This is a genomic window from Thermobaculum sp. T2p (assembly GCF_059335935.1).
This window is the reverse complement of record NZ_JANZYQ010000022.1, coordinates 1-47104: the sequence shown is the minus strand read 5'-3', so window position 1 is coordinate 47104 and position 47104 is coordinate 1. Positions and strand designations below refer to the sequence as shown.

38 protein-coding genes and 1 CRISPR repeat array are annotated in these 47104 nt (G+C 59.8%); of the genes, 21 read left to right on the top strand and 17 right to left on the bottom strand.

Going from position 1 to position 47104, the window contains the following annotated elements:
- Nucleotides 1-121 precede the first annotated feature (121 nt).
- Complete coding sequence (locus N2245_RS11130) at nt 122-1069, bottom strand: NAD-dependent epimerase/dehydratase family protein (RefSeq protein ID WP_494536809.1); 948 nt, start codon at nt 1067-1069, stop codon at nt 122-124.
- Between the two features lie 155 nt (nt 1070-1224).
- Here N2245_RS11130 and N2245_RS11125 point away from each other — a divergent pair, with 155 nt between their 5' ends.
- On the top strand, nt 1225-1914 hold the full coding sequence (locus N2245_RS11125; RefSeq protein WP_494536807.1) for a diguanylate cyclase domain-containing protein: 690 nt from the start codon (nt 1225-1227) through the stop codon (nt 1912-1914).
- A gap of 207 nt (nt 1915-2121) precedes the next feature.
- Here N2245_RS11125 and N2245_RS11120 read toward each other — a convergent pair whose 3' ends face one another.
- Together N2245_RS11120 and N2245_RS11115 are read right to left on the bottom strand one after the other, a co-directional pair.
- Nucleotides 2122-3240 carry a replication protein gene (locus N2245_RS11120; RefSeq protein WP_494536806.1) on the bottom strand — a complete coding sequence of 373 codons (1119 nt, stop codon included), beginning with the start codon at nt 3238-3240 and terminating at the stop codon, nt 2122-2124.
- A 322-nt stretch (nt 3241-3562) separates the two neighbouring features.
- Nucleotides 3563-4108, bottom strand: a complete 546-nt coding sequence (locus N2245_RS11115) for a TetR/AcrR family transcriptional regulator (protein ID WP_494536805.1) — start codon at nt 4106-4108, stop codon at nt 3563-3565.
- 227 nt (nt 4109-4335) lie between these two features.
- Between N2245_RS11115 and N2245_RS11110 the strand changes: the two genes are divergently transcribed.
- A complete protein-coding gene (locus tag N2245_RS11110) occupies nt 4336-4803 on the top strand; it encodes a PCYCGC motif-containing (lipo)protein (protein ID WP_494536808.1) in 468 nt (155 codons plus the stop codon).
- Between the two features lie 488 nt (nt 4804-5291).
- Here the strand turns inward: N2245_RS11110 and N2245_RS11105 are convergent, their stop codons facing one another.
- The 3 genes from N2245_RS11105 to N2245_RS11095 form a co-directional block, all read right to left on the bottom strand.
- Nucleotides 5292-5528, bottom strand: coding sequence for a hypothetical protein (locus N2245_RS11105; protein ID WP_494536804.1), 237 nt, complete (start codon nt 5526-5528; stop codon nt 5292-5294).
- A 706-nt stretch (nt 5529-6234) separates the two neighbouring features.
- Nucleotides 6235-6552, bottom strand: a complete 318-nt coding sequence (locus N2245_RS11100; protein ID WP_494536803.1) for a hypothetical protein — start codon at nt 6550-6552, stop codon at nt 6235-6237.
- Complete coding sequence (locus N2245_RS11095; RefSeq protein ID WP_494536802.1) at nt 6515-8095, bottom strand: Rieske 2Fe-2S domain-containing protein; 1581 nt, start codon at nt 8093-8095, stop codon at nt 6515-6517. The genes N2245_RS11100 and N2245_RS11095 overlap by 38 nt, the downstream gene beginning before the upstream one ends.
- Before the next feature lie 146 nt (nt 8096-8241).
- On the opposite strand from N2245_RS11095, the gene N2245_RS11090 reads away from it, so the two are divergent.
- The 10 genes from N2245_RS11090 (at nt 8242) to N2245_RS11045 (ending at nt 18746) form a co-directional block, all read left to right on the top strand.
- Nucleotides 8242-8880, top strand: coding sequence for a MarC family protein (locus N2245_RS11090; RefSeq protein WP_494536801.1), 639 nt, complete (start codon nt 8242-8244; stop codon nt 8878-8880).
- Nucleotides 8881-8990: 110 nt separating this feature from the next.
- The gene (locus N2245_RS11085) at nt 8991-9797 is read left to right on the top strand and encodes a ParA family protein (protein ID WP_494536800.1); all 807 of its coding nucleotides are present in this window, start codon (nt 8991-8993) and stop codon (nt 9795-9797) included.
- Nucleotides 9790-10806 carry a hypothetical protein gene (locus N2245_RS11080; RefSeq protein ID WP_494536799.1) on the top strand — a complete coding sequence of 339 codons (1017 nt, stop codon included), beginning with the start codon at nt 9790-9792 and terminating at the stop codon, nt 10804-10806. The genes N2245_RS11085 and N2245_RS11080 overlap by 8 nt, the downstream gene beginning before the upstream one ends.
- 99 nt (nt 10807-10905) lie before the next feature.
- Complete coding sequence (locus tag N2245_RS11075; RefSeq protein ID WP_494536798.1) at nt 10906-12237, top strand: helix-turn-helix domain-containing protein; 1332 nt, start codon at nt 10906-10908, stop codon at nt 12235-12237.
- A 342-nt stretch (nt 12238-12579) separates the two neighbouring features.
- The gene (locus N2245_RS11070) at nt 12580-13218 is read left to right on the top strand and encodes a TetR/AcrR family transcriptional regulator (protein ID WP_494536797.1); all 639 of its coding nucleotides are present in this window, start codon (nt 12580-12582) and stop codon (nt 13216-13218) included.
- Nucleotides 13205-14122: an ABC transporter ATP-binding protein gene (locus tag N2245_RS11065; RefSeq protein ID WP_494536796.1), complete on the top strand. Its 918-nt coding sequence runs from the start codon at nt 13205-13207 to the stop codon at nt 14120-14122. Before N2245_RS11070 ends, N2245_RS11065 begins: the two co-directional genes overlap by 14 nt.
- Before the next feature lie 306 nt (nt 14123-14428).
- The gene (locus N2245_RS11060) at nt 14429-15175 is read left to right on the top strand and encodes an ABC transporter permease (RefSeq protein ID WP_494536795.1); all 747 of its coding nucleotides are present in this window, start codon (nt 14429-14431) and stop codon (nt 15173-15175) included.
- Nucleotides 15176-15275: 100 nt separating this feature from the next.
- Nucleotides 15276-16277, top strand: a complete 1002-nt coding sequence (locus N2245_RS11055; RefSeq protein ID WP_494536794.1) for an SRPBCC family protein — start codon at nt 15276-15278, stop codon at nt 16275-16277.
- Between the two features lie 436 nt (nt 16278-16713).
- On the top strand, nt 16714-17472 hold the full coding sequence (locus tag N2245_RS11050) for a C39 family peptidase (RefSeq protein WP_494536793.1): 759 nt from the start codon (nt 16714-16716) through the stop codon (nt 17470-17472).
- An 8-nt stretch (nt 17473-17480) separates the two neighbouring features.
- Nucleotides 17481-18746 (top strand): TolB-like translocation protein, encoded by a 1266-nt coding sequence (locus N2245_RS11045; protein ID WP_494536792.1) that lies wholly within the window; start codon nt 17481-17483, stop codon nt 18744-18746.
- A gap of 98 nt (nt 18747-18844) precedes the next feature.
- On the opposite strand, the gene N2245_RS11040 is transcribed toward N2245_RS11045, so the two are convergent.
- Nucleotides 18845-20032, bottom strand: a complete 1188-nt coding sequence (locus N2245_RS11040; protein WP_494536791.1) for an alkaline phosphatase family protein — start codon at nt 20030-20032, stop codon at nt 18845-18847.
- A gap of 267 nt (nt 20033-20299) precedes the next feature.
- Here N2245_RS11040 and N2245_RS11035 point away from each other — a divergent pair, with 267 nt between their 5' ends.
- Nucleotides 20300-22228 carry a LamG-like jellyroll fold domain-containing protein gene (locus tag N2245_RS11035; RefSeq protein WP_494536790.1) on the top strand — a complete coding sequence of 643 codons (1929 nt, stop codon included), beginning with the start codon at nt 20300-20302 and terminating at the stop codon, nt 22226-22228.
- Between the two features lie 175 nt (nt 22229-22403).
- Here the strand turns inward: N2245_RS11035 and N2245_RS11030 are convergent, their stop codons facing one another.
- From N2245_RS11030 to N2245_RS11020, 3 genes are all read right to left on the bottom strand, one after another.
- Nucleotides 22404-23207, bottom strand: coding sequence for a DNA methyltransferase (locus N2245_RS11030; RefSeq protein ID WP_494536789.1), 804 nt, complete (start codon nt 23205-23207; stop codon nt 22404-22406).
- 304 nt (nt 23208-23511) lie between these two features.
- Nucleotides 23512-25641: an ATP-binding protein gene (locus N2245_RS11025; protein ID WP_494536788.1), complete on the bottom strand. Its 2130-nt coding sequence runs from the start codon at nt 25639-25641 to the stop codon at nt 23512-23514.
- Between the two features lie 15 nt (nt 25642-25656).
- Nucleotides 25657-26814 (bottom strand): hypothetical protein, encoded by a 1158-nt coding sequence (locus N2245_RS11020; protein WP_494536787.1) that lies wholly within the window; start codon nt 26812-26814, stop codon nt 25657-25659.
- A 149-nt stretch (nt 26815-26963) separates the two neighbouring features.
- Here N2245_RS11020 and N2245_RS11015 point away from each other — a divergent pair, with 149 nt between their 5' ends.
- The 3 genes from N2245_RS11015 to N2245_RS11005 all read left to right on the top strand — a co-directional run bounded on the left by N2245_RS11015 (nt 26964) and on the right by N2245_RS11005 (nt 30036).
- Nucleotides 26964-28568 (top strand): hypothetical protein, encoded by a 1605-nt coding sequence (locus tag N2245_RS11015; RefSeq protein ID WP_494536786.1) that lies wholly within the window; start codon nt 26964-26966, stop codon nt 28566-28568.
- 65 nt (nt 28569-28633) lie between these two features.
- Nucleotides 28634-28795 (top strand): hypothetical protein, encoded by a 162-nt coding sequence (locus tag N2245_RS11010; RefSeq protein ID WP_494536785.1) that lies wholly within the window; start codon nt 28634-28636, stop codon nt 28793-28795.
- Nucleotides 28796-28827: 32 nt separating this feature from the next.
- Entirely contained in the window at nt 28828-30036 is a 1209-nt protein-coding gene (locus tag N2245_RS11005) for a hypothetical protein (protein ID WP_494536784.1), read from the top strand.
- Here N2245_RS11005 and N2245_RS11000 read toward each other — a convergent pair.
- The 4 genes from N2245_RS11000 to N2245_RS10985 all read right to left on the bottom strand — a co-directional run bounded on the left by N2245_RS11000 (nt 30031) and on the right by N2245_RS10985 (nt 32110).
- Nucleotides 30031-30342: a hypothetical protein gene (locus tag N2245_RS11000; RefSeq protein ID WP_494536783.1), complete on the bottom strand. Its 312-nt coding sequence runs from the start codon at nt 30340-30342 to the stop codon at nt 30031-30033. The two genes, N2245_RS11005 and N2245_RS11000, sit on opposite strands and share 6 nt — an antisense overlap.
- 452 nt (nt 30343-30794) lie before the next feature.
- Nucleotides 30795-31091 carry a hypothetical protein gene (locus N2245_RS10995; RefSeq protein ID WP_494536782.1) on the bottom strand — a complete coding sequence of 99 codons (297 nt, stop codon included), beginning with the start codon at nt 31089-31091 and terminating at the stop codon, nt 30795-30797.
- 77 nt (nt 31092-31168) lie between these two features.
- Nucleotides 31169-31552: a DUF2089 domain-containing protein gene (locus N2245_RS10990; protein ID WP_494536781.1), complete on the bottom strand. Its 384-nt coding sequence runs from the start codon at nt 31550-31552 to the stop codon at nt 31169-31171.
- A gap of 18 nt (nt 31553-31570) precedes the next feature.
- Nucleotides 31571-32110, bottom strand: a complete 540-nt coding sequence (locus tag N2245_RS10985; RefSeq protein ID WP_494536780.1) for an SHOCT-like domain-containing protein — start codon at nt 32108-32110, stop codon at nt 31571-31573.
- 393 nt (nt 32111-32503) lie between these two features.
- Between N2245_RS10985 and N2245_RS10980 the strand changes: the two genes are divergently transcribed.
- The 3 genes from N2245_RS10980 (at nt 32504) to N2245_RS10970 (ending at nt 36203) form a co-directional block, all read left to right on the top strand.
- Nucleotides 32504-33892 carry an FAD-binding oxidoreductase gene (locus tag N2245_RS10980; protein ID WP_494536779.1) on the top strand — a complete coding sequence of 463 codons (1389 nt, stop codon included), beginning with the start codon at nt 32504-32506 and terminating at the stop codon, nt 33890-33892.
- Between the two features lie 109 nt (nt 33893-34001).
- A complete protein-coding gene (locus N2245_RS10975) occupies nt 34002-35048 on the top strand; it encodes a Gfo/Idh/MocA family protein (protein WP_494536778.1) in 1047 nt (348 codons plus the stop codon).
- 36 nt (nt 35049-35084) lie between these two features.
- Nucleotides 35085-36203 carry a Gfo/Idh/MocA family protein gene (locus N2245_RS10970; protein ID WP_494536777.1) on the top strand — a complete coding sequence of 373 codons (1119 nt, stop codon included), beginning with the start codon at nt 35085-35087 and terminating at the stop codon, nt 36201-36203.
- A gap of 247 nt (nt 36204-36450) precedes the next feature.
- Here the strand turns inward: N2245_RS10970 and N2245_RS10965 are convergent, their stop codons facing one another.
- From N2245_RS10965 to N2245_RS10955, 3 genes are read right to left on the bottom strand one after another with little or no spacing between them, the layout of a single operon-like run.
- Nucleotides 36451-38439 carry a hypothetical protein gene (locus N2245_RS10965; RefSeq protein WP_494536776.1) on the bottom strand — a complete coding sequence of 663 codons (1989 nt, stop codon included), beginning with the start codon at nt 38437-38439 and terminating at the stop codon, nt 36451-36453.
- Nucleotides 38436-38693, bottom strand: a complete 258-nt coding sequence (locus N2245_RS10960) for a hypothetical protein (protein ID WP_494536775.1) — start codon at nt 38691-38693, stop codon at nt 38436-38438. The genes N2245_RS10965 and N2245_RS10960 overlap by 4 nt, the downstream gene beginning before the upstream one ends.
- On the bottom strand, nt 38674-38883 hold the full coding sequence (locus N2245_RS10955; protein WP_494536774.1) for a hypothetical protein: 210 nt from the start codon (nt 38881-38883) through the stop codon (nt 38674-38676). Before N2245_RS10955 ends, N2245_RS10960 begins: the two co-directional genes overlap by 20 nt.
- 71 nt (nt 38884-38954) lie before the next feature.
- On the opposite strand from N2245_RS10955, the gene N2245_RS10950 reads away from it, so the two are divergent.
- Complete coding sequence (locus tag N2245_RS10950) at nt 38955-39884, top strand: cysteine peptidase family C39 domain-containing protein (protein ID WP_494536773.1); 930 nt, start codon at nt 38955-38957, stop codon at nt 39882-39884.
- The gene (locus N2245_RS10945; RefSeq protein WP_494536772.1) at nt 39881-40816 is read left to right on the top strand and encodes a helix-turn-helix domain-containing protein; all 936 of its coding nucleotides are present in this window, start codon (nt 39881-39883) and stop codon (nt 40814-40816) included. Before N2245_RS10950 ends, N2245_RS10945 begins: the two co-directional genes overlap by 4 nt.
- A 490-nt stretch (nt 40817-41306) precedes the next feature.
- A CRISPR array of direct repeats spans nt 41307-47067; the repeat unit is 30 nt; unit sequence GTTTCAATCCCTTATAGGTAGGCTACGAAC.
- Between the last annotated feature and the right edge of the window lie 37 nt (nt 47068-47104).

Below are 47104 nucleotides of genomic sequence, written 5' to 3'. Positions count from 1 at the left end.
CTTGAGCTCCTGGTAGTTGGGACCACTGGGTATCTTGGCCTTGATCCAGCTGGGCTTGGGCAGCTCACAGGCAGGACTACCATCGCTCATGTGCTCTACGTCCGGCTTCATGCGATCCCCTCTAGGCGGCCCTGGCCACCAACAGTTGTTGCAGCCATGCGGCCTCCAGCTCGAGCCCGGTCTTGATGTCCACCTTGGGCTCGTAGCCCAGTAACCGCGACGCCAGGGTGATATCTGCCGACGTGTGGCGGACGTCGCCCTTCTGGGGAGGCAGGTGCTCCACCACAAGCTCCATCTGCAAGATCTCTCCCAGCATCTGCAGCACCTCGTTCACGGTAACCCTACTACCACCCCCCACGTTCAGGGCCACGCCTGAGGCCTCGCACTGGCCGGCAGAGATGTTGGCTTCCACGGCATCCTCTACGAAGGTGAAGTCCCGAGTCTGGTTGCCGTCCCCATAGACCTGGATTGGCCTGCCCTGTAGGGCAGCCAATATGAACTTATGGAATGCCATGTCGGGACGCTGGCCGGGGCCGTACACTGTAAAGTACCTGAGGGCTATGGTGGGCACGCCGTAGTTCTTCCAATATAGGTATGTGAGCTGCTCGGCAGCAAGCTTGGTCACACCATAGGGGGAGACGGGCCTGGGCACCACATCCTCACTGGTTGGGTAGCACTCCGCATCCCCGTATATGGATGAGGAGGAAGCATACACGAACTTTCGCAGCCGGGAGGCCTTCGCCGCCTCGAGCAGCCTTTGGGTAGCCAAGACGTTGTGCCTGATGTAAGATTCAAATTGCGTGCCCCAGCTAGCGCGCACCCCAGCCTGTGCAGCTTGGTGGTAAACTATCTCAACACCATCCAACAAGGGACGCAGGTCGGCCGTAGCCAGGTCCAGCTCGAGCAGAGTGAAGTTGGGGTCAGGCAGCAGGTCGGCTACGTTGGCCTCCTTGATGGCCCGCGGGTAGTAGGGGGTGAAGCAGTCCACGCCCACAACCTCATGACCATCAGCGAGCAGCCGCCTGCACAGGTGGGAGCCGATGAAGCCAGCACAACCGGTAACGAGCACGCGCAAAGCTGTACCTCCAGGTAAGTACTATCTATATTTTCCTAACGGGGAGTATTTATGATGTATGCGGAAGGTTGAGAAAGCATCTAGAGGCATCCACAAATAATCCACTAATGCAAAACAAGATCATAAGGGGTATCATTTAGGTTATGGACATGAGCAAGGATTTGAGAAACCTTAGAGAGTTGGTACTTGGCAAGACCCCATCGGAAAGCGCCCGCACGCTCATGGCGGCCCTGTCGCTTGCGGGCTGCGCGCTCCTGTGGAGGGACAACCTCAAGCTCCGTCGGGAGGTGCAGAGCCTAAGGGAGTCCGAGCACATCCTGGAGCACCAGGCGCTGCACGACCCCCTGACGGACCTGCCCAACAGGGCGATGTTCATGGACAGCCTCAACAGAGCGCTCTCGCACGGCCGCAGGCATGGTCACCCCGTTGGCATCCTCTTTCTCGACCTCAACGGCTTCAAGCAGGTCAACGACATGTACGGTCACGAGACCGGAGACCAAGTACTGAGGGTGGCTGCGGAGAGGCTGAGGCTGTCGGTGCGCCCAGAGGACATGGTCTCTCGGTACGGTGGCGATGAGTTCGCTATTCTCCTCAGCGACATCACGAGCGAGGAGCAGCTGGCGGAGATCTCCCAGAGGCTGGTGCGCAGGCTCAGCGCCCCCATCAGGCTCCACGATCGGGACGTGGCTCTGAGCGCAAGCATAGGCTACGCCCTGGGCTCGCCCACGGAGGTTTCCGCCGAGGAGCTTGTGCGTCGGGCCGACCTGCACATGTACCGTGAGAAGGTGCAAGACAGGGAGCACAACCTCGAGAACGGCTTCTGGGCGGTGGGCGACTAGGGCAGACCAACCAGCAGGAGAGTACCACGACCACAACAGGGATGCTTTGGGATGCCTCCCTGTTGGCGTATCTTGCACATGGATATGCTAGCTTGCAAGCTTGCAATATAGCAAAGGGCGTGAATCCCGACCCAAACCCAAGCAGGTTCAACGCCTCAGCAGTTGCCATCTTGAGGGATCGGTCGCGGAGCACCGCAAGGCTAGCTCCTAGGCCGTGAACTCCACCCTCACCCTTCTGCCCAGCAGCATCGCGAGCACCGTCTCCACGGCCACCACATGCTCAGGCTTGATCTGGGTACGGTGCCAGGGCTCGGCCAGCAGGACGCATATCCGATCGCCCTCCATGGAGAGGATGCGAGCCTTCGAGAACAGCATGTTGCACGTTGGTCGACCAAGATGTTGCGCCAGCAGGTCCTTCGCCCTGGACCAAAGCGCATCGTACTCGCTCCCCTCAGGAGCAACACTCTGAGTCCCTGACTGCTTGGGTGCGCTGGGGTCTTCTTCAGAGGCTCCTCCTTCCCTAGAGGTATCCTGGACGTACCCACCGGGTGCCCCCCAGGCATCCCTGATGGACTTCACCAGCACTGCAGCTGGATCCTTTGGATGTCGGTAGGGCAACATCTCTATCTGGCGGGCTATATGTTCAGCATCAAATTCCTCCACAAGCTCCTGGGCTACAGAGGTAGAGACCCCGTGTTTGACAAGCTCGGATAAGAGCCTTAATTCTTCTGCTGTTTTTTGTTTAGCTGTGTCTTGTACTGTTTGTTGTGGGTATGCTGGGGCATACCCGTTTGGCCCCTCCTGGCGTACCCCCCTATCGTGGTCATCCACACTCCGGGGTACGTCCCTTTGGATGCCCGGGTGTGCCTGAGTGGACGTAGGGGTATGCTCTTCCGTACTCCGGGGTATGCTAGAGTACACTCCCTGTGGGTGATCCTGCCTTAGGTTGAGGCTGTACACCGTGGGCTTGGAGCCTGTGAGGGGATCGCGCTGCTGTTGAGCTACTATAAGGTTCTTCTCGCGAAGGGATCTCAGGGCCTCAAGCACCGTGGCCCTCTTGAGGCCCGTGCCGAGATCGAGCCTTCTGCCGTCGCGAGTGACTATGCCGTTGCACAGCTGCTCGATGCTGATGGCGTCGGCCTCCTTCTTGAAGCCGAAAGTTCTTCTGATTATGTAAAGCAATACCTTGAGCTCGGCTCCGGTCAGATAGGGCATGATCCAGTCGAACACCGCATCGGGTGTCTGAGTGTAGGTAGGGGCGCTTATTCCCTCGAACCTGGACCAATCGATCTCCGGCAGGCCGTTGTTGTCTTGTTTCTTAGGCATCTGACCCCCTTAGTGCACTCCTAGCGATTACTCCACTACACAATAGATGTTACCATTTGGGCGCTTGTGGGCCAGCGGAGCTTGACAGGCTTAAATCTTTAATTACTTAAGGATGATCGCAAGCTGGGCAGCCATCGTGGAGCGCCCCCATCAAGTCCTTGCGCTAGCCCCAACCATTCCTCTGCGCCAGATAACCCCGACATATGCACGATATAACCCCGATATGCTCACAATATAACCCCGACAAGAAGCTATTACTAATAATTATTACCAGCGTTCGGGGCTCGCGAGCATCACCGTCTGCTGGTTTCATGTGAAACTGCTATGATCTGCGAGAGAGCGCTGCAAGGGCCTTTGCCGCTCCTGGCAGGGTTGACGGTCTTGCGCCCAGTCCCAGTGTGGATGCCAACCATGCGCCGTAGGCAGCGTATATGGCTAGCCTTGATGCTCCAGGGAGCTGCCCGCTGGTGGATAGCTTCTGCTCCCACTCCTGCAGCCAATCCCTGACCAGCTCCAGCAGTTCTGGGGCGTTGGCCGCTGCGGCCAGCAGGGCGACGGAGCGTTCTCTATGTGCCGGCTCTGCCGCAGCAAAGAGCGCGTCAACATAGGCCTCTAGCAGGCTCTCGGGGTCGGCGCTGTTGGGGGTCCTGCTGATTATGTCCTCTGCCAGCTCCTCGAGCATGGCCCGGAGCATGGCCTCTATCAGGACCTCCTTCGTGGGAAAGTGGTACAGCAGGCTGCCCTTGCTCACCCCCGCCTGCTGCACCACGGCATCCAGCGTGAGCTTGTGGGCGCCCTCGCGTAGGACGAACTCCTTGGCTGCGCTCAGTATCTTGTGACGAGTGCGCTCCGCCTTGGTGCTCCTCATGCCCCAAATTATAGTCCGTCTGGACTGTTTATTCAACGGTTATAAGGCAATTGATTAGTCTAATTAGACTGTTAGGCCGCATAATAGTCTGCTTAGACTGTTTGTGGGTAAGCTTGCAGGACTAGCCCGGGGCTGGTAGCCTTAAGTGTTACTAGTTGGCTCAACTGGTTGGACTTGGCTTTGTGGGTGTTGAAGTGAGGGTAAACAGAAGGCAAGCTATAAAGCTGATGCTGTTGGGTGCTGCGGGTTTGGGGCTGGCAGCATGTGGAGGCGGTGGCCAGAAGGATTTCTCCTCGCGCTTTGCGGCCTATCAGCCTGCCAACGAGCCCAACGGCGATCTCTCCAAGGTGGTGTGGCCCGACTTCGTGCTCGCAGCGGGGCCCGAGGTCCGCAAGCTGTATGAGTTCCAGGTGCAGCACGGGGAGATCATGCGCTACATGCCGTGCTTCTGTGGCTGTGGGCAGTCGGACGGTCACATGAACAACCGCGACTGCTACATCCAGGCGGTTAACCCTGATGGTACAGTAGTGTTCGATAGCATGGCACCTACCTGAGGGGTGTGCTTAGAGGTCACGCGTGACGTGATGCAGATGCTTGATCAGGGCATGACTCCCAGGCAGATACGCCTGGCGATAGATAACAAGTTCGCTTCGCAGATCGACCTAGCCACTCCAACTCCCTACCCTCCTCAGTAGGGCCTCTGAATCTTCTGGGTTGGGGAAGATCGGTGGAGGTTCCTCTTTGGGAAGGGGCTGGTCATGCCTTGGCCTCAGGTACCTTTGCCCTTGCTCGCAGTTGCAGGGGATATCTCCTCCGATGATGCCATGATCCAGGCATATTGGGCACTCGTACACCACACACCTCCTCTTTTCCCTCCTACAACTATAGGCCTTGGGGGTTGAGAAGGGTACTCTCCGGAAGTGTAGTTTTAGTTGGTGTTGCTTTTAGGTGCTGGAGGAACACCCTAACGCTCGTGCGACAAAATCGTTTGAGAAAGCCGCGTTAGGTGGAGCACTTGCCCCCACTACACCCAAAAGGTGCATCAGGCGCTGGAAGAGATACTGCCGTAGGGAGTGCGAAGCCTTGCAGGAGGTATGAGCTTTTGGCCCTCTTTCTGGCGCATGTAGGTTGATATCGACCCTGTTTTCTAGCTCTGGGCGGATGTATCGCTACTCTGGGGGATTTATGCGAGTGCTGCTATCATATAGATCACTGCCCATGCTGCGTGCAGGTAGGGCTCATAGGCATTCCTACCCGGCTTGGAGCATCCTGCACGGTGCCTCTGGGTAAGAGCGAGACTCCCCTCTTGCAGATGCTTTCGCCCAAGATGATCTGCGGTGCCGCGAGATCGCGGGCCGTCCTCTTCCTGGCGACGAGCAACTTCTATATCCCAGAGGGTTATGAGGACACCGCTCGGCACCTCGCCTACTCATCGAGGGGTGCGCAAGCTTCGGCGCGTACCGGCTGGGGGTAGTTGTAGTTCCTCCGTTGGTGTGGGACCGCCATGGCGGGGCCGTGGGGGCTTGCCGGTCTGCTAGCTGCATAATAAAGTGCAGCATCCTGCTAAGGGGTTGTTAGCTTGCGGGCGGTAGCGAAGGTGTTGCTGTAGCCGGCGGGGGACTTGTACGCTTTGAGGCTTTATGTAGGGTGCCGAGCTTGCTGCATGTCTCCCTACAGAGAGGGCTGCAAGCTTGCGCCGTGTTTATCCACTAAGGTGGGTGGATGCGGCACACCCGAGGGACTCGCCGGGATATAGTGGTCGAGAAAGGAGAACGGCGCACTGTTCCCTTGGCTCAGGCTCGGAGCTCTGGGCGTCTTGCTGAGCGAGCCTTAACCCCCGTCATACAGCTATTGGATGACAACCCTCCCAGCTCTGTGGTTGTGCCGTGCGCCGCTCCCGCGCTGCTTACGGAGCGGCGTGAACGGGCGGGATGCCCCTGGTGCGGTGGGCGCGAGGATCGAGCCCTGCAACACTGCTATGGGCGCTTGTCACCCTGAGCGCTGGAAGTGCTGGGTATTCACTCCAGCTATGAACTCCCTAGCTACGGCTTGGTTGGCCCTATCTTTGGGGCAAGCTCACGACGTGCTTGATGTAGGTCTAGAGCCCGGGATGGCCGATCTTCCTGCTATGGGTTGGCAAGCAGCGCCTGTACGGTCTCCGATGCGTGCCAGTAGGCATCCTCTGGGGAGCTGAACGCCTGTGGTGCCGAGCTGGCTACCAGCCCGTGCTCCAGGGGAGTGCCCTCGGCGTCCACCTCCACCACGCTCCAGGTGTAGACGGTGCGGTTCTGGGAGCCATGCCTGCGGACGGTGAGCTCGAACCTGCGCTTGCCCCAGAAGGCCCGCACGGAGATGGCCGTGATCGCGTTGGGCTCCCTGAGGGGGCGTAGGGAGGCTATCACCCACTCAGCCAGCTTTATGTTCAGCTGGTCGCTGCACTCCACCCTGGGCTACCTCCTCCCTCTCGATCGGCTGTGTGAAGAGGTGTCTGTCGGGGGATGTCAGGCACCGGCCGGTCGCCAGGTCGAACTGCCAGCCGTGGAGCCTGCAGGTGAGTATGCCATCGTGCACCTCGCCGAAGCGAGTGAGGTCGGCCTTGAGGTGGGGGCATCGCCGCTGGACGAGGTACCCTTGGCACTCCCACAGCTGCTGGTCCTGCGTCTGCTCGGCGTACCAGCCCTCCGCGTACTGCAACCTCTCCTGGCTGAGGCACTTGAAGAAGTTGTATACGTACTCGTTGTAGGGGCCCTTGCGCTCGGCCTCGAACCTGCAGGAGAGGAAGAGCTCGTTGACCCAGTCCTCGTAGTGCTGGCGTACGCACTCTTCCACCAACGATCGGTCGAACGCCATGCGGTACTCCCATTCCTCGCCGTTCCACTTATAGACCTTCCGGTGCTGGAAGTCCAGCACGATGCCCTCTTCGCCCAAGTCCAGCAGCACCCGGCCGTTTATGCCCACGCAGGTCATGTCGGCCTGCTCCATCAGCGGCTCGAACCACTCGCGCAGCTCCTTCACCAGATCCAGTTCTCCCCTCCTCCAGGAGGCCTTGATGGCGTCTATCCTGGGCTGTTGCCTGGCCTTGTATGCCTCCAGGTACCGCCGCTTGTGCTCGAATATCGCCCTAACCTCGTCCTCCAGAAACGGGTGCTTCAGAGTGCAGCTTTTGGGCGATATCTCGACCGTGCTGCCTGGGACCATCAGCAGGCCGTTGTTGTGGCCGTGCTCCGCCATGTAGTCGAGGAAGGCCGCCGCATCGGGGAAAGTGTTGGTGGGATCGCGGTCGAAGTCGTTGAGGGCAAACAGGTCGTCGTCCAGAAAGCATGGCGGTCCAGCTGAGGGCACCACCCATTTGGCCTGCATGAGCTCGATGTACCGCAGCGCCCTGTCCATGCCGTTGATGCGCTTCTTGCGTCCGAGTGCCTCCTTCATCTTTGGCGGCATCTTATAGACCATGGGATACCATATGGCGCCCGAGAACTGGAGCATGTGTAGGTCGTAGGGGCCGAAGATAGCCAGCCTCTCCAGGTCCAGCGGGCGGGAATCGTTCTGGTCCAGGATGCGCACCTCTCCGTCGTCGACCATGAGGGCCGAGTCACCCAGCGGACCGTCTGTGGGCGCCACTGCGGCGGCTATCATGATCCGCAGGCCGTCGAGCTCCACGGGCTCGTAGTTCTTCGTGTGCACGAAGCGCCGAAAGCCCATCGCTTGCAGCTCTCGCTCCAGCAGGTCCAGCGGGTAGTCGGGCAGCAGCACCACGGCATCCTTGGACACATGTGACCTGAGGAACTCAGGGTCCATGTGGTCATGGTGCATGTGCGAGATATATAGGTAGTCCGGACTACCTATCGTCTCAGGGTCTATGTGCTCGTTGCTGGGAAAGGGAAACCACGAGGCGAAGTACGCCGGGTTGAACCATGGGTCGGTCAGGATGGTCCCGTGCCTGGTCTCTATAAAGAAGCCCGCATGGCCTATGCTGGTAACTCTCAACGATCCTCTCCTCGGAGCTGCAGTCTGCATGTTGTCACATACAGGATAACACTTTAGGGATCAAAAAGTTTCACTACTTAACGAACTTCCCGCTAGATCTCGGTCAGGCTGTATACTTTGTAGGATAAAGCAGGCGTTGGAGGCCCATGAACTTCTTTCTCAAGGCGTTGGTAGCGCTCTTCACCATAGTTGATCCTATAGGCATGGCGCCCATCGTGGTCGGGCTCACCGCTCACCTGAGCCCTGCTGCCAGGCGCAGGGTGGTCACCCGAGCGACGCTCATAGCCACTGGGATAGTCGCAGTGTTCGCGCTGTTCGGCAAGCCGCTGCTGGGGTTCCTGGGGATAACTCCGGAGGCTTTCAGCATTGCTGGAGGTGCCCTGCTCTTCCTGGTGTCGATCGACATGCTGTTTGGGCGGGAATCGGGCGCCAGGGAGACAGGAAGAGAGGCCCGAGAGGCCAAAACCCGCGAGGATATAAGCGTCTTCCCCTTGGCCATCCCCCTCATAGCCGGGCCCGGGACGATCACCACGGTGATCCTGCTGATGGACAGTGCCCAAGGTCACCCCTCCAGGCAGCTGGCGGTCGCTGCTGCCGTGGCGATAGTCATGTGCTGCACCTGGGTGTCGATGAGCCTGGCGTTCCCCATACAGAAGCGCATGGGCACTACCGGCACGCTCGTGCTCTCCCGGGTGTTGGGCATGCTCTTGGCCGCCATCGCCATCCAGTACATCCTCAACGGCCTAAGCTCCTTTGCCCAGTCCCTGCGAGCGTTTTTCTCCTAGGCGCGAAGTTAAAGCTATTTTACAAGCATGCTAGCATGCTTGCATTCTGTGTTGCCTGTAAGCAGACTTACATCTGACGCTCTTATTCAAAAGCAACACAGGAGGCTTGCATGACGGTGACCATGAGCGCAAGCAATGCCTCCCCTCCCCGCCAGGTCCTGGCCAGAGTGATCGCTGTGGCCAACCAGAAGGGAGGGGTCGGCAAGACCACTACGACCTTCAACCTTGGGGTAGCCCTCTCCCGGCTGGGCCACCAGGTGCTGCTGGTGGACATGGACCCACAGGCGGCGCTCACCGCGAGCACAGGGGTGCCCGTGGCGCAGCTGGAGGCCAGCATCTACGACCTCTTGCTTGATCCCAAGCTGGATCCTGATACCGTCCTGCAGCATACCCGCTCTGGGGTGGACCTGCTGCCGGCCAACATAGACCTCTCCGCGGCGGAGATCGAGCTGGTGAACATGACCCTCCGCGAGCTCATCCTGCGGGATATCCTCACGCCCCTTCGGGATCGCTACAGCTACATCCTGATAGACTGCCCACCTAGCCTGGGGCTGCTCACGATCAACGCGCTGGCCGCAGCCGATGAGGTGCTGATCCCCCTCCAGTGCGAGTACCTGGCTACTAGGGGATTGGCGCTCCTGCTGCGCACCCTGTCAAGGGTGCAGGAGAGGTTGAACCCGGGGCTGAGGATCGCAGGGATCCTTCCCACGATGTACGATGCCCGCACCCTGCACGCGCGGGAGGTGCTGGCTGAGTTGCAGGAGAACTTCCCTGGGCAAGTGTTCGACATAGTGATCAAGGATAGCGTCCGCTTGAAGGAGTCCCCTGCGGCGGGGCTCTCAGTTGTGGAGTACGACCCTTCGCATGATGCCGCACAATCTTATATGAAGCTAGCAAAGGAGATAGCCGATGCCTAGAAACCAGCGAGTATCCATCAGAGGCAAGGGCTCAGACATCTTCTTCGAGCACCTGCAGCCCCAATCGACGGAACCAGAGTCCAAGCCAGAAAGCATAGATGCTAGCAAGCTTGCTAGCATACAAGCAGTCGAGCAGGCAAGCAACCATACGGACGAGCAAGCTAGCATGCAGGCAAGCGATGATGCGCGCAAGCAAGTGGGTGTGCCTGCTGACGCCAAACCATCCCGCTACCCTGAGCTTGGCGCCGCCGGTACCCAGCAAGGGCCTGCTTCCGACCCCGCTCAGGAGGCCTCCATCGCAGACGATCCAGAAGCTGCCTCTCCTTCTTCTAGGCCTGCTGATCCTTGGCAGCAAGCTAGCACGCAGGCAAGCAAGGAAGATAGTGAGCTTGCAAGCAAGCATGCTAGCTCACAGACAAGCGAGCAATCTAACATGCAAGCGGGAGCATCAGCAGGCGAGCAAGCAAGCGCCAACGCAAGCATGCTGGCTGGCGACCGTGCTGACTTACATGCAGACCAGCGAGCAAGCAAGCATGCTAGCTTGCTGGGCCTCGACCACCCTGCGTCAGGACCTGAAAACGTGCCGGACTCGCTTGAGAGTCCAGGCGTTCGGCCCGCTAATGCCGCGGCTCAGCTAGGGGCCGTTACTGACCAGGATCAAGCTGCTATGCAAGCGAGCATGCCAGCGAGCGAGCAATTAAGTATGCAAGCAAGCTTGCAGCCTAGCAAGCCCGGCACAGACCATCTCGACGTGCTGCATAGCTTGTGGAAGGATCTCTCTGAGCCTGCCACGATCACCAACGCCTTCAGGTTCACCGAGACCGACATGCAGCTCCTCACCGATGCTACTTACTCCCTCGGGAAGGAGTTCGGCATCAAGGTCTCTAAACAGGAGGTCGTGCGCTTGGCGCTGCGTGCCCTGCTTCTGGAGTATGAACGGGAGAGGCAAGATAGCCTGCTGGCCCGATATGCGCACCGTAAGCAACAGCTGCGACGAGGTGATATCTAGCATGCTAGCAAGCTTGCATGCTAGATGCTGCGCGCCGGGGACCGGGGCTTGGCTTGATAATGGTCCGTCTCCCTCTTACCTTTTAATAATGGAGGTGCTATGAGCAGATCCGGTGAGGGTGAGAATCCCGAGAGGGTGATCAAGATGGGAGTGTCCGCTAGGGAGGTGCGTGATGCCCTGGCGCCGATGCTCAAGGACGGCCATTTGACTGTCCTCAGCGCGGCGCACTACCAGGCCCTGCGCGAGGCGCTCTACAAGAACACCTTCCGCCGGGCCGAGGGCACGCCCTGGCCGACGGCCTCTCTGGAGAAGGGCAACGCTCGCGGCCTGGCGCAGCTCCGGCCCACGGTGATCGACCAGCAGCCGCTGCTGCCGCCTGAGGAAGAGGAGGCCTGGACGAAGGCGATGTGGAGGCAGCGGGAGGAGCTCTCGGACCTCGATGCCGATGTGCTGGACGCGCTATCCGCTCTGTGGCTCTACCAGGCGCGGTCCCCACAGGACGATGCGGTAGCCGACATAGATGGCCTGCTGGCCATGAGGGGCATCAAGCCCAAGCGCAACGGCCAGGGCAGGCGAGGAGGCTACGAGCCCGAGCAGCGCGCCGAGATGCTCAAGGCGCTCTCTCACATCCAGAACCTCTGGCTGGATATGGCCGAGATCGAGGTGTACGAGGATGCTGGATCCAGCGGGCGCAGCCGTACCGTCAAGCAGACCATCCAGAGCCGTCCGTTTGTTATCACTGATCGCATGGGGCAGGTCCGTCTCGATGGGTACATGGACGTCCGCAAGTTCATCTTCCGGCCCGGGAAGGTGTTCGCCCACTTCCTGATGGGGCCGGGGCAGCAGACCGCGCTGCTGTCGGCCAAGGCGCTGAAGTACGACCCTTACAGACAGCGGTGGGAGAAGAGGCTGGCGCGCTACCTCTCCTGGCAGTGGCGCGTCAAGGCCCGCAACGCCGACTACCTTAGGCCCTACAAGGTCGAGACGCTCATCGAGGCCGTGGGCGAGCGGGTGGACACCCGCAACCCCGCTCGGACACGCGATCGCCTCGAAAAATGCCTGGACACCCTCCAGCGCGACGCGGTGATCGCCGCCTGGCAGTACGACCGCTGGGACGAGCAGCTGGCGGGTCGGAAGGGCTGGATCCTCGATTGGCTGCAGGCGACCGTCCTCATCGAGCCGCCCGACCCGGTCAAGGATACCTATCAGCCCCTAGAGCGCAGGCGCGTGCTCGAGCAGGAGCCTTTGCCCGACTCCCTGGGCGAGCGCATCAAGCGCGCCAGGAAGGCCAAGGGGCTGTCGCAGATGCAGGCTGCAGAGGAGTTGGGCATCTCCCAGGGCTACCTCAGCCTGCTGGAGCGCGGCAAGGTCAGGGAGTCGCAGCTCTCCGGCCAACTACGCTCTCGGCTAGCTTCCTGGCTGAGCTCCTGAGGGGAGAAGCCCTTGCGTCGGAGTGCCTGCAGCCTGAAGGGCTTCTAGGGCCGCGTTGGGGGTGGCCCGCTTCCTCCCAGGCAGCTAGGGCTCAACCTTCGACTGCGTATGCCCTATCTCCGGGTAGTGGTGATGGGAGCCCGAAAACTGCTTTCTTTTGGGACGTAGTGCTTAGGGGGCCTGGCATCCTCTTGGCGTCGTCGCTTGTGAAACTACGCTGAGCTCGGGGCCGTGCTTATCCCCCTGCAAGGAGTCAGGTTTGGGAGAGGGCTTGACTTTCTTGCATGTGTAAGCTAATATTTGCTTATGCAAGCAAGAAGTAAAGATAAAGGTGAAGATCGCTTGACCTTTACCGAGGCCGCCCGAAGAGCGCAGATCGTGAGGGCAGCTATAGAGGTAATAGCGGAGCTGGGCTATACCAGGGCATCGTTCGCCAGGATCGCCGAGAGGGCGGGGCTATCGAGCACTGGGCTTATCTCCTACCACTTCGCCAGCAAGGAGGAACTCATGCAGCAGATAGTATTCGAGGTGTACGCCGAGGGGGCCCGCTTCATCTTGCCTCGTATCCAGTCCAAATCCAGCGCGACCGAGATGCTGCGAGCTTACATAGAGGCTAACCTGGAGTTCATAGCCAACAACAGGGCGGCCATGGTGGCTGTAATGGAGATCGTCTCCAACCTCAGGAATCCGGACGGGAGCCCGCGCTTTGACTTGAGCTCCGACGAGCCGCAGATCAGCGGTACCGAGTGGATCCTCAAGAAAGGCCAGCAGGATGGGGAGTTCCGTCCTTTCGACACCCGTGTGATGGCTCTGGCCATCCGGGCAGCCATTGACCGCTCGGCGGCTTATCTCGCCGCACATCCGGACCTAGATTGGAGGGAATACGCTCGCCAGATGGCGTCCATCTTCGAGCATGCCGCTAGAAGCATAGACCTGCCTGGGCAGGTAAGAGATGAGGATGGTTGTGATGTCGGTCATTGAGGTCCGGAATTTACATAAGATATACCGCGGTTGTCATGCAGTCATGGATGTATCCTTCTCTGTGGAGGAGGGGGAGATATTCGGGATCGTAGGGCCCAATGGTGCCGGCAAGACCACTACGATCGAGTGCGTAGTGGGCCTTAGGAAGCCTGATAGCGGCACCGTACGCGTGCTTGGGATCAATCCCCATGAGGGTGGGAGTGAGCTGCGCCATAGAGTGGGGGGGCAGCTTCAGAAGAGCGAGCTGCCCGAGAAGCTAAGGGTGGGTGAGGCCCTGGCACTCTATAGCTCGTTCTACCGTAGGCCTGCGGATATCAACCAGCTAATGGTAGATCTGGACATCCATCAGAAAAGCCATACTCCCTTTAGCAAGCTATCCGGCGGGCAGAAGCAGCGGCTGTCTATAGCTCTAGCGTTAGTTGGTAACCCAGAGGTGGTAGTGCTGGATGAGCTGACCACTGGCCTTGACCCTCAGGCCCGGCTTGAAACCTGGCAGCTGGTCAAGAGGATCAGGGATAGGGGTGTTACCGTGCTCTTGGTCACGCACTTCATGGACGAGGTCGAGTGCCTATGTGATCGTGTCGCCGTGATCGACAGGGGCAGGGTGATCGCCTTGGATGCTCCTGCAGCCCTTATATCTCAGCTCAACCTGGCACAGTGCGTCCGGTTTAGGCCCTCCAAGCCAATAGATTTGGAGCTGCTGGAGGCTTTGCCCGAGGTCCGTAGCGTCAGTGAGCATCTGGGAGAGCTGCTGGTGCAGGGCAATGGCGACCTCCTGGGGGCCATTACGACCGCGCTAGCTAGGCAAGGCGTCGCGCCCGTGGGCCTTGTTCACGAGCGTGCGACCATGGAAGATGCGTTCATGGCTCTCACCACGCGCAGGACAGCAGATAATGTTCTGTAGGGACGAGGGCCGCTGCTCACCTCTTGGTCCTGGACCTCTAGGGGTGGTCAGAGGCTACCTGTTTGCCCTCCAGGAGCGCCCAAATCGAGACCGCTTTGGCGGCTGGGGACTCCAACATCAAGGGAGTGGGATCATGGAGCCGCTCCCGCGATCGCACTTGATCTGTCATCTAGAGCTTCGCAGTGGGTCTGGATGCCGTATGATCTACGGCCTTCCAACCAAGAGGGCTTGCTGCAAAAGCCCTCTAACATCTTTGTCGATCGTTTGCCGGCGCAGCTGGGATGCTGCATGCCAAAGGAGAGGTACATGAAGGGACTTATAAGGCTTACTTCCACGGAACTCAAACTGCTGCTGCGTGATGCCACGGCTCTGTTCGTCATCCTCGCGCTACCCATAGGATTCCTACTTATATTCGGCAGCATGGTAGCTGGAGGACCTGAGGGAAATATCCCGAGCGCTGATCCTCGTGCCAACAAGGAGTTCTTCTCTGCGATGGCCGTGTCCCTCTCATTGGGCATGCTAGCTCTGTTCACTATACCTACCTACCTGGGTACGTATCGAGAGAAGGGCATTCTGCGCCGCTTGTCCGTGACCCCTGTCAGTCCGGGATCACTGTTGGTTGCTCAGCTGTTGGTCCATGCGACGATGGCGTTGGTGGGAACGACGCTGGTGATCGCTGTCGGCGGCGTCCTGCTAGGGGTGGGTGTTCCTAGGAACTTGCTTGGCTTTCTAGTTGCCTTCTTGCTTGGTACCTCGGCGCTCTTTGCGCTCGGCCTGCTCATCGCCGCGGTAGCCCCGAGCGGTCGGGCAGCTGGAGGGATCGGGCCACTGATCTTCTTTCCACTGCTCTTCTTTGCTGGCGCGTGGATGCCCAAGGAGCGGATGCCTAAGGTGCTAGCGCGTTTCTCTGAGTTCACGCCCCTAAGCGCTACGATGGACTCCTTGCAGGCTACTTGGCAGGGTAGCCCTCTCCGGGGCCAGCAACTGGCTGTGTTGGCTGGGTTCGCCCTCATTGTCGGCCTCATCTCTGCTAAGACCTTCCGATGGGAGTGAGCTGGAATTCCTCGAGGTAAACCATTCTCCCGTAGGTGGCTTCGGGCAGGCCGAAGTTCAAAAGCTGGAATAGTAAGGTTCACTGATTGGAGTTTTGAAGATGTCTACGGATTCAGTCGACTCTATGTTGAGGGTGCTGTGGTCTCCTGAGCCTAACGCCGAGCACAGGGAGAAGCTGATGCAGTTTGCTCCTCTGATCGGCAGCTGGGACCTCGATGTTGTTTACTACGATGAGTTGGGGAGGGTTAAGCGCCGAACTCCAGGAGAATGGCACTTCGGTTGGGTGCTCGAGGGGCGCGCCGTCGAAGATGTATGGATCGTTCCCCCGATTAGGCAAAGGTCGACCAAAGGCCCTGCGCCGGGGGAATATGGCGTCACTTTGCGCTTCTACGACCCCAGGATCGATGCCTGGCGCTCTACCTGGCACGGCCCTGTGAACGGTATCGTCTGGCCCTTCCTTGCGCGCCAAGTCGGCGATGAGCTCGTCCTGGAGCGCACCCAGGAAGACGGTAGCCTTACCCGCTGGATATTCAGCGAGATAGAGCAGGAGTCCTTCCACTGGCGTGCAGTGGTATCGACCGATCAGGGGTGTACCTGGCGCTTGGAACAGGAGATGTTTGCTCGTCGCCAGCCTGAAGCCAAGGGCACATATCAGAGAGCTCTCAGGCTGTTCCCGGATATCTCAGCTAGACCTTACCAACTCACCATCCAGCGCATCATGAGCGCACCACCTGGTGCACTCTTTAAGGCCTGGACTGAGCAGTTCGACCTCTGGTTTGCGGCGCCGGGAACGCTCCTGATGAAGCCCGAGGTCAACTCAGCGTTCTTCTTCGAGGTGCATGCTGAAGGGCAGCGATACCCTCACTATGGGCGGTTCCTTCGCCTCCAACGCGACCGGCTCATCGAGCTTACATGGGTTACAGGAGAAGGAGGTACCAGGGGAGCAGAAACAGTGGTCACGGTCGAGCTTATTCCACGTGGCGAAGGCACATTGCTGCAGCTCACACACTCAGGCTTCCCAGACGCGGATTCTAGGGACCTTCACCAGCAGGCTTGGCCCGCAATACTCTCGCGGCTAGATGAGCGCATAGCGGAGAGTTGATGGATCGCGGCAGCTCAGTCCGATAGGGCTCAGCTTCCTAGGTCCCACCAGCTAGACAGATGACCGCCCGCTGGGCCCTATCAGGCCGAAGAGATGGAGCCGTAGCCCGCGGCTCCTGATTGAGTCGCCGTGAACTACCGGGTAGCTCCTAGGGGCTATTCCCGACTAATTCTCTCCACCTGGACGGTGGCCTGTAAAGAAGGAGACAACTATTGTCATAACAATAGGCTACCCAAGCTGTAAATGCATATAGGCGATTTAGTAACAAAATATTGACTATGGGTCGAGTGCTTAATATAATCTATCCTACTAGCTCGATAGTCAAAATACTCATGTAGGAGGCTAAAACTATGTGCAGGTCAATTTCTACCCCCCCCTTGTAAGGTGTTTGTCGGTTGCGTTGTTCGTGTGTGCGTTGCTGTTAGGGGTTGGTAAGATGTCGAGCGTGCATGCGGCCGGCGAGGACTTTTCGGGGGATGGAGGCAAGATAACCATCCAAGACCCGAGAGAATCCATCCAGCGCCAGGTAGCCAGTCGCAAGGAGGTGGATCTGCAGGCCGTTGGGGGAGGTGGAGGTGGAGGCTACCCTTCCAGCAAGGTGCTCAGTGGCGTGCCGGGGATCAGGCAAGTGTGCAGCAACTACTGTGGACCCGCGGCCACTCAGGAGATCCTACGCTACAAGGGTGTGAATGTAAGCCAGTACACCATAGCTGATTGGGAGGGCACAGGTGCGTGCAACAGCAGCTCGGGCACCTGCCTGGTCCCGATAAGAAACGTGCTCAACGATCGCATACCCAACCTGCCCTATGACAACTACTACGTGGCCTATCACCTCGATGACGACACCATCAACGCCACGGCGAGGGACCTTGAGCCCCGAGTGAAGTACGACGTTGCCGGCCACAACCTGCCGGTGATGGTGTTGCTGGATCCCGATGGCGAGGATGGTGATCGCTATACGCTACCAACTTGGAATGGTTTTGATTCTACCGGTCACTACATCACCATCAACGGCTATGAGGGCACATTCGATGGCACCGATGGCTCAGCGAGCCTGTACTACAGGGATACCTTCCACCTATTGCCGGATAACACCAAGCAGTTCAGCTACACCCTGCGTGGGTTTGCCTATCTCATCCGCTACAAGAACGGTGTGGGGAGCTGCTCGCCCTACAACTACGATCTGATATGGTAGGTGCTGCCATGAAAAGGCTTCTTACGGTGCTAGTAGTGTTGATGCTGGGTTGTGGGCTGGCAGCCCCTAGGGCTGGTATAGCCAAGAGCAACTCCTGCCAAGGACGCCCACCTGTAGATATCTCGAGGCTGCCCGGTGTTAGGCCATCCTCGAAGTTCCCCTCGACCGTCAAGCATATAGCCAAGGTGAAACAGGTCACCTGTGATCATATCACCTTGTGGTTGGCAGCAGGACGCTGGGACGAAAAGGCAACTTGGGGTGCTTTCGCACTCTATGAGACCGACAGCCCAGGAGATTCCGCTATCAAGCTCTATGACCTTAGATCCGAGAGAGAGTACATAATTGCCTTGGCAACACGGCGCTGGGGTGTGTTTGGCTATCCTAAGTCTGACGGCCGCTGGGTCCTCTACAGAGAGGATGTACTCAATCCCCACCCGAGCGGAGAGGGACTCCCTAGGGAGCCCAGGCTCTACGTAGTAGACCTCCTGACGGGGCAGAAGAGGCTCCTTGCTGCAAGCCATGTGGAGGGCTATCCCCAAATAGTTTCCATAGAATATGACATCTCCCAGGGCAAGGCTATATACAGGCTTGTCAAGGGTAACCCCAACGCGCCCAGTAGCGAGGTCCACATAGTCGATCTAGCAAGCGGTCGTGACCAGCTTATACGAAGCTACACCTGGCCTCGCTATGCCCAACGAGTCGCGATCGACGGCCATAGAGCGGTGTGGTCCCTGATTATGGCCCCGCATGGCAAGCAGAAGGCTGCCTTGGGGGAGGTTTACTTCTATGACCTCAGCACTGGTAGAGGAAAGTTGCTTACCACCACCGGATACGAATGGCTCCCGGATATAGGCGGCAGATACGTCGCTTGGATCAGGTCCGGCGGCTTTCTAGTCCCAGGCAGGGTGGTAGTGTATGACCTGGCTACTGGCAGGTCTAAGCTGTTGGATCAACACTGCTTAGATCCTCTGGGTAGATATAACAGAAGTCAGGCGACCTGGCCCTTCGTGGGGTTGAGAGCTGTAACCTGGGACCAGCAGTGCAACTTCCACCATGTGTACTACGATCTGCGTACAGGCAAGATAGTTATAGCAGATGCAACCGACAAGAACGGTGAAGTGTACGCTGACGGTTACAACGAGATCTGGACAAGGGTGCTCAAGGAGGAACCTAAACTCGAGAGTAGGATCGCTCTCACGATCTACAAGGGGGCGGATAGAGCTGAACTCCCGCACATGCCCAATGCGGGGGGTGGCGGAATGGCCTCACGCTAGCAGATGGCTGGGGCAGGTGATCCCGACCCAGCCATCCGAAGGTCTCAAATTGCATTGACGGCGAAAGAACACGTCACCACGAAGGCTTGCAGCTCAGGCTATCGGAAGAACTCCGCTAGGCTCCTTGCCCTGCAGGCGTTCCCCAGACAGGGCATGCCCCAGGCCTGCTCTATCGTCCTGAGCACCGAGTAGTGATCGTAGTACTTGCAGGACTCGTACCCCGCTGGTGTGCGATGGGAGATCACTATCAAGGGGACCTGCCCGCCTCCGTGCGCGGAGGTAGTGCCCTCATCCCAGGTGATGAAGATCACCGAGTTGGTCCTCTGCCAGGTGGAGGTGTTCAGTATATGCGAAGGCAGCCACCCTCTCAGCCAGGCATCGCCATGCATCTCGGAGCAGCTGTGCATGTCGTTGCACATGTTGGGCACTATCAGCTCCAGGCTGGCCGCTGAGGGGTCAAAGCGCCGGAAGTCCGTGATGTGCGAGACGCACCTGGTGGGGTTGTCGGCTACGTCCGCAAAGGAGATCGCTGGCTCGTGCGACCGCACGTACAGCCCGGGCTCATCATCGGGGTCGTGGTAGAAAGGCGCTTTCCCGCACATGAGCCTGTCGGTCCTGGGATCCTTCACCCTAAGGTTCTCAGCAAATACCCTCCAAGTCCTGCCCGAGGCCTCAAGCTGATCTCCCAGATGGGAGGAGTGGAACGTATAGTTGAGGTCGTTATGCACCCCCTGCGTGGAGCCCGACCACAGCGCTAGGTAGTTGGGCTCCGAGGGGTGGGCCACGGCGTAGTAGTTCACCGCCAGGCCGTAGTGGGCCGCCAGCGAGTTGAGGTACGGCAGCCTTGGGTTGCCGATGATGTCTCCAAAGTTCCTGTTCTCGAACACTATCAGGTACACGTGTTGGAGGTGCGGGATGTGGCCTGTGGTGACCTTTGAGGCTGCGGTAGTGGTAGTATACCCCAACACACGACCCTCAGCGTTCCTAGCTATGGCCTCGTAGCGATGCTCTCCAAAGTTACCTGCTTGATGCCAACACAAGATGAACCTGCCTATAGCATCCCGCTGCTCTGAGACCCCTACAGTTCGTCCATCCACCTTGAAGGTCACGCTGTACGTGCCTACCGGTGCCATTACCTGCAGGGGGGAGTTCTCCAGGAAAGTGCCTGCTGATGGGTTGCTCCATGTCAAGGCTCTCCCATTGCATCCCCCAAGCAGCCAGAGCACCCACGCCCCAAGACACAGGATAGAGGCCAATAGCAACCAACCTAATACGCGCCTAAACATCAAGCGTTGTCCTCGCAGCCAGCAACCATCTGATACCCTGACGCATCAGCTCTTGATGAGGTTCCAGCCCCAATAGTACTTGGGCGCATGAGATGTAGTACCTATTGACTATGGTCAACCACCTAAGGATAACTTACGATGGCATAGAACCTCTTCCCAGGAAGCTTCGGAGGATATAGCCTGAATCTCTATAAACTAATCCCGGTACTGCTTGCGCTGCTGTGCTTGCCCCTATGGAGCAGGGGGACGTCCGCGGCGTCCGGAGACGTGCTTCTTGTCATGTATGGCGGCAGCAAGAGGTACGTTGATACCCGTGGCTCGGGCTACCTACTGGGCAACGCCGAGCTCACCAGCAGGTGGGCGGTAGCGTTCGGTCGCAGGATCCTCACCTCCGTTGAGGGCAGGAACGACCCACGTCTCGGGGGATTCCCCTATGGGGTGTACGGCATCGATGAGACCGATCCTGACCGCGACATGAACTACACAGATGCAGGCGATGTTGATCCCGCAGCGCTCATGGCCGACATCGCCAGCGAGGGGGTGTATAACGTGGGGGTGTCGCTGAGCACCGGCAAGGTGGGAGTCGACAAGATCACCCGCAACCTGACCTACGCCCGTAAGTATGGCCTGAAGCTCATCGTGCGCTCGCTGGCGGTAGATCCTTCCACCGGCAAGATAGATACTACCCGCACCAGGGGGTCGCTTGGGCGCTTCCAGCAGGTCTTCAAGGAGCATCCCGAGCTGCGAGCCCAGGTATATGCCTTCATCACCTACCTGGAGCCGATGGGCAGCCGGGTGCCGCTGTCTGATCTGCAGGCTGCATACAGATTACATACATCTGTCTTTCCCAATATCCCCGTGATGGTCGTCTTCAACCAAAGGTTCAACATGGCCGATAGCAACGGCGATGGCATCAGCGATGGTGCGCTGGGTCAGCCCCTGAACCCGTATGGTCCCGGAGTGGCCGATATAGTTGCATTGGACGTCTACCCCGTGCTGCCGGACTCCTACGGCTACGACACCATCAGCCGGCAGTACGTGCATGCTCGCCGAGTGGTCGACCGAGTGGACGCTCAGACGGGCAAGCGGACGCCTATCTGGGCCTTCGCACAGGCCCACGCCCTCAACATCGATCCCAACGACCGCCCAGAGCCTCACCAGCTGTACCGTCAGGTCAACGACTGGTTGAGGGCAGGGCCTGAGGCGGGGCTTCGCGGCGTGGATGGGCTTATCTGGTATTCCTGGCACTTCACCTCTGGACGGGAGCAGTCGCACATGGATCTGGAGGATGTGCCATTCAACAGGGAGATGGCCAGGCTGATAGGCCAGCAGCTGAAGGCTAGCTATTTCATCTCTCATGATCTGCCGTATGCTCCAGAGCTGATGTTTGCGCCCGGGAGCTACCTGCGAGTGCGCAGCAGCGGGCATATAAACCTCTCTGCCGGCACCATAACCCTGGCATTGGGGCACCAATGGCCAGGCAACGACGGCCGCACGCACATCCTGATGGATACTGGTGTCTCGGCCACCCGCAACCGGCTGCGCATCGAGAAGACCTCCACCAACGTGTTACGTCTGGTCATCACCGATGGGTACGGTCGCGAGAAGTGGGTGGGGTTGAACGTGGGAGATGCCAACATGCCCGGCAAGCGCTACTGGCCGGGCTACAGCGAGATAGCGGCCACATGGAGCAACGGCGCGCTGGCGATCTACCTGGATGGAGTCCGTGGTGGGCTATCTGGGGGCAACGGCACAGGCAAGCTCTCCGGGGTGGGGGAGTACATATATCTAGGTGCCAGTCTCTCTGGAGGCAGCAGTGCTGAAGGTACTCTAACGCACGTCGCCATACGCGAAGGTGTTGCCACAGGCACAGAGGTGAGGCAGTGGACGGTAAGAGCGCCCTTGGCGGCTGCTCCTGGGAGGCCTAGCAATCTATCCCCCGCGGGGGTGACCATTAGCGATGCTACGCCTGAACTGCGCTGGGGTGGAGTTCCTGCGGCCCTGACCTACGAAGTACAGGTGTCGAGGGCTGCAAACTTTGAAACCCTGGTGCTAACGAGGGAAGTAACTGCCACCAGCTGGACGATTCCCTCTACGCAAGCGCTTGCCCGGGGCACGCAGTACTACTGGAGGGTCAGGGCGAAGGACCGCTACGGGATGGGGTCCTGGGCCACCGCGAGCTTCTACCTGAAGTAAGCGGCGATGGCGCCCTTCGTGGCGGGGGTGCCTCTGGTGCGGAACCATTCACCAGGCCGACCAAGCCATGATAGCTGTTTATATGGGCGTCAGCTGCCCAGGCTCCTGCAGACATGCACGGCGGGCACAAGGAATGTTTCGGCGGCAGAGGCTCCGCAGTGCTGACGTGGTATCTTTAGTCCTCAAGCTTTGCCCAGATATCCACCTCGTCCAGCGCCTTTGGGGAGCGCACGAAGTGGTCTGCTTGCCTCTTGCCGTTGTGCGCTGAGTAGGCCGGGAGCACTCTCTCCACGACCCAGGGGGTATATCTTAGTGAGGCCTCCAACAGCTCCGCGGGGTCGACCCTGCGGCTGTTGATCGCTCCAAACCTTATCACCAGCCGAGCGTCCTCGCGGCATACGCCGGCCACGTGCCTCCAGACCTGCCGCAGGTCGTCGGCAAACGCTTCCGGGCTTGTGTGGCTCAGCTGCCCCTCGACCCGATAGTCAGGGCTGTCGGGGCCTCCCAGGAACCAGAGCCGCAGCCATTGATCCTGCATGTAGGTTCTCATGCCCAGGTACGGAGGCGAGGTTATCACCCAGCTTACTTGGCCCATGGCCCGCACGAACCCGTAGCTGTCCGGGAGCCTGCTGTCCGCCTGGATCGCGGCCGATGCCACGGGGGGCAAGCTGTGGCCGTAGTACCTGTGAGCTCTCCTGCCTATCACCTCCAGGACCTCCACCCTGGGCGGATACATGCCTCGCCCGGTCCAGAACTGCACGGCGTAGCCCGGCTTGGGGGCGTAGGTTCTGGGGCACTGATTGGATAGATAGGAAGGCGCGGTCCTCGTGAGGGGACCATGCAGGGCTCCCAGGACGACCGCCCGCAACGCCCTTCTGGCAGGGGTGGATGCGTCCCGCAGGAGTCCCTCCCGCAGCCTGCACAGGTCATACAGCACGTCTGGGTGATAGGCTAACCTCCAGAACTCGCCCTCGGGCACGCACGCGGGCGCGGCGACCTCCTGCAGTACCTCGCGGGCCGTCGACACAACCTCATCCGGGGTGACGGCGACCAGCTTGGCCTGCGAGATCGCCACGGCCACTGGGTTGCTGTCTATGCCGGCCGCGGGCAGCCCCCTCAGGCGAGCGGCGTACAGGGTCGTGCCCCTGCCCACGAAGGGGTCGAGCACCAGCCCAGCCTCCGCGCCCGCGAGCACCGACAGGGGAAAGTCGAGCGGGAACATCGTGAAGTAGGGGCATATGGCGTTGAGGGCCCAGGGGGTCGACCTGAGCCCTGCGGCAGTGCTAGCGTGAGTCACCTTTCCCTGCCAACTGTCCCTCAGGGATCTTGAGGATACGGATGTAGGTGATTCCGTCTTGTGTCTTGTATGTGTCCCAACCCTCCCCACTTTCCCCAAACTTTGCCCTTAGGGCCTTTTTTACCAAGTTGTAGTCCATGTTCTCCATGTAGAGATGGTCCGGTATCTGTTCGCGGAAGTACTCATTCAATTTGCCCCAAGGAACCTTTCCGTACACTAGATTTCGCTGAAGTGATAGGTCGTTGCAGAATTTTTCTATCAGCAATTGCTCCAGCTTTGCTATGGGATCCTCGATGGATGCCAGGTCCGCCGCCGTCTTTGCCCCGTTCTCGCTGTACGCTGCCGTCACCTGCATTATCTCCTGTTCGAACTGGGCATTAACTTGGCTTGCAAACGTCCTCTCCGCGGGCCTATTGTAGTCGGGATCCTGCGGAGAATACATGCGCTCGAACGAGAGCACCCTGATGGGCAGCGGGTAGGACATGCCCGCCACTGAGCTCCAGAAGATGCCGTGGCCGGGGATGGGCTCGTTCAGCAGGGAGCTCAGCAGGTCATCGCTGAAGTGGGCGTTGGCCTTCTTGAGATTGATCAGGTCGGTGGCCGACAGCAGGTGGAAGATGAACCAGTTGTCTCCCTGGCTGAGGATCTCCATCGGGATGCTCCCGGGCTGCTGGGTTATGAGCACCGCTCCGAGATCGTACTTTCTGCCCTCCTTCACCCACTCTATGTAGGGGTTGATGCCCGAGATGGAGTTGTCCAACACGGACTGAGCTTCCTCTATAACCGCTATAGTGGGGATCGTCTGAGGATTGGCCTTGGTGAACTCCTCTTGGTTGTGGTTGAAGATCGTGCGCAGGATGAGGCCGGAGAGCTTCAACGACTGCTCGGAGCTCATCTGGGAGATGTCGATGATGCAGATCTTGCCCATCTTGAGGGAGTAATCGAGCTTCTCGAGGAGCAGGCTGTTGGGGTCGTGCAGCGTCCTGACGATGTTGGTCATGTTCGACCTGGCCGCGATTGCCTCAACGTCCTGGTTGCGCAGCTCCTTATCCAGCGACAGTAGGCCAGAGATCTCCTTGAGGCTGGCCTGGTTGCCATCCCTGTGGATGATGTCCACCAGCTGCTCCCATTTATCCTGAGGCATCCCCTTGAGCTTGCGGACGTTCTGCTGGTCCTGCCGGTCCGCCGACAGCGCTATGCTGATCACGTCCGCCGGGCGCAGCCGCTTGATGTTCAGCTTGATGCCTCCAGCCACGAAGGAGCCATAGAACGGGCTTGGAGCCTGCCTAGGAGTAAAGACGACTATCTTGTCCTTCAGGTCCGGCACGTCGCAAAGTCCTGGCCTGCCCTTGTCATCGGGCCAGAAGTACTCACCATCTGGGTCGAATAAGATGGTACCAACTGGTACGAGGACGTGTCCACGTTTTGCAGTGGTAGGAGTCTGCTTATAGAGCAGGCTGAAGAGGAGCTTCATCAGGTTGGACTTGCCAAAACCCGCGCGAGCGAACACAAAGGTCCTCCGCGACACGATATCTTCAATAGGGAATTTCACCAGTATCTCGGGAGATTGGATCTGCATCCAATCCTTTCTGTCCAAGTTGCTGCTGCCTTCGGCGTAGATGTACTCCCCATACGCCAGGTGACCTATTGGAGCGCCAGGGGAATTGTGCCTGGCGATCTCGCGAAGGATGTCGTCCGAGGGGAAGGCCACGGGGCTGCCCATGTGCGGCAGGCGACGGTGAGAGGCCACGAAGGTTATGCGCCCATCGCCCTGAAGCCTTATCACTCCCAGCACGCGTATGTTGACCCTGTACTTCAGATATTGTTCGCGGACGTCCTCGGGTACGCTTCTGCCATCAAAAACCGCTCTAATAGTGAACTCCTCGCCGGTACCATATGCCAGGCGCCCATCTGAGGTCATGGAGACGATCCTGCCCAGCACTGCCTCGAGCGGAGACTCAAGCTGTACCAGTACGAACTGCCCGTGCATAGGTATCCTCTGGAACCGATTTTGATAGGGCAGTACTAGGTCTGCATGGAACTCCAGGCCGCCTTCCTGAAAGCCCTTGAACACTCCTACCAGTTGCTCTTTTGGAAACAGGGTATATATCTGCATTGGTCTCTCCCGATTTTAGCGATCATAACGTCTTATCGAAGGGTCATTGTCGATAAGCCTGAATATATCCAGATCTATGGACTTGCTTCCCACGGAGTCCCTTATGCTCTTGATGATCAGGTCCTGCACCAGATGGAAGTCGAAGTCGACCAAAGCGGCGTTGTCGTGAGCTCGCTGCAGCGACAGCGGATAGAACGGTACTGGGAAGCCGTTGAGGGCGTCAGCAAGCAGGTGCCCCATGATGATGTCGGCGTCACGAGCCTGCGACTGCAGGATGTCAACCGGCCACACGGGATCGTAGGGGTGATTGCCGAACTTGGCGAAGAACATCTTCCCGGCAACGAACTTGTTCACCTCGCCGCCTTCAATGCCGGCGTCATCTCCCCGAGCGTACTCGCTCCACTTGTAGGTCTTCATCTCCAGCTCCCTGGGCACCTCCACGTAGCTCGGGAAACGATCGGTGAGTACTCCCTCCAGCCACATGACCAGCCGGTAGCGGTCCAGCACCTTGCTGCGCTTGGCAAGCCCCACTAGGTAGATCCTCCTCCTGTTCTGTCGGTACGCTTGGTCTATCGCCTCCTGTAAGCCTTGTATGTACTTGCGGGTGAAGAGGTCTCCGGCAAACACTTTGCTGCGCAGCAGGCCATCGAAGATCACCAAGGTGTCGGAGCCAAAATTATAGTTTCTTACTATCGAGAACAGGATGGCCCACTCCATGAGCTCCCGGTAGACCTGAATCCAGCTGGGAGAGACAAACTCAAGCTTGCCAGGACGAGGCATCATGGGGCTAAGATCAGACAGGCTATCTACTCCCAGATACCGCATCATCTCCCCGAGAGGGCTTGGCTTCTCGTCCCCAGGGGGTAGATGCCTTGCGTTCAGCTCATTGATATCTATGTTCGGGGTGACAGCCTCCAGACAGTACTCGTTGTTGTTCGAGTCCACTACACGGATGATCTGTATCATGTACGGGTCGAATCTAATGGCGTTGTTCCCACCATCCGTTCCCACTACGGATATCGAAGTGGTGGTCCGCGGCGTGATGGGGCGGACTCGGTTCCTCAGAGGCTGTACCTCCGCCGTCAACTGCCTGATCATCTCCTGGTCAGATATGATGCAATCCCGGATATAGCTCGAGAGTTTGCTGTAATATAACTCGTCAAGAATAGACATTAGCTTTTCTCAACAATCGTAGTAGGGCCTGCTTATAGCTCACTGGTTGACAGAATTATATACCATATTTGCTAGATCTCAACAGTGCAGTTGACCCCTCACGCAACCTTGTAGTATAAATGTACTAAATATTAGTATGGAAGGTGATTATGAAGACACGAGTGCGGTCGATAGAGGGGCGCCTGGGCGAGCTGTACGGCGCGACCTGCCTGCTGTGTGGCGGGACCCACGTGGCGTACGTCGGGGATGGGGAGTGCGAGGTGTGCGCCTGTGCTCCCTGTGGGTGTGAGGGCGTCCTGCGTGCCCTGGGCTGGCGGGAGGGCGAGAGCGCGCTGAGGGTGCTGAGGGAGATCGAACGCGACCCCGAGGCGTGGAGCCTGGCAACCTCCCCGGAACACCCGCTGCGGCCCTACCAGGTGGAGACGGCGGGGGCTATCCTGGGGTCGATCGAGCGCGGCGGGGGCGACCTGCTGGCGGTGGTGTTCTCCCGCCAGGCGGGGAAGGACGAGATGCTCGCGCAGCTGCTGGCGATGCTCCTGTGGAAGTACCGCTGGCGCGGGGGCGAGGTGGTGGTCGTGCAGCCGACGATGCAGCCGCAGGGGATGATATCGCGCCGGCGCCTGCTCGATCGCCTGCCGGGAGCTTTGGTGCGCGGGCTCTTGCGCGTGGAGGAGAACAGGGTGGCCGTGGGGAAGGCATCGGTCACGTTCCTGTCGGCCTCGCCCGAGGCCAACGCCCGGGGGAACACCGCCTCCCTGCTGCTTGTGGCCAACGAGGCGCAAGATATCTCCGCCGACCGCTGGGATGCCGTCTTCGACCCGATGGCGGCATCCACCAACGCCACCACCGTCTTCATGGGCACCGTGTGGACGCCCCGCACGCTGCTTGCGCGCCAGATGCGCTACCTCCGGGAGCTTGAGGCCAAAGACGGCCGCCGCAGGGTGTTCATGGTGCCCTGGCAGGAGGTGGCCCGCTACGTGCCGGCCTACGGGGAGAGGGTGCAGGCGCGCATCGCCCAGCTGGGCCGCCATCATCCCTTCGTGCGCACCGAGTACTTCTTGGAGGAGCTTGCGGACGACGGCGGCTTCTTCCCGCCCGCGGTCACCGAGCGCATGCGCGGCGATCACTCCAGGCAGCTCATGCCCACCCCCGGCAGGACCTACGCAGCCCTGCTGGATGTGGGCGGAGAGGATCTTGCCGCTGGGCCATCTTCTCGCCGCGACTCCACCGTCCTGACGATCGTGGAGGTATGCCATCCCGAGGGGGCGGATCTCCAGCCCGTCTACAGGGTGATGACGCGCTACATGTGGACCGGCGTCGGGCAGCCGGAGCTGCTGCCGCAGGTAGTGCACCTCGTGAGGGACGTGTGGGCCTGCCGGAGGGTGGTGGTCGATGCCACGGGGCTGGGCGCTGGGCTGGCGTCGGCCCTCAGGCGCATCCTGCCGCCGAGGTGCGTGATCCCCTTCGTGTTCACCGCCGCGTCCAAGTCGGCGCTGGGGTGGGACTTCCTGTCGCTCTGCGCCGCCGGCAGGTTCCTCGATCACGCCAACGATGGCTCCCGCGAGCAGGCGCTCTTCTGGACGCAGGTGGCGGAGTGCGAGTACGAGCCCCTGCCGGGCACCGGCCAGCAGATCCGCTGGGGAGTGAGCGGGGCAACCCACGATGACCTGCTGATGAGCGCAGCGCTCGTGGCTCGGCTCGATGCCGAGGACCTGCGCCCCCGAGTGGCCCGCGGCCATCCCCGCGCCGAGTAGCACCCACTCCTCGCCAAGGGTGTATTATAATGCGGCTAGATCTTCGCTTGATGTAGAGGGTGCATGTGACAACTACAGACGAGGCCGCTACTTATTGGCTGAGCTTGTTCACGCGAGAGACTTGGTTGGAGTCTGCTAAGCACGGCTTCAGCGTGATGGGATTCCCTCAGAGCAGGTGGACGACTGTACAAAGGATTAAGCCGGGGATTGGCTCATATGCTACCTGACAGGAACCTCTTCCTATGTCGGCCTGCTGCGGGTGATAGGAGAACCCTACCGGGACGACGCGGTTATCTGGAGATCGCAGATCTTCCCCAGCCGTCTGCCGGTTGAGCCGATCTTGACCCTGCATCCCGACCACGGTGTGCCGATAAAGAGCCTCGGGGATCGGCTATCGTACTTCCGTTCCGCTGCGAGTTGGGGCATGTATTTCCGTGGGGCTCCGACCAGAATAAAGCCCGAAGATGCCAAGGTCATAGTGGAGGCTCTGCTGGAAGCTGCACGCGACAGGTCACGTGTGCTGGATGTGGGGCAACCCCACGCGCCCAACATCCCTGGCCGTAGCGATAATGCCCCGCAGGAGTCCTCTTCGGGGAGTGTCGACGAAGCGGTCGTTGGGAAGCCACTTGCTCCCACTACTGCTGAGGTTGACCTGGGGGCAGGACCAGTGCTGGACGAGGTAGAGCAGCTGGCAGGTAGGCTCCTCTCCTCTGCCGGCAACAGCGAGAGCTCCAGGCTCCTCGAGGAGGCCGTGGTCTATGCTTTCAGGTTCCTAGGATTTCAGGCCGAGCACAGGAGTGGATCCGGAGATACCGACTCGTTAGTGTTCGCCCAGCTGGGAAAGGATGCTTATAAGGCGATCGTGGATGCGAAGTCAAGCCGGCACGAACGCGTAGCCAACGCGGCGATCGACTGGATAGCCCTCTCCAAGCATCGCGAGATGTACAAGGCAACGTACATCCTCGTTGTCGGCCCGGGCTTTGCAGGTGGGGATCTGCTTGAGAACGCGAGGAAAATGCAGGTGGCCCTTGTAACTGCTCGAGACCTTGCAGAGATCATCCGCATGCACGCCCTTACTCCCTTCTCCCTGGAGGACCTGCGGGAGCTGTTCTCCTACCCTGGTGATCCAAACGCACCGATACGTAGCCTGAAGGCTCGCGCTGATGAACTGGCGCGTCTGCAGAGGCTGCTGCCGGACATAATCAAGGTTATAGGTGAGTTCTATGGATTGGAGATCTATTCACCGGTCACTCCGGATAGCCTCCTGTACCCTCTTAGGACTCGAGGGCAGGGGAGGGTGTACACTCGGGATGAGATAGCACAGGCACTGCAGCTGCTGTCTATGCCTCAGCTGGGCATCCTCAGGCACCTGGAGGGCGAGGGCTACGTCCTGCAGATGACCTATCCCACGGCCATAAGAAGTCTGCGCGCCCTGCTGCGAGTTCTGGAGGCAGAGCTCCCGTCATAAGGGTGTGCTGGGCTGGACTAAGGCCTGGGGCTGGTGGCTTGACGCGGCGTGATGTGCGTGCCCGCCCAGGCCATCAGTGTGCATACCACCGAACGCTAGTCCCGCTGGGAGGACGTCTTCCGCCCCCACCCATGCCACACCAGGCAGGTCCTCGACGGCTCCGCCGGCCCTGGCGACCTTGGCGGCCCACAGCCAGGAAGAGAGGATGATGGAGAGGGGCAGCAGCGGCAGGGAATTCGCTATCGCCGATGGCCAGTCCACGCCCGCCCGGAGCACCACGTTCGCCAGCAGCGCTCCCAGCGGCACGCCGATCACGACCCAGACCCATAGCGGAGATACGCCCTCGTAGCTGAGCCAGTGCGCGAGCGCTAGCAGTGCCGCCGGCACCAGGCACGCTCCCGCGTGCTTGTACCACTTGTCCATTGCTGTTCAAGCTCCTTTCCCTTTGTAAAGCATCCTGGTCCATCCTGGATGTCCACAAAGGGCCCAGCAAGAAAAGTGCCTAGCTACCTTTAGGGAGCTCTATGGGTTTGCCGCCGGGGCAAGGATGCAGGCGTTGTGCACCTTCAATCCCTGAAGAGCTGTTGAGATCATCTGCTTGGCTTGCGGGAACTTGCACTGTGGCACGTGGTCTTCGCATCGGCCTGAAGGTCAGCTGTATGTCGGCCAATCACTTAGGCACGGATTTAGGGTGCATCTCCTGCCCATCTGAAGATTGCTATGTAGCGAATAGCCTTAGAGCGATGTCTGTATGGCGGCTAGTGCACGTCGCGGTTGGCGTAGTTATCCAGGCAGAACTGCAGCACCGCGTCGGCATCGGAAGAGGCGAACTCGGCGCTCTGGAAGTAGCCGAGGTATTCCCCTGCGGAGTAGTAGCTGCAGGTGGTGAAATGCCCCTTGTTGTTGACCTTGCTGGAGGCCTGCAGGTCGCCGACCTTGCCGTCGGAGAAGGTCACGCCCGTGAAGGTGAACTTCTGGTTGTTGGCGGCGGATGCGCTCACAAGCGGCAGCAGGGCCATCAGCGTGAGGGTCGCCAGGAGTACCTTGATCTTCATCGCGTTGCTCCATCAAGTACAAAAGCCTCGTCCAGTATACGAGGTGGACGAGGCTTTTGGTTTCATTTGGGCGCGGACTATTCCCCCCTGGAGTAGCCCAACAGGCGCATCGCCTCTTCGTAGTCGATCTCGCCGGCGGCCAGCCGGTTGAGGACCTCCCGTCGCTCGGTGGGAGAGACCCGCGGGGGCACTGGCTCGGATGGCCCTCCCAGCGCGGAGGCTATCTCCTCCAGGCGGTTGCGTGCGGTGTTGTAGGCGATGCCCAGCTCGGCGGCCGCACGCTGGACGTTGCCCCTGTGACGCAGGAGCACCCCCACGAACTCCAGCTGCTCGGGCGTCAGCTTGCCGATCCACCCCAGGGTGAAAGTCCCCTCGATGACTATACCGCTCTGGGGCGACGTCAGGCGTGTTACCACTAGCTCACCCCCCGTGACGGGGTCGCGCGTTATGAGAGGGTACATGTCTCCACCTCCAGATGCTTACTCACCGGTCTCCTCCGCTCGTCGCGGGGGGCGCAGGTGCCCCCATTCCCAGCTGAAGGACCCACCTGATGGTGGCTGCTCTCCCTGCTCTCCAGAGAGGTCGAACCCTACCTGGCTCCATTGTCGTAGTAAGTCGGGCGTGATGCCCACGGCTCGCATCTCCACCAGCTTGTCGGTGGGGAGCTTCCCCACGATCGCTGTCACCTCCCGCACGAAATCTGGGGTTACACCCACGGCTCGCATCTCTATGAGCTCGTCGAGGGAGACGTTGCCCAGCAGGGCCTGCATCTCCCTGATGTAGTCCGGGGAGACGCCCACAGCCTTCATCTCCACCAGGCGGTCGAGGTCGATGCCGCCGATGCTCCACGTGCCCACCGGAGGCTCCGTGCGTGCCGCTGGCTGCCCCGGAGGCTCCACCTGTGCGGAGGGTTGCTCCCGACCTTGCTCTTCGAGCGCCTCGAGCAGCTGCTCCGCCTGTTCGGGGGTGATTCTTCCCTCGGCGAGCATCTGCAGTACCTGTCTTCTTTCCTCGTTCATCTTCACATCTCCTTGTGCTGCTTGATGTCCATGCATGGCCCCGGCCGCCGGCAAGCCGACCATCACATGTGCTGGGCAAAAATTGCCATAACATGTGTTAATAATAGACATTTAAAACTTAAAAATCAACAATTTAGGATGAATTATTGCGTACGTCCAGCTCTAGATGTCGGGAGCGTAGATGTGGGTGATTGTGTGTGCATCGTGTGTGGCAGCTCTCTAGTGCGCCATGCATACTTAGCGTATCAAATCGCCTTCGGGCCTGTGAGGTAGCTATGCGGTGGGATGATTTGGGGATGCTGTGGGGTGTTGGGCGCGCCCCGCTGCTATCCTCGTCTGCGCCGGGGGATAGCAGTTGTGTTCGGGGGCGAAGAGTAAGGGGAGGTGTAGTATATGTCGGATCTGGTCATGATCGATGAGGTCAATACGCTGCGCTCGCAGGTGGGTGAGGTCATCCTGCCTGGGGAGCCAAAGTACGATGCCGCGAGGGCGGCATGGAACCTGACAACGGATCAGCACCCCGCGATGATCGTGGTGACGCGCTCGCCGGAGGAGGTCTCTGCAACGATGCGCTTTGCGGAGCTGAAGAACCTGGGGGTGGCGGTACAGGCCACGGGCCACGGCACGAGGCTGCCTGCCGATGATGCCCTGCTGCTCATCACTGCGATGCAGGGGGTGAGGGTGGATCCTGAGGCCCACACGGCTTGGGTGGGAGCCGGCACGAAGTGGAAGGCAGTGCTGGAGGAGGCGCAGAAGCACGGCCTCGCGCCGCTGCTGGGGTCGTCCTCCGATGTGGGAGCGGTGGGCTTCACGCTTGGCGGCGGCATGGGGTGGCTAGCCCGCAAGTACGGACTCTGCTGCGACTCGGTGCTCGCCTTCGAGATGGTGGACGCTCATGGCCATAGCATGCGCCTAAGCAAGGACTTGAACCCCGCGCTCTTCTGGGCCATGCGCGGTGGGGGAGGGGCCGGCCTGGGAGTGGTAACCTCCATGGAGATCCAGCTGTACCCCGTGAGCACGGTGTACGCGGGCAACCTGCTCTACCCGCCCGAGGCAGCGCACGAGGTCATGGCTCGCTGGGCCGAATGGGTCCAGGATGTGCCCGAGGAGCTCACGTCTGCGGTCGTCGTCATCAACATCCCGCCGCTGCCTTTCGTCCCTGTGGAGCTGCAGGGCAAGTCCTTCGTGATGGTGCGCGGCTGCTACTGCGGCGACGTGGGACACGGCGAGGAGCTGATCGACTCCTGGCGGGCATGGAGGCCGCCGGTGATGGACTTCTTCCACGAGATGCCCTTCCTGCAGTCGGACATGATCAGCCAGGACCCGGTGGATCCCATCCCTGCCGGCGTTACAGGCGCGTGGATGCGGACGATCAGCCACGACGCGATCGACGCGATCGCCCGCTACACCCTCCCACAGGGGGGGCCACCCACGCTGCTCTTTGCGGAGATCAGGCATGCAGGGGGCGCTATCAGCAGGGTAGGGGCCGACGAGGCGGCGTTCAGCCACCGCCACAACCCCTTCAGCCTCGAGCTGGTGGGGATCACCCCCACACCTGAGTCCCTTGAGCACTTCCGCCGGCACACGGACGATCTGAAGGCCAAGATCGCCCCATGCCTGACTGATGAGGTGTACATCAACTTCATCGACGGCGAGGAGGCACGCCGATACACGCCGAACGCCTTCTCGTCGGAGGCCTTCCTTCGACTCAAGCAGCTGAAGGCCGCGATGGACCCAGAGAACACCTTCCGGTACGGGCTGGACGTGCCTCCACTCATCTAGCGGGGAAGGCGGGAGACCGCCTCCCCAACTCCTTCTGGCAAAAAGTCGGCAAACGTTTTATCATACCCAGGGGATCAACCTTGCACACATCACCAGAAGGAGGAGCGCAATGGCACAGAAGATAAGGGTGGGGGTGCTCGGCCTGACGCACGACCACGTGTGGTCCAACCTGGAGGCGCTGGAGGGCTGCCAAGACGGTGAGCTGGTGGCGGCCGCCGACCTGCACGAGGAGCTGCGGGAGAGGTTCTCCCAGCGTTACCCGCATGCGCAGGTGTTCGACGACTACGAGCGGATGCTCGACGCTGTGGAGCTCGACGCCGTGTACGTCTTCTCCGACAACCTAGAGAGCGTGGAGCTGGTGGAGCTGGCCGCCGACAGGGGCCTGCACGCGATGGTGGAGAAGCCCATGGCCTCCAGCCTCTCGGGCGCCAACCGCATGATGGTCGCCTCCCAGGAGGCGGGCACCATCCTGATGGTCAACTGGCCCATCGCCTGGTCGCCCGCGGTGCAGCATGCCTTCAACCTCATCCACCAGGGGCGCATCGGCGAGCTATACCAAGTGCACTACCGCTCGGCGCACGCGGGCCCCAGGGAGATCGGCTGCTCGACCCACTTCTGCGACTGGCTGTACGACCCCCTGCGCAACGGCGCCGGTGCCTACATGGACTACTGCTGCTACGGCGCGGCAATGACCTGTTACCTGCTGGGGCTGCCCTCGCGCGTGACGGCCACGATGGCCCGCCTGCGCAAGCGCGACCTGGCGGCGGACGACAACGCCGTGCTGATCATGCAGCATGCCAGGGCCATGAGCACGGCCGTCGCCTCCTGGACGCAGATCGGTCACCTCACGAGCTACGAGCCCACATTCTACGGCAGCGAGGGCACGATCCTGGTGAGGGGCAAGCAGCTGCTGCTGGCCGACGCCCAGCACGACGAGGGCCAGGAGATCGAGGTGCCACAGCCCCCAGAGGGGATGCGCAACAGCGCCGAGTTCTTCCTCTCGCACGTCCGCCAGCGCAAGCCGATAGAGGGCCTGTGCAGCCCCGAGGTGGGCCTTATGACGCAGGAGGTGCTCGAGGCCGGCATCCTCTCCGCGCAGGAAGGCACCGCCATCAGCCTGCCGCTCCCCGTCAGCTACCTGCAGGGCTGGGTCTAACCCTAATTCAAAAACATATAATCTTTGGAGGCACACATGGAACGCAAGCCTTTGAAGTTGGGCATACTTGGCGCTGGCATGATCGCCACCTTCGACCATGGGGTCATCCCCAACCTGAAGTACATCCCTGAGAAGGTCGAGCCCGTGGCCATAGCCGACCCTGTGGTGGAGAAGGCCGAGGAGGCCTCCAGGCGCTTCGGTATCCCGCACGTGTTCGCCAGCCTCGACGAGATGCTGGAGAAGGTGGAGCTCGACGCCGTGGTGAACCTCACACCGATCCCTGTCCACGGCGAGACCTCGCGCAAGATCGTGGAGGCCGGCAAGCACCTGGCGACCGAGAAGCCGATCGCCACCACGATGGAGGACGCCGACGCGATCATCGAGATCGCCGCCTCCAAGGGCGTCACCGTCGTCTGCTCCCCGCCTGACATGCTCTACCCCCACTACAGGGAGGTGCGCCGGCTGGTGCAGGAGGGCACCATCGGCAAGGTGGCGTTTGCTAGGGTACGCTCCTCGCATGGTGGGCCGGGCTCTAGCTGGTGGCCCGGAGATCCCAGCTGGTTCTACCAGAAGGGATCGGGCCCGCTCTTCGACATGGGGGTGTACGGCATCCACGAGATCACCGGCATACTGGGACCTGCCACCAGGGTGTTCGCCTTCTCGGGCATAACGGAGCCCTACAGGATAGTGCGCGGGGGGCCGTTTGCCGGCAAGCAGATCGAGGTCACGGCCGACGACAACACCCTGATCATGCTGGACTTTGGGCAGGCGACCTTTGCGTTCGTTGATGCCACCTTCAACGTCAATGCCGCCAAATCGCCCAAGCTCGAGATCTTCGGCCGCCAGGGGACCATCCAGATCGCCGACCATCGCGCCATCCGCGAGGGGGCACCGCCGGTGGAGGTCTTCCGCACCGATGCCGTGCCCGGTCTTGGCGGCTGGATCGTGCCGGAGTCCTGGGGGCTGCAGATGGAGGGAGAGCGGATGAACCGCCTGGGCAGGGCGATCCTCGTGGACCATTTGGTGGACTGTGTGTGGGAGGGCAAGAAGCCGGTGCTGAGCGCCGAGCATGCCAGGCACGCGCTGGAGATCATGATCAAGTGTCTGGAGTCCGCCCGCCAGGGGAAAGTCCTCGACCTGACCACGTCGTTCTAGGGCGGGGGCGCCCCTCACATCACTCCCGAGAGGGCTTGGGATCATCGTCCGCCTTCGGGAAGCACAGGTGTGTGAGGGGTATGCCCCCCTTTTCTCCACCCAGGAGAAGGGGGGCTGGGGGTAAGATGGATCTGTCCCTCTCGCCAGGAGAAGGAGGTGAAGGCTTCTCTGTGTGTCCCCGCTGCGTATGCCGCCTGCGGGGATGAGCGCAAGGTTGCCTCCGTGAAGGTTTCTCTGCATAGGCGCCCTACCGTTCCCATCCGAGGTGGACTACCTGCTGCCAGGTGCCAGCGTCATAGCGCTCCTCGATGCCCGTGACCACTCGCTCGATCGGCTCTGCGCCTTGCTGTGGGATGATCCGGATGCGGTCCCATACCTGCAGGCCGAGGTGCGGGGGCGCTTTGAGCCTGCCCGCCTGCGTGCTGCGGGTGAGCTCCAGCAGCTGAGCGGCCGCCAGTACGCCGGCTTCCTGGGAGGAGCCGACCAGCGGGTCCACCACCTTGTGGACGCGTGCGCCCAGCTCCACTCCTGCCAGCGCCTCGCCGTAGTACACCTGCCCCCGGTAGGCGGGACTCTCCGGCAGCCCGTACACCTGCACGTAGTTGGCGGCCGGCAGCTCCTCTCGGTCGCGGTACTCCCACAGCGGGTGCCCACCATCGCCGTAAGTGGCGGCGAACTCCGCCCTGGGATCCGCCACCTGCAGGCCATCACCCTCTGGGCGCACTCTGTGGGGCACGCGCTCCAGGAGGGTCTCCATCGCCTGTAGGAGCGGTGTGCCGGCGGAGATCGTGAGGGAGGGCTGGGCGAGCAGCTCGCTGGCGTTCATGCCCTGCAGCTGGATACCCCCAAGAGCACATACCTCGGCCAAGAGCTGGCCTATGGTGCGGCTGCCCCGCTGCCAGGTGCGTGGTCGCTGGGGCCGCACGGCGCCGAGATGCTCCCAGGCGGAGACGCAGTGGATCGTTGCCCGCAGGGGGGTGCCGTCCTTCCAATGGCGGTCGATGGATGCGATCATCATCTCTGGCAGGGGCACGAGCTCGACGCCCTGGGAGGTCTGTAGTCCCCTGGAGAGGCGCACACAGCTGCCTAGCCGCAGGGCCTCTGGTAGCGCCGCGGGGGAGCTATCGCGGGGCCACCTGTCGCCGAACTGCAGCGTGACGACCAGCTCGCGGGGCTCCCGGTAGGTGTACGCCAGCACATCGGCCCCAAGGTCCACGGCCTCCTCGAGACAGCCCAGCTGCCAGGCCGACCTCTCGCCGAGGAGGTAGTCAGCGGTGGCGATCGCCGGCTCCTGTAGCTGCGTGGGGGCGGGGAGAGTGCTGCCTGTGGGCAGGAGCGTGCAGTGGTGCGTGCGGCCTGTGGCCTCGGGACGGGCAGCGTACCAGAAGATGCGCGTGGCATCGAGGCGGGCGATCGATGGCTGGGAGAAGGCGTAGTGGTCGGCGTCCTCGGCGCGATCCAGCAGCTGGGGAGAGGACCACGCACCGGTGGAATCGTTGTAGCTGCAGGTCCACACGGCGGAGGCACCCTCGCGCCGGCCGGTGATGACCAGCTGCCAGGTGGAGGCGTCGGCGCCGATGGCGACCGCCATCCCCGTGGCCGCCTGGAAGAGGTCGCCCGTCCAGGTGACGACCGTGCCCCAAGCGCCGGAGGCCGCGCGCCGGCGGACGCGGACTGCCTTGTCGCTCGTGCCGGCTGTGGGCGGACCGTAGACCCAGGTGTAGATGCGCTCGTTGGTGCCGGTGAGAGGGTACTTGGTGCCCACGGCGACGGCGTGGATGACGTCGGTGCCGCTCTCGGTGTAGACGGTGATCTCGCTGCCCCAGGACTGGGCGTTGTCGGTGCTGACGCGCGTGGCGAGCACCTGCTGCCCGCTGCGGACGTACGCCAGCATCACTTGGGCGGTGCCCGTGCTGCCGAGTGCGGGCGTCACGCTGGGCGAGATGCCCGTCGCCAGCAGGCTCCAGGAGGTCCACGCCGAGGAAGGGGCGCTCTGGGGAGAGGTCACGCGGTTGATGTACAGCTCGCCGGCGGGGGTGACCCTGGCGCGCACGACGGAGCCATCGGGCGCGAGGCAGGCGGCGAAGCGGTGGCCGGCGGAGGTCTCGGAGTACAGCTGTGAGGTGCTCGGCAGGAGGAGGCCCCAGCGCCGGGTGGAGACTATCAGCTGGCCGATCACCGGTATGGGTGCGGGGAATCTCTGCGCCTCCAGCAGGGTGGGAGTCAACGCCCTCATCGGTAGTCCTCCCGCCGGAGGGTCCTCAGGCGCTCCTCGATCGCGCTCACGCGCTCCTCCAGCTCGGCCTGCTCCACCAGCGCCAGGATGGCGCGCGCGAGGGTCGCCGCGGCCTGCGCCTGCTGGGGCTTGATCTCCTCGGCGAGCACTTCCTCGACGGCGCGGGGGAGTATCTCCAACAGGTCTCGAAGGATCTCCCTGCCGGTGCGCACGGGCAGGGGCACGACTTCCGGGCTACTTGCGATCATCTTCACGCTCGATGTCCTCCCTTGCCTTGTTGATCTTCTGCCACAGGCTGCTGCCGGCCAGGTAGCGGACTATCAGGATGATCGCCACAGAGAGCACCATGCCGTAGTCGTCGCATCCCAGGTGGACGTCCAGCAGGCCATGCAGCATGGAGGCCATCCCGAAGGTGGCCGCCACGTCCATCAGTTTGTCTCCCATTGCCTTGACTCCTTTCGGCTATGGGAAGGGGCGTCTAGGCGCAATATAGCAGAACATAGAATCTTAATCAAGTGCATACTGTAGATTTAGAAAACCTATGTGCGATACAATATCTTCGGGGGGAACCCCCAAATGACTCACAAGGAGGGTACACTTTGGCCGAGATATCTCTTGATCCTTCGATCATCCCCCACATCATGGAGGGGGGACTGTCCATCGCGCGCACCCGCACAGTTGATCAACTCGATCGCAGCGCCCCGTACGATGGCGCCTGGAACGGCCTAAACAACTGCGGGCCGGCCTGTGTGGCGATGGTGCTCTATTATACGCACGGACGCATGTTCTATCCAGATGCGATCGTCGACGAGATGCGCGGCGAGGACCACCTGGGCTACACCTCCGTGGCCGACATCGTCCGCTACCTCGACGACCACGGCGTGCCGGCCTCCGCCGCCTGGGTCGACACCTTCGACCGCTTCCGCCAGGTCCTCAGGCAGCAGGTCGCTCTGGGCCACCTGACGATCGCGCTCTTCTACGCCGACTTCGCCCACGACCAGGGAGGCCACTTCATGGTCTGCTACGGCGTGGACGATCCCGGGGCCGAGACCCGCTGGCTGAACCCTTGGAAGGGCGTGAGGCTATCGCTCTCCTGGCTGGAGGCCTGGGAGAACTTCCGCAGCTGGATGGTGCTCACCCACAAGGGTTACCACGCCGGCTACAGGGTATTTGCTGAGCGCTGGCAAGCGCGCACCATCTCAGCCCGCGTCAACCTGCGCACGGGTCCTGGCAGGACCCACAAGGTGATAGAGGTGCTGCCGCCCGGCACTACGGTGCATCTGCTGCAGTACACAGACGACGGCGAGGCGATCGAAGGGGGCTATCCCTCCACCCGCTGGCACTTCGGCACCCCGCTCATCGGCAGCAGGGCCCTGCGGGGCTGGGTGGCCGATGCCGTTCTCGAGCAGACCAGCTTCACATCCACCAGGGAGGTAAACCGATGAGCATCAAGATCACCCAGAAGGTATGGCAAGCTGCCGACAGGCTACGGGGCAACGACATGCTTCTGCTGCTGGCCCTCGCCGACTACGCCAACGACCAGGGGGAGTGCTGGCCAAGCGTGCGCACCCTTGCGGGCCGCACGGGACTCTCCGAGCGCACCGTATACAGGATCCTAGCGCGCGCTGCAAGGGCAGGCTACATCATCGTCATACCAGGAGGAGGCAAGGGCCGCAGCAACCGCTATAAGCTCATGCTGGAGGTGCTAAGAGGACATCAACCACCCAAGCAGGTACGCAGGCCCATAGCTAATCACAGCGAGCAAACCCTGACAGAAGGACAGGGTAAAGCCTCCTCAAACCCTGACAACACTGACAGGGTTTGCAACTCCCAAACCCTGACAATTGTGACACCAAACCCTGACAATACTGACACTCAAACCCTGACAGCTGTGTCAGGGAAACCGTCAAATATTAACCGTCAAAATAACCGTCAAGATATTAACCCCCCTTACCCCCCACAGCAAGCTGTGAGGGCTACGAACCCTACCCACCACCAAGGTGACAAACCCACCCAGTTGGAGGCAGACCGTACCCAGCAAAATATGCCCGGCCGGCGCGAGCGAGGGCCCCTGGCGGTGGCGCTGCACAACCTGCTCGAGGAGCGCCTGCCGCGGATCGCCCAGCACCTGCACGGTCGACCCGTCTGGTGGCGCGACGACAACACCCTAGTCCTGGAGGTGGCCACGACCTGGGCGGCGAGCCTGGTCACCAGCGATGTGCGCCGCGAGCTGGCCACGCTCGTTAGCTGGCACGCTGGCCGGCCGGTCCAGGTGGAGGTGACGAGTCCGGGAGGGGGAATGGAACTAGCACCGGCGGAGTACCTGCGGATGCGCGTGGAGCAGCGATGGCGCGAGTTGGGACTCGTCCCTGCATGATGGGCGCGGAGTCGGCAGCTAAGGGACGCGCCTGGCATAGTGCCAAGCGTCGGGACAGGCAGCAGGCAGGAGGCAATTGCAAGCTGATCCCAGACCATACCTAGCAGCGGAGGTGATAGGCATTGAGTTCCGCAAGGCAAAGGGAAGGCTCGCTCCTCCAAGCAGCCTGGGGACGAGGCTCATGAGGATGGTACAAAGCGCCCCGGTGTGTCCAAGGGGGGAAATTGCTGCGGGGTCCTTGTAGGCCGAGGTAGGCCGAGAGGGAAAGAAGCGGCTAGAACCGGCAGCGCATAGGAGAAACTACCAGGAGGAAGCATCTTGGCAGAGGAGCAAGAGGTTGTAGCAGGAAATTCGCCACCCCAACCCATTACAGGTAGGCCACGAACTTCCTGCATGGCGAGGTGGAGTCGGGTCACCTGACGAACCCCAACCCCTTACAGGTAGGGCACGAACGACCAACCCGCCATCTCCACAGCCGTGCTGGAGCGGCGTTTCAATCCCTTATAGGTAGGCTACGAACGGCCGATCATACCGCTCGACGGGGATCCTGCGAACGGGAGTTTCAATCCCTTATAGGTAGGCTACGAACGAGAAACTGGGACAGATAGAGCCAGGGAATCTTGCCTTGTTTCAATCCCTTATAGGTAGGCTACGAACGTAGGGTGGTAAGACCTTCAGGGGTAACCTCAGGCGTTTCAATCCCTTATAGGTAGGCTACGAACTGCCACACGCCGTCTGCAGGGGCAGGGGCGGTGGCAGCGTTTCAATCCCTTATAGGTAGGCTACGAACGTCCGCGAAGCGCGTGGCGAACGGGACGCGCTCGTGTTTCAATCCCTTATAGGTAGGCTACGAACGGCCCCCCTGGCTATGGGGATCTCCCGCCCGCGACGGTTTCAATCCCTTATAGGTAGGCTACGAACTCCCCCACCCAGATCTCCCGCTTCGTGCGGGAGGAGCGTTTCAATCCCTTATAGGTAGGCTACGAACGGCGCACCATTTGCGGTGCACACCCGCGGGCAGAGGTTGTTTCAATCCCTTATAGGTAGGCTACGAACGCGCGGGCTGGACGGGAAGCGCGCAGCTGCGGGTGCGCAGTTTCAATCCCTTATAGGTAGGCTACGAACGTTTTGATAGTCGTTGCTATCGATTTGATAGTCGTTTGTTTCAATCCCTTATAGGTAGGCTACGAACTTATTATCATTGACCAGCTTATCTATAGTGCTCACGTGTTTCAATCCCTTATAGGTAGGCTACGAACCCGTGTACGCAGGCAAAAGCTTCCCGCGCGGATCCGGTTTCAATCCCTTATAGGTAGGCTACGAACCGCGTCATCCGTGCCTCTCGGGTTCGCCGAGAGGCCGTTTCAATCCCTTATAGGTAGGCTACGAACCAGGATCCGCAAGCGCAGGGCTATACGAAAGGATGACGTTTCAATCCTTTATAGGTAGGCTACGAACTTGAGAGCATGAATATTACTACTACGGAGGTGACGAAGTTTCAATCCCTTATAGGTAGGCTACGAACATATCTGCGCCGCGGAGCCGAACGCACCGACGTATGCGTTTCAATCCCTTATAGGTAGGCTACGAACGTTCGTAATTGTCAGGGTGGGAAACCTGTTGCCGGGTTTCAATCCCTTATAGGTAGGCTACGAACCCCGAGGCCCAGCTCCCCACATCGGGCCCCTGGGCGGTTTCAATCCCTTATAGGTAGGCTACGAACATATTCTGGAACAATAGTTCTGCAAAATTCGCTGGAGTTTCAATCCCTTATAGGTAGGCTACGAACTTCCGGGACAAGGTGGCTACAACTGCAGCCGGACGAGGGTTTCAATCCCTTATAGGTAGGCTACGAACTCACATGTTCGACAATTATCCGCACGGGGCCGCCGAACGTTTCAACCCCTTATAGGTAGGCTACGAACTTGCGCTGCACCTGCTCGTAGAGGCCGCGCTCGGAAAGTTTCAATCCCTTATAGGTAGGCTACGAACACGTCCACTCCTAGGGCCTCAGCTAGCTCATTTGTGCGTTTCAATCCCTTATAGGTAGGCTACGAACGGGGTGCCTGGGGTCGGCGTGTCCTCTCGCCGTCTGCGTTTCAATCCCTTATAGGTAGGCTACGAACGCGCTGGCGCTCTCGGGCGCACTCCTCCGGACCGGAGTTTCAATCCCTTATAGGTAGGCTACGAACCATCGGGCACATATGTATGGTGGTAGCCCACGGCGTGTTTCAATCCCTTATAGGTAGGCTACGAACGCAAAATGGGCGGGACTGCCCAAAAGGCACGCTCCCGTTTCAATCCCTTATAGGTAGGCTACGAACGACTTCGAAAACAGGGCACACACAGCCCCCACGACTTGTTTCAATCCCTTATAGGTAGGCTACGAACCGCACTCGCCTTGCTTGCCGGGATAGGCTTCTGGATGGTTTCAATCCCTTATAGGTAGGCTACGAACCTTGCGTTGGGAGACATCAACAACCGCACCAACCTTCGTTTCAATCCCTTATAGGTAGGCTACGAACTGCAACGAAGTCTGCGAACGAAGAGGCGTCGTATATCGTTTCAATCCCTTATAGGTAGGCTACGAACAGAGACCTCCTGGCCGCGGCCGAAGCCGCGCCAGCTGTTTCAATCCCTTATAGGTAGGCTACGAACGCTCATAGCTGGGGCGTCCGGTGACGTCCGAGCATGTGTTTCAATCCCTTATAGGTAGGCTACGAACCGTCGTCACCTGCCAGCGCATGCCGGGGAGCTACCCGTTTCAATCCCTTATAGGTAGGCTACGAACGGATCCTGCGGGACGACTGCCCCGTATGCCAGGGCAGTTTCAATCCCTTATAGGTAGGCTACGAACTGACGTTTGCCATCTGCGTCTGCAGGTTTTCACGCCGTTTCAATCCCTTATAGGTAGGCTACGAACCCTCTCCTGGACCGATACGTATATCCGCTTGTATCCGTTTCAATCCCTTATAGGTAGGCTACGAACCGGTCGGACCTACTATGTAGGTCCGGACCGTTGTGTTGTTTCAATCCCTTATAGGTAGGCTACGAACGTATGACCGGCACGGGGACCTCCAGGGTAAAACCCAGTTTCAATCCCTTATAGGTAGGCTACGAACCCGGACTGGGCTACAACGCCTACCATTTCACGGGCGTCGTTTCAATCCCTTATAGGTAGGCTACGAACGCTGTCGGGATCCATCACCAATGCGCACTCGCGTGCGTTTCAATCCCTTATAGGTAGGCTACGAACCGGGGTCTACTGCGAGCTCCCCAAGCCCAGTGAGTAGTTTCAATCCCTTATAGGTAGGCTACGAACGCGAGGGCGCTGGGGGTAACGCCTTCGATCGTGGCCCGCGTTTCAATCCCTTATAGGTAGGCTACGAACATGTTCGCTCATTTCTTCCTTTCTCCTTTTTTTGTTGTTTCAATCCCTTATAGGTAGGCTACGAACAATGCGTCGATTGCGGTCGGACCTACTATGTAGGCTCGTTTCAATCCCTTATAGGTAGGCTACGAACTTCCGGTAGACAGCGGGCAGGACGTTTACGTGAACAGTTTCAATCCCTTATAGGTAGGCTACGAACGCCTAGGACTGGTGGTGTTGGGAGCACTGCTATGGGGTTTCAATCCCTTATAGGTAGGCTACGAACTCAGTCAGATCAGTCGAATACCGAGCCCCGGGTGCGTTTCAATCCCTTATAGGTAGGCTACGAACGAATACCAGGTGCAGGATGGGCGGCAGGTGCGCGTGCGTTTCAATCCCTTATAGGTAGGCTACGAACTCGTCATATCGGGCCTCGTATGTTACCGTTTGCCCCGTTTCAATCCCTTATAGGTAGGCTACGAACGAGGTTTGTCGGGAAGGGCTGGGAGGCCTACGTCGAGTTTCAATCCCTTATAGGTAGGCTACGAACTAGGCACCCGTCTTATATGTCGTCCACGGCTGCCAGGTTTCAATCCCTTATAGGTAGGCTACGAACGCGGGACCCCGAGCGGCGGGCGGCTCCCGACGAATACGGTTTCAATCCCTTATAGGTAGGCTACGAACCGAAGCGGCAACAAAACTTGCAGAAGAACTAGATTTGTTTCAATCCCTTATAGGTAGGCTACGAACTCGGGAAGAACAAGCGCGAGTACTGGACGCTTGTCGAGTTTCAATCCCTTATAGGTAGGCTACGAACATCCTGCCGAAGATGGAGCGCAACCTGCCACCTCTCGTTTCAATCCCTTATAGGTAGGCTACGAACCTGCTACGTAGTAGGTGTTGTCTTCGGTCTCCACCTTGGTTTCAATCCCTTATAGGTAGGCTACGAACCGTACATCGCCAGCACGCTGCACGCCGACAGCAGCAGTTTCAATCCCTTATAGGTAGGCTACGAACACGTCCCCTGGATCACATCGCCGTTGAGTTTCAGCGTTTCAATCCCTTATAGGTAGGCTACGAACGGAGCCCGACGTGCTGCTACGGATCCCGCACCCGCGTTTCAATCCCTTATAGGTAGGCTACGAACCTGGATACCCTTGCCGTATTTCCGGGAACCGACTTCCCGTTTCAATCCCTTATAGGTAGGCTACGAACTTGCCTTCTTTTTGCATTAGCGCATCAGCCGCACCGTTTCAATCCCTTATAGGTAGGCTACGAACTCCTATTTACAACGCAAACAGAGATTTGTACACCCGCGTTTCAATCCCTTATAGGTAGGCTACGAACGCACTGGAGGGATGTCGTGAGGATGCTGGAGGACGAGTTTCAATCCCTTATAGGTAGGCTACGAACTCGGGCCTGCTGCATTGGTGCGACTGTCGAACATCAGGTTTCAATCCCTTATAGGTAGGCTACGAACTAGGGGGGTGCTTGTGCTTATCTACATGTTTGTTAAGCGTTTCAATCCCTTATAGGTAGGCTACGAACTTGCCCTTGCCGACCTCGTTGCGGATGTTCGTGAACGGTTTCAATCCCTTATAGGTAGGCTACGAACTCTGTCTCAGGCTGCTGCTCATTTTGCTCAGCTTGCGTTTCAATCCCTTATAGGTAGGCTACGAACCCGACATGGAGCCTCTGCTCGTCACAGCCCACATCGAGTTTCAATCCCTTATAGGTAGGCTACGAACGCTGGACGCAGGGCAATCCCTCGGACACCATCCCGCAGGTTTCAATCCCTTATAGGTAGGCTACGAACTCGCACGGGGAGCTGCTCTGCGTGGGCCCCGGTGAGGTTTCAATCCCTTATAGGTAGGCTACGAACCGACCCGCCGATGGAAAAATGCCTCGGGCGCGGCAGGTTTCAATCCCTTATAGGTAGGCTACGAACGCGTGCACAATGGGAGACAGCTACCCAGCGGGGGCGTTTCAATCCCTTATAGGTAGGCTACGAACCGTCGACATTCGTAAGAAAATTTGGTTCGTAGCCCTGTTTCAATCCCTTATAGGTAGGCTACGAACGTCGCCAGCGCTGTAGAACCCCTGTTCAGGCGTGCCTGTTTCAATCCCTTATAGGTAGGCTACGAACGACAAACGTCCTCCTCAGGTTCGAGCATGGAGATGCGTGTTTCAATCCCTTATAGGTAGGCTACGAACTGCGCGGGCATATCGCGCGGCCAGGCAGGACGGACGTTTCAATCCCTTATAGGTAGGCTACGAACGCGCACTGCGACCGCAGGCAGGACCGAGATCCGCGTCTGGTTTCAATCCCTTATAGGTAGGCTACGAACAGAACGGCCCGAAGCGGCTCGGCCGCCCGCAGCAGAAGTTTCAATCCCTTATAGGTAGGCTACGAACTCGCGTGCACCCGGCTGCGCGGGCATATCGCGCGGCCGTTTCAATCCCTTATAGGTAGGCTACGAACGGCCTATCCCGCTCGACGTATCTGGAGCGCCGACGACGTTTCAATCCCTTATAGGTAGGCTACGAACCTGCCAGCAGAGGCTCTCATTCCCCTGCTGAAGGTCGGTTTCAATCCCTTATAGGTAGGCTACGAACGTAATGTATATGGTCGTCAAGAGCGTCCTCCCCCTCAGGTTTCAATCCCTTATAGGTAGGCTACGAACCCCATATCCTCATATATATGCTCTATATCCTCATCAGTTTCAATCCCTTATAGGTAGGCTACGAACGCCAATCCTCGGGCAGACGGGGGATGGATGGCGGCCGTTTCAATCCCTTATAGGTAGGCTACGAACGGGCAACGACATCTTCAACCAGACGACCGAAATCAGTTTCAATCCCTTATAGGTAGGCTACGAACATCCAAGCGGACACTCCAGTCGCGGAGCGTGCGTTGT

Bases quoted from the DNA above. Each gene is read 5' to 3' on its own strand.
- N2245_RS11125 (WP_494536807.1), top strand. From the start codon at position 1,225: ATGAGCAAGGATTTGAGAAACCTTAGAGAGTTGGTACTTGGCAAGACC.
- N2245_RS11120 (WP_494536806.1), bottom strand. From the start codon at position 3,240: ATGCCTAAGAAACAAGACAACAACGGCCTGCCGGAGATCGATTGGTCC.
- N2245_RS11115 (WP_494536805.1), bottom strand. From the start codon at position 4,108: ATGAGGAGCACCAAGGCGGAGCGCACTCGTCACAAGATACTGAGCGCA.
- N2245_RS11090 (WP_494536801.1), top strand. From the start codon at position 8,242: ATGAACTTCTTTCTCAAGGCGTTGGTAGCGCTCTTCACCATAGTTGAT.
- N2245_RS11085 (WP_494536800.1), top strand. From the start codon at position 8,991: ATGACGGTGACCATGAGCGCAAGCAATGCCTCCCCTCCCCGCCAGGTC.
- N2245_RS11080 (WP_494536799.1), top strand. From the start codon at position 9,790: ATGCCTAGAAACCAGCGAGTATCCATCAGAGGCAAGGGCTCAGACATC.
- N2245_RS11075 (WP_494536798.1), top strand. From the start codon at position 10,906: ATGAGCAGATCCGGTGAGGGTGAGAATCCCGAGAGGGTGATCAAGATG.
- N2245_RS11065 (WP_494536796.1), top strand. From the start codon at position 13,205: ATGTCGGTCATTGAGGTCCGGAATTTACATAAGATATACCGCGGTTGT.
- N2245_RS11060 (WP_494536795.1), top strand. From the start codon at position 14,429: ATGAAGGGACTTATAAGGCTTACTTCCACGGAACTCAAACTGCTGCTG.
- N2245_RS11055 (WP_494536794.1), top strand. From the start codon at position 15,276: ATGTCTACGGATTCAGTCGACTCTATGTTGAGGGTGCTGTGGTCTCCT.
- N2245_RS11050 (WP_494536793.1), top strand. From the start codon at position 16,714: ATGTCGAGCGTGCATGCGGCCGGCGAGGACTTTTCGGGGGATGGAGGC.
- N2245_RS11045 (WP_494536792.1), top strand. From the start codon at position 17,481: ATGAAAAGGCTTCTTACGGTGCTAGTAGTGTTGATGCTGGGTTGTGGG.
- N2245_RS11040 (WP_494536791.1), bottom strand. From the start codon at position 20,032: ATGTTTAGGCGCGTATTAGGTTGGTTGCTATTGGCCTCTATCCTGTGT.
- N2245_RS11025 (WP_494536788.1), bottom strand. From the start codon at position 25,641: ATGCAGATATATACCCTGTTTCCAAAAGAGCAACTGGTAGGAGTGTTC.
- N2245_RS11020 (WP_494536787.1), bottom strand. From the start codon at position 26,814: ATGTCTATTCTTGACGAGTTATATTACAGCAAACTCTCGAGCTATATC.
- N2245_RS11015 (WP_494536786.1), top strand. From the start codon at position 26,964: ATGAAGACACGAGTGCGGTCGATAGAGGGGCGCCTGGGCGAGCTGTAC.
- N2245_RS10995 (WP_494536782.1), bottom strand. From the start codon at position 31,091: ATGAAGATCAAGGTACTCCTGGCGACCCTCACGCTGATGGCCCTGCTG.
- N2245_RS10990 (WP_494536781.1), bottom strand. From the start codon at position 31,552: ATGTACCCTCTCATAACGCGCGACCCCGTCACGGGGGGTGAGCTAGTG.
- N2245_RS10985 (WP_494536780.1), bottom strand. From the start codon at position 32,110: ATGAACGAGGAAAGAAGACAGGTACTGCAGATGCTCGCCGAGGGAAGA.
- N2245_RS10980 (WP_494536779.1), top strand. From the start codon at position 32,504: ATGTCGGATCTGGTCATGATCGATGAGGTCAATACGCTGCGCTCGCAG.
- N2245_RS10975 (WP_494536778.1), top strand. From the start codon at position 34,002: ATGGCACAGAAGATAAGGGTGGGGGTGCTCGGCCTGACGCACGACCAC.
- N2245_RS10970 (WP_494536777.1), top strand. From the start codon at position 35,085: ATGGAACGCAAGCCTTTGAAGTTGGGCATACTTGGCGCTGGCATGATC.
- N2245_RS10965 (WP_494536776.1), bottom strand. From the start codon at position 38,439: ATGAGGGCGTTGACTCCCACCCTGCTGGAGGCGCAGAGATTCCCCGCA.
- N2245_RS10955 (WP_494536774.1), bottom strand. From the start codon at position 38,883: ATGGGAGACAAACTGATGGACGTGGCGGCCACCTTCGGGATGGCCTCC.
- N2245_RS10945 (WP_494536772.1), top strand. From the start codon at position 39,881: ATGAGCATCAAGATCACCCAGAAGGTATGGCAAGCTGCCGACAGGCTA.